Origin of the sequence: Variovorax paradoxus EPS (assembly GCF_000184745.1) — a bacterium.
GTDB classification, from domain to species: domain Bacteria; phylum Pseudomonadota; class Gammaproteobacteria; order Burkholderiales; family Burkholderiaceae_C; genus Variovorax; species Variovorax paradoxus_C.
On record NC_014931.1, the window covers coordinates 1,695,111 to 1,750,831 of the forward strand.

At 65.0% G+C, this 55,721-nt stretch carries 57 protein-coding genes (2 of these 57 cut by a window edge); 29 read left to right on the forward strand and 28 right to left on the reverse strand.

All coding sequences use genetic code 11. The features are described 5' to 3' along the window. Together VARPA_RS07615 and VARPA_RS07620 are read left to right on the forward strand one after the other, a co-directional pair. Positions 1–84: the end of a Rieske (2Fe-2S) protein gene (locus VARPA_RS07615; RefSeq protein ID WP_013539976.1), read on the forward strand. Its footprint begins 285 nt before the window's first position; 84 of the gene's 369 nt are visible here — the last part of the coding sequence; its start codon lies off the left edge, out of view; the stop codon is at positions 82–84. 3 nt (positions 85–87) lie between these two features. After that, positions 88–1,119, forward strand: a complete 1,032-nt coding sequence (locus tag VARPA_RS07620; RefSeq protein WP_013539977.1) for a S49 family peptidase — start codon at positions 88–90, stop codon at positions 1,117–1,119. Between the two features lie 16 nt (positions 1,120–1,135). On the opposite strand, the gene VARPA_RS07625 is transcribed toward VARPA_RS07620, so the two are convergent. Genes VARPA_RS07625 through VARPA_RS07635 form a run of 3 tightly spaced genes read right to left on the reverse strand, consistent with a single transcriptional unit; the run spans position 1,136 to position 3,626 of the window. Beyond that, positions 1,136–2,284, reverse strand: a complete 1,149-nt coding sequence (locus VARPA_RS07625; RefSeq protein ID WP_013539978.1) for an MFS transporter — start codon at positions 2,282–2,284, stop codon at positions 1,136–1,138. A 2-nt stretch (positions 2,285–2,286) separates the two neighbouring features. Continuing rightward, positions 2,287–3,048, reverse strand: coding sequence for an SAM-dependent methyltransferase (locus tag VARPA_RS07630; RefSeq protein ID WP_013539979.1), 762 nt, complete (start codon positions 3,046–3,048; stop codon positions 2,287–2,289). After that, the gene (locus tag VARPA_RS07635) at positions 3,045–3,626 is read right to left on the reverse strand and encodes a Maf family protein (protein ID WP_013539980.1); all 582 of its coding nucleotides are present in this window, start codon (positions 3,624–3,626) and stop codon (positions 3,045–3,047) included. The genes VARPA_RS07630 and VARPA_RS07635 overlap by 4 nt, the downstream gene beginning before the upstream one ends. Positions 3,627–3,709: 83 nt before the next feature. On the opposite strand from VARPA_RS07635, the gene VARPA_RS07640 reads away from it, so the two are divergent. From VARPA_RS07640 to nagZ, 22 genes are all read left to right on the forward strand, one after another. Further along, a complete protein-coding gene (locus VARPA_RS07640; protein WP_013539981.1) occupies positions 3,710–4,267 on the forward strand; it encodes a YceD family protein in 558 nt (185 codons plus the stop codon). A gap of 164 nt (positions 4,268–4,431) precedes the next feature. Further along, positions 4,432–4,614 (forward strand): 50S ribosomal protein L32, encoded by a 183-nt coding sequence (gene rpmF / locus VARPA_RS07645; protein WP_007830466.1) that lies wholly within the window; start codon positions 4,432–4,434, stop codon positions 4,612–4,614. A 61-nt stretch (positions 4,615–4,675) separates the two neighbouring features. Continuing rightward, a complete protein-coding gene (gene plsX, locus VARPA_RS07650) occupies positions 4,676–5,773 on the forward strand; it encodes a phosphate acyltransferase PlsX (RefSeq protein WP_080559364.1) in 1,098 nt (365 codons plus the stop codon). After that, a complete protein-coding gene (locus VARPA_RS07655; protein WP_013539983.1) occupies positions 5,773–6,750 on the forward strand; it encodes a beta-ketoacyl-ACP synthase III in 978 nt (325 codons plus the stop codon). Before plsX ends, VARPA_RS07655 begins: the two co-directional genes overlap by 1 nt. A 50-nt stretch (positions 6,751–6,800) precedes the next feature. Beyond that, positions 6,801–7,754, forward strand: a complete 954-nt coding sequence (fabD, locus tag VARPA_RS07660; protein ID WP_013539984.1) for an ACP S-malonyltransferase — start codon at positions 6,801–6,803, stop codon at positions 7,752–7,754. A gap of 27 nt (positions 7,755–7,781) precedes the next feature. After that, positions 7,782–8,525 carry a 3-oxoacyl-ACP reductase FabG gene (gene fabG / locus VARPA_RS07665; RefSeq protein WP_041942815.1) on the forward strand — a complete coding sequence of 248 codons (744 nt, stop codon included), beginning with the start codon at positions 7,782–7,784 and terminating at the stop codon, positions 8,523–8,525. 99 nt (positions 8,526–8,624) lie between these two features. Next, the gene (gene acpP / locus VARPA_RS07670; RefSeq protein ID WP_007830471.1) at positions 8,625–8,864 is read left to right on the forward strand and encodes an acyl carrier protein; all 240 of its coding nucleotides are present in this window, start codon (positions 8,625–8,627) and stop codon (positions 8,862–8,864) included. Between the two features lie 96 nt (positions 8,865–8,960). Then, a complete protein-coding gene (gene fabF / locus VARPA_RS07675) occupies positions 8,961–10,205 on the forward strand; it encodes a beta-ketoacyl-ACP synthase II (RefSeq protein ID WP_013539986.1) in 1,245 nt (414 codons plus the stop codon). 13 nt (positions 10,206–10,218) lie between these two features. After that, positions 10,219–10,701: a hypothetical protein gene (locus VARPA_RS07680; RefSeq protein WP_013539987.1), complete on the forward strand. Its 483-nt coding sequence runs from the start codon at positions 10,219–10,221 to the stop codon at positions 10,699–10,701. A 10-nt stretch (positions 10,702–10,711) separates the two neighbouring features. Beyond that, positions 10,712–11,386, forward strand: coding sequence for an RNA polymerase sigma factor RpoE (rpoE, locus tag VARPA_RS07685; protein ID WP_013539988.1), 675 nt, complete (start codon positions 10,712–10,714; stop codon positions 11,384–11,386). Positions 11,387–11,403: 17 nt separating this feature from the next. Next, positions 11,404–12,069, forward strand: coding sequence for a sigma-E factor negative regulatory protein (locus VARPA_RS07690; protein WP_013539989.1), 666 nt, complete (start codon positions 11,404–11,406; stop codon positions 12,067–12,069). A 23-nt stretch (positions 12,070–12,092) separates the two neighbouring features. Next, on the forward strand, positions 12,093–13,166 hold the full coding sequence (locus VARPA_RS07695) for a MucB/RseB C-terminal domain-containing protein (RefSeq protein ID WP_013539990.1): 1,074 nt from the start codon (positions 12,093–12,095) through the stop codon (positions 13,164–13,166). A gap of 106 nt (positions 13,167–13,272) precedes the next feature. After that, positions 13,273–14,757, forward strand: a complete 1,485-nt coding sequence (locus VARPA_RS07700; protein WP_013539991.1) for a DegQ family serine endoprotease — start codon at positions 13,273–13,275, stop codon at positions 14,755–14,757. Between the two features lie 522 nt (positions 14,758–15,279). Next, positions 15,280–17,091 carry a translation elongation factor 4 gene (gene lepA, locus VARPA_RS07705; protein ID WP_013539992.1) on the forward strand — a complete coding sequence of 604 codons (1,812 nt, stop codon included), beginning with the start codon at positions 15,280–15,282 and terminating at the stop codon, positions 17,089–17,091. Positions 17,092–17,098: 7 nt separating this feature from the next. Next, positions 17,099–18,064, forward strand: a complete 966-nt coding sequence (lepB, locus tag VARPA_RS07710) for a signal peptidase I (protein WP_013539993.1) — start codon at positions 17,099–17,101, stop codon at positions 18,062–18,064. 34 nt (positions 18,065–18,098) lie between these two features. Then, the gene (locus VARPA_RS07715; protein WP_013539994.1) at positions 18,099–18,467 is read left to right on the forward strand and encodes a DUF4845 domain-containing protein; all 369 of its coding nucleotides are present in this window, start codon (positions 18,099–18,101) and stop codon (positions 18,465–18,467) included. Positions 18,468–18,484: 17 nt separating this feature from the next. After that, positions 18,485–19,171, forward strand: a complete 687-nt coding sequence (rnc, locus tag VARPA_RS07720) for a ribonuclease III (protein ID WP_013539995.1) — start codon at positions 18,485–18,487, stop codon at positions 19,169–19,171. Between the two features lie 7 nt (positions 19,172–19,178). After that, positions 19,179–20,147, forward strand: a complete 969-nt coding sequence (gene era / locus VARPA_RS07725) for a GTPase Era (protein ID WP_013539996.1) — start codon at positions 19,179–19,181, stop codon at positions 20,145–20,147. A 1-nt stretch (position 20,148) separates the two neighbouring features. Further along, positions 20,149–20,922, forward strand: a complete 774-nt coding sequence (gene recO, locus VARPA_RS07730; RefSeq protein WP_013539997.1) for a DNA repair protein RecO — start codon at positions 20,149–20,151, stop codon at positions 20,920–20,922. After that, positions 20,919–21,707, forward strand: coding sequence for a pyridoxine 5'-phosphate synthase (locus VARPA_RS07735; RefSeq protein WP_013539998.1), 789 nt, complete (start codon positions 20,919–20,921; stop codon positions 21,705–21,707). Before recO ends, VARPA_RS07735 begins: the two co-directional genes overlap by 4 nt. Further along, positions 21,704–22,114, forward strand: a complete 411-nt coding sequence (acpS, locus tag VARPA_RS07740) for a holo-ACP synthase (RefSeq protein WP_013539999.1) — start codon at positions 21,704–21,706, stop codon at positions 22,112–22,114. Before VARPA_RS07735 ends, acpS begins: the two co-directional genes overlap by 4 nt. Next, on the forward strand, positions 22,111–23,223 hold the full coding sequence (gene nagZ, locus VARPA_RS07745) for a beta-N-acetylhexosaminidase (RefSeq protein ID WP_013540000.1): 1,113 nt from the start codon (positions 22,111–22,113) through the stop codon (positions 23,221–23,223). Before acpS ends, nagZ begins: the two co-directional genes overlap by 4 nt. On the opposite strand, the gene VARPA_RS07750 is transcribed toward nagZ, so the two are convergent. Genes VARPA_RS07750 through VARPA_RS07760 form a run of 3 tightly spaced genes read right to left on the reverse strand, consistent with a single transcriptional unit; the run spans position 23,213 to position 26,955 of the window. Continuing rightward, positions 23,213–25,111: a glycosyltransferase family A protein gene (locus VARPA_RS07750; RefSeq protein ID WP_013540001.1), complete on the reverse strand. Its 1,899-nt coding sequence runs from the start codon at positions 25,109–25,111 to the stop codon at positions 23,213–23,215. The two genes, nagZ and VARPA_RS07750, sit on opposite strands and share 11 nt — an antisense overlap. A gap of 54 nt (positions 25,112–25,165) precedes the next feature. Further along, positions 25,166–25,696: a M48 family metallopeptidase gene (locus VARPA_RS07755; protein WP_013540002.1), complete on the reverse strand. Its 531-nt coding sequence runs from the start codon at positions 25,694–25,696 to the stop codon at positions 25,166–25,168. Further along, on the reverse strand, positions 25,693–26,955 hold the full coding sequence (locus tag VARPA_RS07760) for an Hsp70 family protein (RefSeq protein ID WP_013540003.1): 1,263 nt from the start codon (positions 26,953–26,955) through the stop codon (positions 25,693–25,695). The genes VARPA_RS07755 and VARPA_RS07760 overlap by 4 nt, the downstream gene beginning before the upstream one ends. A gap of 104 nt (positions 26,956–27,059) precedes the next feature. On the opposite strand from VARPA_RS07760, the gene VARPA_RS07765 reads away from it, so the two are divergent. Further along, positions 27,060–28,382 (forward strand): galactosyl transferase GMA12/MNN10 family protein, encoded by a 1,323-nt coding sequence (locus tag VARPA_RS07765; RefSeq protein WP_234974974.1) that lies wholly within the window; start codon positions 27,060–27,062, stop codon positions 28,380–28,382. Here the strand turns inward: VARPA_RS07765 and VARPA_RS30125 are convergent. The 4 genes from VARPA_RS30125 to VARPA_RS07785 all read right to left on the reverse strand — a co-directional run bounded on the left by VARPA_RS30125 (position 28,373) and on the right by VARPA_RS07785 (position 33,346). Beyond that, on the reverse strand, positions 28,373–30,208 hold the full coding sequence (locus VARPA_RS30125) for a hypothetical protein (RefSeq protein WP_013540005.1): 1,836 nt from the start codon (positions 30,206–30,208) through the stop codon (positions 28,373–28,375). The genes VARPA_RS07765 and VARPA_RS30125 overlap by 10 nt on opposite strands. After that, a complete protein-coding gene (locus VARPA_RS07775; protein WP_013540006.1) occupies positions 30,205–30,999 on the reverse strand; it encodes a class I SAM-dependent methyltransferase in 795 nt (264 codons plus the stop codon). The genes VARPA_RS30125 and VARPA_RS07775 overlap by 4 nt, the downstream gene beginning before the upstream one ends. 13 nt (positions 31,000–31,012) lie before the next feature. After that, positions 31,013–32,575 (reverse strand): lysine--tRNA ligase, encoded by a 1,563-nt coding sequence (lysS, locus tag VARPA_RS07780; RefSeq protein WP_013540007.1) that lies wholly within the window; start codon positions 32,573–32,575, stop codon positions 31,013–31,015. Positions 32,576–32,698: 123 nt separating this feature from the next. Further along, positions 32,699–33,346, reverse strand: a complete 648-nt coding sequence (locus VARPA_RS07785) for an LON peptidase substrate-binding domain-containing protein (RefSeq protein WP_013540008.1) — start codon at positions 33,344–33,346, stop codon at positions 32,699–32,701. A 50-nt stretch (positions 33,347–33,396) separates the two neighbouring features. Here VARPA_RS07785 and VARPA_RS07790 point away from each other — a divergent pair, with 50 nt between their 5' ends. After that, a complete protein-coding gene (locus VARPA_RS07790) occupies positions 33,397–33,957 on the forward strand; it encodes a YggT family protein (RefSeq protein WP_013540009.1) in 561 nt (186 codons plus the stop codon). Positions 33,958–34,053: 96 nt separating this feature from the next. On the opposite strand, the gene accD is transcribed toward VARPA_RS07790, so the two are convergent. From accD to VARPA_RS07880, 18 genes are all read right to left on the reverse strand, one after another. Continuing rightward, entirely contained in the window at positions 34,054–34,926 is an 873-nt protein-coding gene (gene accD / locus VARPA_RS07795) for an acetyl-CoA carboxylase, carboxyltransferase subunit beta (protein WP_013540010.1), read from the reverse strand. A 64-nt stretch (positions 34,927–34,990) separates the two neighbouring features. After that, complete coding sequence (gene trpA, locus VARPA_RS07800) at positions 34,991–35,836, reverse strand: tryptophan synthase subunit alpha (RefSeq protein WP_013540011.1); 846 nt, start codon at positions 35,834–35,836, stop codon at positions 34,991–34,993. Continuing rightward, positions 35,836–37,122 carry a tryptophan synthase subunit beta gene (gene trpB, locus VARPA_RS07805; protein ID WP_013540012.1) on the reverse strand — a complete coding sequence of 429 codons (1,287 nt, stop codon included), beginning with the start codon at positions 37,120–37,122 and terminating at the stop codon, positions 35,836–35,838. The genes trpA and trpB overlap by 1 nt, the downstream gene beginning before the upstream one ends. Before the next feature lie 48 nt (positions 37,123–37,170). Then, positions 37,171–37,872, reverse strand: a complete 702-nt coding sequence (locus VARPA_RS07810) for a phosphoribosylanthranilate isomerase (protein ID WP_013540013.1) — start codon at positions 37,870–37,872, stop codon at positions 37,171–37,173. Next, complete coding sequence (gene truA, locus VARPA_RS07815) at positions 37,869–38,690, reverse strand: tRNA pseudouridine(38-40) synthase TruA (protein WP_013540014.1); 822 nt, start codon at positions 38,688–38,690, stop codon at positions 37,869–37,871. The genes VARPA_RS07810 and truA overlap by 4 nt, the downstream gene beginning before the upstream one ends. Before the next feature lie 27 nt (positions 38,691–38,717). Continuing rightward, entirely contained in the window at positions 38,718–41,381 is a 2,664-nt protein-coding gene (locus VARPA_RS07820) for a FimV/HubP family polar landmark protein (protein ID WP_416367501.1), read from the reverse strand. Between the two features lie 277 nt (positions 41,382–41,658). Next, the gene (gene asd / locus VARPA_RS07825; protein WP_013540016.1) at positions 41,659–42,801 is read right to left on the reverse strand and encodes an aspartate-semialdehyde dehydrogenase; all 1,143 of its coding nucleotides are present in this window, start codon (positions 42,799–42,801) and stop codon (positions 41,659–41,661) included. 90 nt (positions 42,802–42,891) lie between these two features. Beyond that, on the reverse strand, positions 42,892–43,980 hold the full coding sequence (leuB, locus tag VARPA_RS07830) for a 3-isopropylmalate dehydrogenase (RefSeq protein WP_013540017.1): 1,089 nt from the start codon (positions 43,978–43,980) through the stop codon (positions 42,892–42,894). A 40-nt stretch (positions 43,981–44,020) separates the two neighbouring features. Further along, entirely contained in the window at positions 44,021–44,671 is a 651-nt protein-coding gene (gene leuD / locus VARPA_RS07835) for a 3-isopropylmalate dehydratase small subunit (protein WP_013540018.1), read from the reverse strand. A gap of 14 nt (positions 44,672–44,685) precedes the next feature. Further along, complete coding sequence (gene leuC / locus VARPA_RS07840) at positions 44,686–46,107, reverse strand: 3-isopropylmalate dehydratase large subunit (RefSeq protein WP_013540019.1); 1,422 nt, start codon at positions 46,105–46,107, stop codon at positions 44,686–44,688. Positions 46,108–46,146: 39 nt separating this feature from the next. After that, a complete protein-coding gene (locus tag VARPA_RS07845; RefSeq protein ID WP_013540020.1) occupies positions 46,147–47,109 on the reverse strand; it encodes a LysR substrate-binding domain-containing protein in 963 nt (320 codons plus the stop codon). A 176-nt stretch (positions 47,110–47,285) separates the two neighbouring features. After that, entirely contained in the window at positions 47,286–48,596 is a 1,311-nt protein-coding gene (gene gltA, locus VARPA_RS07850) for a citrate synthase (protein WP_013540021.1), read from the reverse strand. Between the two features lie 24 nt (positions 48,597–48,620). Next, positions 48,621–48,935: a succinate dehydrogenase assembly factor 2 gene (locus VARPA_RS07855; protein WP_013540022.1), complete on the reverse strand. Its 315-nt coding sequence runs from the start codon at positions 48,933–48,935 to the stop codon at positions 48,621–48,623. A gap of 26 nt (positions 48,936–48,961) precedes the next feature. Continuing rightward, the gene (locus tag VARPA_RS07860) at positions 48,962–49,663 is read right to left on the reverse strand and encodes a succinate dehydrogenase iron-sulfur subunit (protein WP_013540023.1); all 702 of its coding nucleotides are present in this window, start codon (positions 49,661–49,663) and stop codon (positions 48,962–48,964) included. Positions 49,664–49,710: 47 nt separating this feature from the next. Beyond that, positions 49,711–51,519, reverse strand: a complete 1,809-nt coding sequence (gene sdhA, locus VARPA_RS07865) for a succinate dehydrogenase flavoprotein subunit (RefSeq protein WP_013540024.1) — start codon at positions 51,517–51,519, stop codon at positions 49,711–49,713. Between the two features lie 15 nt (positions 51,520–51,534). Further along, positions 51,535–51,900, reverse strand: coding sequence for a succinate dehydrogenase, hydrophobic membrane anchor protein (gene sdhD, locus VARPA_RS07870; RefSeq protein WP_013540025.1), 366 nt, complete (start codon positions 51,898–51,900; stop codon positions 51,535–51,537). Between the two features lie 12 nt (positions 51,901–51,912). Continuing rightward, on the reverse strand, positions 51,913–52,359 hold the full coding sequence (gene sdhC, locus VARPA_RS07875; protein WP_013540026.1) for a succinate dehydrogenase, cytochrome b556 subunit: 447 nt from the start codon (positions 52,357–52,359) through the stop codon (positions 51,913–51,915). Between the two features lie 228 nt (positions 52,360–52,587). After that, positions 52,588–53,355, reverse strand: a complete 768-nt coding sequence (locus tag VARPA_RS07880; RefSeq protein WP_013540027.1) for a GntR family transcriptional regulator — start codon at positions 53,353–53,355, stop codon at positions 52,588–52,590. A 183-nt stretch (positions 53,356–53,538) separates the two neighbouring features. Between VARPA_RS07880 and VARPA_RS07885 the strand changes: the two genes are divergently transcribed. The 3 genes in view from VARPA_RS07885 to VARPA_RS07895 are tightly spaced (at most 19 nt apart) and all read left to right on the forward strand, a layout consistent with a single transcriptional unit that may run on beyond the window. Then, entirely contained in the window at positions 53,539–54,525 is a 987-nt protein-coding gene (locus VARPA_RS07885; protein ID WP_013540028.1) for a malate dehydrogenase, read from the forward strand. A 19-nt stretch (positions 54,526–54,544) separates the two neighbouring features. Beyond that, on the forward strand, positions 54,545–55,324 hold the full coding sequence (gene tam / locus VARPA_RS07890) for a trans-aconitate 2-methyltransferase (protein WP_013540029.1): 780 nt from the start codon (positions 54,545–54,547) through the stop codon (positions 55,322–55,324). Then, a protein-coding gene (locus VARPA_RS07895; RefSeq protein WP_013540030.1) for an HpcH/HpaI aldolase/citrate lyase family protein crosses the window boundary here: on the forward strand, positions 55,321–55,721 show its start. Its footprint extends 682 nt past the window's final position; the window shows 401 of its 1,083 coding nt (coding positions 1–401); it begins with the start codon at positions 55,321–55,323; its stop codon lies off the right edge, out of view. The genes tam and VARPA_RS07895 overlap by 4 nt, the downstream gene beginning before the upstream one ends.

The window sequence follows — 55,721 nt, forward strand, 5'->3', positions numbered from 1 at the left end:
GGCCTCGTGAAGATCGCCTTGAGCGAACGAGACGGCGTGGTGCACTGGCATACTGCCTGGAACCTCCAACCTCTCACCTTCTGACACATGACCGACCCGAATCGCAGGGAACCCGAGGGTTTCGATCCGTTGGAACCGGTAGCTCCCCTCACCACCCCCAAGAACATGGCTCAAGACCCTACACAGCGCCCCGGCTGGGAGCGCGCAACGCTTGAAAAGCTTGCCTTCGCCGCGCTCGGCGAGCAAAAGGCCACGCGCCGCTGGAAGACCTTCGTGCGTCTCGCATGGCTCGCGTTCTTCATCTTTCTGGCCTGGTTCGCGCTCTCGCGCAGCACGCCGAGCACCGCCAAGACCACGGCCCACACGGCGGTCGTCGAGATCAAGGGCGAGATCGCAGCGGGCGGCGACGCCAGCGCCGAGTTCGTCGTGGCCGCCATGAAGACGGCCTTCGAGGACGAAGGCGCCAAGGGCGTGGTGCTGCTGATCAACTCGCCGGGCGGCAGCCCGGTGCAGGCCGGCATCATCAACGACGAGATCAAGCGCCTGAAGGCCAAGCACAAGAAGCCGGTCTACGCGGTGGTCGAGGAGACCTGCGCTTCTGCCGCCTATTACATTGCCGCCGGCGCTGACAAGATCTTCGTCGACAAGGCCAGCATCGTCGGCAGCATCGGCGTGCTGATGGACGGCTTCGGCTTCACCGGCGTGATGGACAAGGTGGGCGTGGAGCGCCGCCTGCTCACGGCTGGCGAGAACAAGGGCTTCCTCGATCCGTTCAGCCCGATGAGCGATGCGCAGCGTGCACACGCCCAGACGATGCTCAACCAGATCCACGCGCAGTTCATCAACGTGGTGAAGACCGGCCGCGGCGATCGGCTGAAGCTCGACACCCCGGGCCTGTTCAGCGGCCTGTTCTGGAGCGGCGAGCAGGCGGTCGAGTACGGCCTGGCCGATCAGCTCGGCAACGTCGACTTCGTGGCGCGCGAAGTGATCAAGGCCGAAGAGGTCATCGACTACACCCGTCGCGACAACGTGGCCGAAAAGCTGGCCAAGAAGTTCGGCGCCGCGATGGGCGAAGCCTCGGTGCGCTCGCTGCAGGTGGCGACACCCGCGCTGCGCTGAAGCAGATCAAAAGCCCTCAGGCCGCTTCGCTGCGCGTGAAGCGGGCTGACGCGGCCAGCGCCGCAGCGAAGATCACCACCACATAGAGCGCGGCAGTCAGTGAACTGGCCCGCGCCAGCAGGCCGATCACCGCGGGGCCGGCCATGAATCCCAGATAGGCCACGGCCGACACCGACGCGATGCCGCTGGCGGGCTCGACGCCCGGCACGCGGGCCGAAGCGCCGAACAGGATCGGCACGACATTCGCAAAACCGATTCCGACGCCCGCAAAGCCGACCAGCGCGAGCCAGGGGAGATCGGTCAGCAGCACCAACGTCATCGATGCAGCGGCGAGTGCGCCGCTTCCCCGCAGCAAGGCAATCGGGGTGAAGCGGGCGCGCATCGCGTCGCCGCCGAAACGCGCAGCCGCCATGGCCGCGGAGAAGGCCGCATAGGCCAGCGCCGCCTGCTTCTGCGGGCTGCCCAGCTCCTGCTGCATATAGAGAACGCTCCAGTCGTAGATCGCGCCTTCAGCGATCAGGCCCAGCGCGGCCAGAACGCCGAGCACCGCAAGCGGGCCGCGGGGCAGGCGAAAGCTGTGGTCGGCACCGGCTGCGTTGCCCGTGGCCGCCTTGGGCAGCATGCGTGTCGAGGACAGGGCAACGAGCAGCACCATCACCGCCGCGACCAGCAGCAGATGCGTTTGCGCACTCATGCCCGCTGCAAGCACCGCACTGCCGCTCGCGGCGCCTGCCATGCCGCCCAAGCTGAACATGCCGTGCATGCCACTCATCAGCGGCGTGCCGCTTTGCATTTCGAGCTGCGCCGCTTCAGTGTTGATGGCCACGTCGAACACGCTGGTGACGAGGCCGAACGCGGCCAGCAAACCCATCAGCGCGAAGTAGCCCGGCATGGCGATCAAGCCGGCGAGCAGCAGCGCATAGACGCAGCCCGAAAGGGCGGCGATCCGTCGCGGACCGTGGCGGCCGATCCAGCGGCCCGCGCTGGTCAGGCCGAACATGGCGCCGGCGCCTGCGGCGAGCAGGGCCAGCCCGAGTTGGGCTTCGTCCAGGCCGTAGTGCGCCTTGACCGTGGGCACATGCACGCCCCAGGTCGCGAAGATGAAGCCGGAAGAAAAGAACTGCGCGCGCGAGGCCCAGCGCGTGCCGGCGGTCACCACCACCATCGTCAACGCCCGATCGCGAACACGGCGGGCAGGCGCTCGTCGGTTGCGGTCTGCGGCTTGGCGCGCCAGGATTTCACGGTCTCGCTGCGCACATGGGACGTTGCGAGGGTCAGGCCGCGCGCGACGGCGAGGCGGGTGTTTTGATGCATCGTTTGAACCAAGGCCTGCAACAGCGCGGCATTGCGGTAGGGCGTTTCGATGAAAAGCTGCGTCTGGCCGGTCTTGAGGGCGATCGCTTCGAGTTCACGGATGCGGATCTGGCGCTCGCTCGCGTCCTGCGGCAGGTAGCCGACGAAGGCGAAGTTCTGGCCGTTCAGGCCGCTCGCGGCCAGGGCTAGCAGCAGCGAGACTGGGCCGGTCAGCGGCACCACGGTGATCCCGAGGTCGTGCGCGGCGCGCGCCACCGAGGAGCCCGGATCCGCCACCGCCGGCATGCCGGCTTCGCTCAGCAGGCCGATGTCGTGGCCTTCGAGCGCGGCGGCCAGCAGCGGCCGGGCGTCGAACTGGCCGGCGTGATCGCCTTTCTTGTGCACTTCGCGCGGCAGTTCCTGGATGACCTGCGCCTGCAGCGGAGCGGCCAGCGGCGCGACCGCGTCGATGCGCTTGAGGTAGGCGCGGGCGGATTTCGCGTTCTCGCAGATCCAGTGCGTGATGCCGGCGGCCACCTGCAGGGTGCCGAGCGGCAGCGCGTCTTGCAGCGGGGCTTGGAGGTCGCAGCCGAAATCGAGCGGCGCGGGAACGAGGTAGAGCTTGCCGTGGGTCACAGGAGTTCGACCCCCGCGGCGCGCAGCATCTGGCAGGTGCGGATCAGCGGGAGGCCGACCAGTGCGGTCGGATCGTCGCTGTCGATGGCGCTCAAGAGGGCGATGCCGAGGCCTTCGCTCTTGGCGCTGCCGGCGCAGTCGTAAGGCTGCTCGGCCTGGAGGTAGCGCTCGATGGCGGCGTCACTGAGTTCACGGAACACGACGCGCACGGGCGCCAGGTCGCGCTGGACAAAGCCGGTGGCGTGGCAGACGACGGCGACTGCGGTCTGAAAGATCAGCGTCTGGCCGCGCATCCGGCGCAACTGGGTGGTGGCGCGGGCATGGTCGCCGGGCTTGCCGAGCGCCTCGCCGGCGAGGTCAGCCACCTGGTCGGAGCCGATCACCACCGCTTCGGGAAAGCGGACGGCGACGGCGTTGGCTTTTTCCAGGGCAAGGCGTTCGGCCAGGGCACGGGGCGTTTCGCCGGCCAGCGCGGTTTCATCGACTTCCGGGGCGTGCACATCGAAGGGCAGGTGCAGGCGGGTCATCAGTTCGCGGCGGTAGCGCGAGGTCGAGGCGAGGATCACGGGGCGTTGCATGGGGACGATTGTGCGTGAGCCGCGCAAAAACCTTCTGTCACGCACCCTGCCGGTGAAGCGGCCGGCGCGCTAGACTGGCGCGGATGAAGAGAGAATTTGCCCCCGAACGGCTCGACGTGGCCGGCTTTGCCGCCGCAGCCGCAACCCTGAATGCCGCCGACCCGGTTCCTAACTATGTGCGCCTTGTCGCCGAACTGGCGGATCCGGCCGCTGATGCCGTCGTCCACTGGGAAGCCACCGGCGAGGAACGGCCGGGCGCCGACGGCAAGGCCGCGCCCTGGCTGCACCTGGAAGCGGAGGCGATCGTTCCGCTGACTTGCCAACGCTGTCTGGCGCCCGTCGAGGCGGAACTCGTGGTGGACCGCTGGTTCCGTTTCGTTGCCGACGAAGCCACGGCGGAGGCCGAAGACGATGAAGCCGACGAAGATCTGCTGGTCATCAGCAGGGATTTCGACCTTCACACCCTGATCGAGGACGAGCTGTTGATGGAAATTCCCGTCATGCCTGTCCACGATGTCTGCCCCGAGCCGGTTCGCCTGTCGTCCAGCGACGATGATTTCCAGGCGGCCGAGGAAGCCAAGCCGAACCCGTTCGCGATGCTCGGAGCGTTGCGTTCGCGCAAGCCGGATGAGGGCAAGTAGCCCTTTCCCGGCGCCTAGGCTATAATCATGGGCTTCGCGCGCGCCGCCGTGAGCAGCGATACAGAGATGACAAACAGGGGCATTCCATACATGCCGCTCACTTTTTTGTATTGCCACCGCTTGAGCCCGTATCCAGTCACTCACCTAACAGTCCAGGAGCCATCATGGCCGTCCAGCAAAACAAGAAGTCGCCTTCCAAGCGCGGCATGCACCGTTCCCACAATGCACTGGTCGTGCCCGGCATCGCCGTGGAGCCGACCACTGGCGAAACGCACCTGCGCCACCACATCAGCCCGAACGGTTTCTACCGTGGCCGTCAGGTGCTCAAGAACAAGTCCGAAGCCTGATTTCGCACTCCAAGGCCAAGGCCCGAAGCTACTTTTCCTGTAGCGTCGGGCCTTTGTTTTGATGGCTACGCCTTCTTCTCCCGAATTCACTGCTGCGCCTTCCGCGATCACGCTCGCCGTGGATTGCATGGGGGGCGACCACGGGCCGCGCGTCACGCTCGCGGCCTGCCGCGCGTTTCTCGAGCGGCACAGCGAGGCCTCGTTGCTGCTGGTCGGTGCGCCGGCCGCATTGGCGGGGTTCGCCGCACATCCACGCGCCCGCATCGTTGCTGCCAGCGAAGTGGTGGGTATGGACGATCCCATTGAAATCGCGCTGCGCAAGAAGAAAGACTCTTCGATGCGCATCGCGATTCAGCAAGTCAAGGATGGCGCCGCTCAGGCGGCCATTTCCGCCGGCAACACCGGCGCGTTGATGGCGATCGCGCGCTACCTGCTCAAGACGCTCGACGGCATTGATCGCCCAGCGATCGCCCCGCAACTCCCCAACGCAAAAGGCGGAGCGACTACCGTGCTCGATTTGGGTGCGAACGTTGATTGCGATGCCGAGGATTTGCTTCAGTTCGCCGTACTCGGCTCGGCGTTGGTCTCGGCGCTGACCGGCAACGAGGCGCCTTCGGTCGGCCTGCTCAATATTGGCGAAGAAGCCATTAAAGGCAGCGAAACGATCAAAAAGGCAAGCCAACTGCTGCGAACGGCTGCCAATTCTAAAGATCTGAACTTCTACGGCAACGTCGAGGGCAACGATATTTTTAAGGGGACGACCGATATTGTCGTCTGCGACGGCTTTGTCGGAAACGTGGCGCTGAAAGCTAGCGAGGGCGTTGCGTCGATGATTGGCGAGTTCATTCGCGTCGAATTTTCGCGGAGCGTTTTTACGAAGATTGCGGCAATTGTCGCCTATCCGGTCCTAAAAGCGTTCAAAAGCCGTCTGGACCACCGTCGCTACAACGGAGCGGCCTTGTTGGGCCTCCGCGGCCTGGTTTTCAAGAGCCATGGCTCGGCCGACGAAGTGGCTTTCGGACATGCGCTGGATCGCGCTTATGATGCCGCTCGCAACAACCTGCTCGATCGCGTGCGGGCCCGCATCGCCCACGCCGCGCCTTTGCTCGCGCGGCAGGAACCGGCGGTGCCGGTCGACGCGACGGCCCTTCACGTTTGATGACCCCTTTTTCACGCATCACCGGCACCGGCAGCTATCTGCCCCCACGCCGCGTGACCAATGACAATCTCGCCAAGGAACTGGCGTCGCGCGGCATCGAAACCTCCGATCAGTGGATCGTCGAGCGCACCGGCATCCACGCGCGCCACTTTGCAGCGCCGGATGTCGGCAGCAGCGATCTCGGTCTAGAGGCTGCGAAGCACGCACTCGAGGCGGCGGGCCGCAAGGCGAGCGACGTCGACCTGATCATCGTCGCGACCTCGACGCCCGATATGGTGTTCCCGTCGTCGGCCGCCATCCTCCAGAACAAGCTTGGCATCGCCGGCTGTCCGGCGTTCGACGTCCAGGCGGTCTGCAGCGGCTTCGTTTATGCGGTGACCGTGGCGGACGCGATGATTCGCACCGGCACTGCGCGCTGCGCGCTGGTGATCGGCGCCGAAGTGTTCTCCCGCATCCTCGATTTCAACGATCGCACCACCTGCGTGCTGTTCGGCGATGGCGCGGGCGCGGTGGTCCTTGAGGCCAGCGACGAGCCCGGCATCCTGTCGAGCGATCTTCATGCCGACGGCAAGCATGTCGGCATTCTTTGTGTGCCGGGCCATGTGTCCGGCGGCAATGTGCTGGGCACGCCGTTGCTGCACATGGACGGCCAGGCCGTCTTCAAGCTGGCGGTTCGGGTGCTCGAAGAGGCGGCGCGAACTGCGCTGGCCAAGGCTGGCAAGACCGAGGCGGATATCGACTGGCTCATTCCGCACCAGGCCAACATCCGCATCATGGAAGGCACGGCCAAGAAGCTGAAGCTGCCACGCGAGAAGCTGATCGTCACGGTCAACGAGCACGGCAACACCTCTGCCGCTTCGATTCCGCTGGCGCTCGACGAGGCAGTGCGCTCCGGCAAGGTGAAGAAGGGCGAAACGCTCATGCTCGAAGGCGTGGGTGGTGGTTTCACTTGGGGCGCCGTGCTGCTCAATCTGTAGCGTATTTGCGGTCCTCTTCAGGGCTGCGATGCGATATGACGCATAGAACAATGAAATCCTTTGCTTTTGTATTTCCGGGTCAGGGCTCGCAGGCTGTCGGCATGCTCGAAGCTTGGGGCGGCCATCCGGCCGTGGCCGAAACGCTGCGCGAAGCGTCCGAAGCGCTGGGCGAAGACATCGGCGCGCTGATCAAGAACGGCCCCAAGGAAGAGCTGGCACTCACCACCAACACACAGCCCGTGATGCTGGTTGCCGGTGTCGCGGCTTGGCGTGCCTGGCTGTCCGAAGGCGGCGCGACGCCTTCCGTCGTGGCGGGTCATTCGCTCGGCGAGTACTCGGCGCTGGTGGCTTCCGGCGTGCTGACGCTGGCGCAAGCCGCCCCGCTGGTGCGTTTCCGTGCGCAGGCCATGCAGCAGGCCGTTCCTGTCGGTGTCGGCGCCATGGCTGCCGTGCTGGGCATGGAGTCCGGCAAGGTCGTGGCGGGCTGCGCGGAAGCGACGGCTTCCTTCGGCGCAGGCAGCGCTGAAATTGTCGAGGCCGTGAATTTCAACGACCCTGCGCAGACCGTGATCGCCGGCAGCAAGGCCGCTGTCGACAAGGCTTGCGAACTGCTCAAGGCCAATGGCGCGAAGCGCGCGCTGCTGCTGCCTGTTTCGGCGCCATTCCATTCGAGTCTGATGAAGCCCGCTGCCGAGGCGCTGCGCGAAAAACTCGCCACCCTCACGCTCGCCGCGCCGCAGATTCCGGTGCTGAACAACATCGACGTGGCTGTCGAGAATGATCCGGATCGCATCCGCGACGCTCTGGTGCGTCAGGCCGCCGGCCCGGTTCGCTGGGTCGAAAGCGTGCAGGCCTTGAAACTGCGCGGTGTAGCCGCCATCATCGAGTGCGGGCCCGGCAAGGTGCTGGCCGGCATGGTCAAGCGCATCGCCCCCGATCTGGAAGCTGCGTCGGTGTACGACCCGGCGACGCTCGCGGACACCCGACAATCGCTCGCCGCCTGAATGGCGCAAGGCCCCGATACTTTTTATATGAGCACTCCCAAATTCGAAGGGCAAGTTGCCCTGGTCACCGGCGCATCGCGCGGCATCGGCGCAGCGATTGCGCTCGAGCTGGCGCAGCGCGGCCTGAAGGTCGTCGGCACCGGCACCACCGAAGACAGCGCGGCCAAGATCACGTCGGCCCTGAGCGCATTCGATGGCCGTGGCCGTGCACTCAATGTGAATGACGCCGCAGCCGTCGAAGCTCTGATCGACGAGATCGTGCAGGCCTACGGTTCGATCCACGTGCTGGTCAACAACGCCGGCATCACGCGCGACACGCTTGCGATGCGAATGAAGGACGACGACTGGGATGCGGTGCTCGACACCAATCTCAAGGCCGTCTTCCGCCTCTCGCGCGCAGTGATTCGCCCGATGATGAAGCAGCGCTACGGCCGCATCATCAGCATCACGAGCGTGGTGGGCGCCTCCGGCAATGCCGGCCAGGCCAACTACGCAGCCGCCAAGGCGGGCGTCGCGGGCATGACCCGCGCCCTGGCCCGCGAATTGGGCAGCCGTAACATCACCGTCAATTGCGTCGCGCCGGGCTTCATCGAAACCGACATGACGGCAAGCCTCCCCGAGGCGCAGCAACAAGCACTTCTGCAGCAGATCCCGCTGGGACATCTGGGCAAGCCGGCCGACATCGCGCATGCGGTGGCGTACCTCGCATCGCCCCAGGCGTCCTACGTGACCGGGCAGGAGTTGCATGTGAATGGCGGCATGCACATGTAGCCGCAAGGCGCAATCTTTTCCCGTACCGGGGGTGAGGCAAATGCCACAATCCGCCCGGCTAAAATCCACCGATTACCTACAACCCTCAGAGGGAACCAAATGAGCGATATCGAAGCACGTGTCAAGAAAATCATCGCCGAGCAACTCGGCGTGGAAGAGTCCCAAGTGACGAACGAAAAGGCCTTCGTGGCCGACCTCGGCGCTGACTCGCTCGACACGGTCGAACTCGTGATGGCACTCGAAGACGAGTTCGGCATTGAGATCCCCGATGAAGATGCCGAGAAGATCACCACGGTGCAAAACGCCGTCGACTACGCCACCAAGAATCAAAAGGCCTGATTGGCCAGCTGACACTGCGATTGCGGCCGGCGGCTTTTTATCGAACCGCACGCGCCGACCAGCAACTGTTCAGCGCTTCCAGAAAGGTTTGCCGGCATGACCAAACGCCGCGTCGTCGTGACCGGACTCGGTTGCATCGCTCCTGTCGGAAACACCGCAACCGAATCCTGGGCCAACTTGTTGGCCGGGAAGTCGGGCATTGCGAACATCACCGCGTTCGATGCAAGCGCCTTCGCCTGCAAGTTCGCCGGTGAGGTGAAGGGTTTCGACATCACCCAATACATCTCGGAGAAAGAAGCGCGTCACATGGACCGCTTCATTCATCTGGGGCTTGCCGCCGCCATCCAGGCGGTGCAGGACAGCGGACTGCCGACCGGCGAAGCGCTGTCCTATGAAAAGGCCGTTCGCATCGGCTGCAACATCGGCTCGGGCATCGGCGGTCTGCCGATGATCGAAGAGACGCACGCCGAATACGCGAGCCGCGGCCCGCGCCGCATTTCGCCGTTTTTCGTGCCGGCATCGATCATTAACATGATCTCGGGGCATGTGTCGATCAAGTACGGCTTCAAAGGCCCGAACATCGCCGTCGTCACCGCCTGCACCACGGGCCTGCATGCCATTGGCACGTCGGCACGCATGATCGAGTACGGCGATGCCGACGTCATGATTGCGGGCGGCGCCGAGTCGACCATTTCGCCGCTCGGCATCGGTGGCTTCACCGCGCCTCGTGCACTGAGCACGCGCAACGACGATCCCGCCACGGCCTCGCGCCCGTGGGACAAGGACCGCGACGGTTTCGTGCTGGGCGAGGGCGCCGGCGTGCTGGTGCTCGAGGAGTACGAACACGCCAAGGCGCGCGGCGCCAAGATCTATGCGGAAGTCGCGGGCTTCGGCCTGACCGGCGACGCGTACCACATGACCGCGCCCGACGTCGACGGCCCCCGCCGCTCGATGGCGATGGCACTGGCCAACGCGGGTGTCAATGCCGACCAGGTCCAATACCTGAACGCGCACGGCACCTCGACGCAGATCGGCGACCTGAACGAGACCAACGCGGTCAAGCTCGCCTTCGGCGATCACGCGAAGAAGCTCGTCGTGAATTCGACCAAGTCCATGACCGGCCACTTGCTGGGCGGCGCGGGTGGCATCGAATCGGTGTTCACGGTGCTTGCACTGCACGAGCAGAAGAGCCCGCCGACCATCAACATCTTCAACCAGGATCCGGAGTGCGATCTCGACTACTGCGCCAACGAGGCGCGCGATCTGAAGATCGATGTCGCGGTCAAGAACAACTTCGGCTTCGGCGGCACCAACGGCACGCTGGTGTTCAAGCGCGCTTGAGCATTGCTCTCTCATGCACAGCGCGCCGTCGGTGACCTATCCGGTGGGGCGCTCGCGTGGCGCTACCCGGATTCTTGTCGTTCTCTGGACCTTGGGTGCCTGCTGCGCAGGCGCATCCTGCTATCTCTTCGATAGCGCGGGATGGCGCCAATTGCTGCTGGTTCTCAGCGTCGTCTTCTCTGGCGTAGCCGCGGGCTTCGGCTTGCGGCGCGATGGCGCCGCCACACTGCACTTCGACGGGCTCTATTGGTCCTTGACAGGGTCCGATCCGACCCGCGGTGTTCGCGCAGCGCGGGCCATGGTCGCGCTCGATTTTCAGTCGCTGATGCTGGTCAGGCTCTCGGAGCCTGGCCGCGCCGCGCGCTGGGTCTGGCTCGAGCAGCGGGCCATGCCGGAGCGCTGGCGCGATGTGCGTCGGGCGGTCTATTCGCGCGCGCCGGCCGCCGAGCCCGCGGGCGATCCGTGGCGCGCAACGGCTCCTGCCGACGCGCCCTGAAATTCCATCGATGACAACGTCTCCCCCGCCCGTACCACCGGAGTCCGGCCTGACCGACGCGTCGGCCGAGACCCCGCGCCCGGGCGAGGTCGATTTCCAGTTGGTCCAGCGCACGGTCGCGGGCGACCAGAAGGCCTTTGAACTCCTGGTCATCAAGTACCAGCGCCGCATCGAGCGGCTGATCGGCCGCATGGTGCGCGATGTTGACTTGGTCGAGGACATCGCCCAGGAAACCTTCATTCGCGCCTACCGCGCGCTGCACCAGTTCCGCGGCGAGGCGCAGTTCTACACCTGGCTTTACCGGATCGCGGTGAATACCGCCAAGAAGGCGCTGGTGGACATGAAGCGCGACCCGACCATCTCCGAAAGCGCCTTGAGGCCTTCTTCTGAGGACGACGATGAAACTTACCGTCCCGGAAACGAACCAATCAGCGACGAAACCCCCGAATCGGTCATGGCGGCGAATGAAATCGCCAGCGCCGTCGAGGCGGCCATGGAAGCGCTCCCTGCCGAGTTGCGCCAGGCCGTCACGCTGCGCGAGATCGAGGGGATGAGTTACGAAGAGATTGCCGAGGTCATGGATTGCCCTATCGGCACGGTGCGCTCACGTATTTTCCGGGCGCGCGAAGCCATTTCGGCCAGGGTCAAACCGCTGCTCGACAACCAGTCCGGCAAGCGTTGGTAAGTAAGCAGGTGAATGAAATGAATCAGACGATGACGGTTCGGGAACAGGTGTCCGCACTTGCGGATGGTCATTTGCAGGGCGAGGCGTTCGCAGAAGCGATCGGAGCCGTCTGCACCGAGGGCGAGTCGCGCGCAGCTTGGCACGCGTACCACGTGGTGGGCGATGTGCTGCGCTCGGGTTCTCATTCGCCGTGCAGCGACAGTGCGGCGTTCCTCGCGCGCTTCCAGCAGCGATTGGCCGCGGAACCGGTGGTCGCGATGCCTGCGCTGCAGCCGGTGACCCCACCGGTCGCCGTACAGGTCCAGCGCAGGGCCGATGCGGCCAATGAGCCGGTCTTCCGCTGGAAGCTGGTGGCAGGCGCCGCCTCGATGGTCGCCGTGGCGGCCATCAGCTGGACGCTGATCGGCAGCGGCCCCGCCGGTTCGCAGGCCGACGCCCAAATCGCGGCCCAGCAACAGCCCGCAATTAACTCGGTTCTGGCGGCCGCGGCGGTCAACAGCCAGCAGCCCGCAGGCGCCACGCTGACGCCGACCCGCGTGATGGTCGGCAACGGCAATCCGCAAGTCATGCTGCGTGATCCGCGCCTGGATCAACTGCTCGAAGCGCACCAGCAGGCCGGCGGTGCCTCGCAAATGCCTTCCGGTTTCCTGCGCAACGCCACCTTCGAGGGACCTACGCGCTGATCGCGCGCCCGTCACTGCCCGCAATGACCGTTCAGATGCCGATCTCCGCACGCGCGTTCGTGCTTGTGTTTGCAGCCTTCTGCTTCGCGCAGGTTGCGACCGCACAAAACCGTTCCGGGCCGGCGACCACCAAGAATGCGGCTTCGGCGCAGACGGACGAGCCGCCGCCGACGATGAGCGTGGCCGACTGGCTGCAGCGCATGCACACCGGTGCGCGGCAACGCAACTACGTGGGCACCTTCGTGGTGTCGGCACCGGGCGGCGACCTGTCGAGCGCGCGCATCTGGCATGTGCGGGATGGCGACCATCAGATCGAGCGCATCGAAGCCCTGTCGGGGCCGCCGCGCTCGACGTTCCGGCGCAATCGCAATGTCATGACCTTCCTGCCCGAGGCGAAGGTCGTGAAGGTGGAGAAGCGCGAGAACCTCGATCTCTTTCCCAACCTGCCGGACAAGACCGATTCGTCCATCGGCGACTTCTACGACGTACGCGCGATCGGCAAGGACCGCGTGGCCGGCTTTGATGCCGATGTGGTGCAGCTGGTGCCGCACGACGGCCTGCGTTTCGGCTATCGCATCTGGAGCGAGCGCCGTTCGGGCCTGGTGGTGAAGCTGCAGACCATCGACAGCGAATCGCGGGTGGTGGAGCAGTCGGCGTTTTCCGAACTGCAGCTCGATGCACCGGTGAAGGCGCAGGCGCTCGCGCAGATGATGACCAACACCGCGGGCTACCGCGTCGAAAAGCTCGAGCTCGAGCGCACGACCGCACAGGATGAAGGCTGGACGCTCAGCGCGCCCGTGGCAGGCTTCAAGCCCCGCAGCTTCTTCCGTCGGCCCGCGACCGGCAGCGACAAGTCGAAGCAGGATGCGGCTACGGTCCAGTGGACTTTCTCCGACGGCTTGGCCTCGGTCTCGCTTTTCATCGAGCGCTACGATGCCGCGCGCGCGCCGCGGGACGGCGTGCTGACCATCGGCGCCACCAACGCCATCCGCCGGCGGTTGCCCGAACCTGCGAGCGACTGGTGGCTGACCGCGGTGGGCGAAGTGCCGCCGCAAACGCTCAACGCATTCGCCCAAAGCCTCGCCCGCACGCGTTGACACACTGATGGCCATTGCCCCGCGGATTGCGCTGAACCAAGCTCGCAACGCAGACTCATAGCCCTTTGTTGTTTTAGCCGCTCTCTGTTCTTTTGAAAGAAAACCCATGATGTTCAAAGTCGAGGGACACAAGCTTCGTTCCGGCGTTCTGGCTTTCGCGCTCGCACTCACAGCCGGGGCCACTTTCCTTCCGGTCGAGCCCGTCCACGCGCAAACGCGCACGCTGCCTGACTTCACCGATCTGGTCGACCAGGTCGGCCCCTCCGTCGTCAACATTCGCACGGTCGAGAAGGTCGCCCAGCGCGGCGCCGGCAACGGCGAGATGGACGAGGAGATGCAGGAGTTCTTCCGTCGTTTCTTCGGGCAGCCCGCGCCGGGCACGCCGCGCCAGGGGCCGCGTCCCAACAGGCCGCAGCAGCCTCAGGAAGAGGAGCGTCCGCGCGGTGTCGGCTCCGGCTTCATCCTGACGGCAGATGGCTACGTCATGACCAACGCGCACGTCGTGGAAGACGCCTCCGAAGTGCTGGTCACGCTGCCAGACAAGCGCGAGTTCAAGGCCAAGATCGTGGGTGCCGACAAGCGCACCGACGTCGCGGTCGTCAAGATCGAAGCCACAGGCCTGCCCGCAGTGAAGGTCGGCGACATCTCCAAGCTGCGCGTCGGCGAATGGGTGATGGCCATCGGCTCGCCCTTCGGGCTGGAAAACACCGTCACAGCCGGCATCGTGAGCGCCAAGCAGCGCGACACCGGCGAATACCTTCCGTTCATCCAGACCGACGTGGCCATCAACCCCGGCAATTCGGGCGGCCCGCTGATCAACATGCGCGGCGAAGTGGTGGGCATCAACAGCCAGATCTATTCGCGCTCGGGCGGCTTCATGGGCATCTCGTTCTCGATCCCGATCGACGAGGCGATCCGAGTGAGCGAGCAGCTGCGTACCTCGGGTCGCGTGTCCCGCGGCCGTATTGGCGTGCAGATCGACCAGGTCACGAAGGATGTGGCCGAAGCCATCGGCCTGAGCAAGGCGCAGGGCGCGCTGGTGCGCGGCGTCGAAGCCGGCTCGCCGGGCGAGAAGGCCGGCGTGGAGCCGGGCGACGTCATCACCAAGTTCGACGGCAAGGCCATCGAGAAGCCGAGCGACCTGCCGCGCCTGGTGGGCAACACCAAGCCCGGCACGAAGAGCACGCTCACGGTGTTCCGCCGCGGCAGCTCGCGCGACCTGAGCGTGACCATTGCCGAGATCGAGCCCGACAAGCCGGCCAAGCGCGCGTCCGATCGCGACGAGCCAGCGCCAAAGCCCTCGGCTTCCGCCGCGGCCAAGTCGATCGGCCTCGCCGTGAGCGACCTTAACGATGCGCAGAAGAAGGAGCTCAAGCTCAAGGGCGGCGTGAAGGTCGATGCCGCCAGCGAAGGTGCTGCACGTGCAGGGCTGCGCGAAGGCGACATCATCCTGGCCGTGGGCAACATCGAGGTGGCCAACACCCGCGAATTCGAGGCCGCACTGGCCAAGGCCGACAAGAGCAAGGCACTCAGCGTGCTGTTCCGTCGCGGCGACTGGGCGCAATACGCCCTGATCCGTCCCGCACGCTGATACGGCGCCGCCGTCAAGTGGCCCCACCCGGCAGTCGGGTTTGGGGCCGTTTTTTTGAGGTGTTTACGACGATCAGGCGCAGGTCCCTAAAAAAATCTGGGCCTCCAAACACCTCGATTTTTGTTTGCGCCCACTAACATTTTTGAGGGCTAAGGACGGTTTTCGGTAGAATAGAGCACTTGCGGCGGCCGGTCAGCGCATAAGGAGTGCAACGACCTTCACGATGCGAGATGTCAGACAGCAGTCCACCGGTGCTCCACAGATCGCCCACAAGTTGTTCATAGACTGCTCCACCGATTCTGTGGATAACCTGTATATATCTTTGATGTTGTGGACCCGCAACGAGCCCTTTGGACCCTGTTCCCGGATGTACGTGCCTCCCTTTTTGCCTACAATGAAGTTCCAACTACTGCAGTTGCCATTGCTTGTTGGTTCAGGGCGCGTCTCCAGAAGACGCGCCCTTTTTTCTTGCCCGCTCGCTGCTGGGCACGAGCCAATTCAAGTACTTAAGCGTTCCCGTTGATGAATCACATCAGAAATTTTTCGATCATTGCGCACATCGATCACGGCAAGTCGACGCTCGCAGACCGTTTGATCCAGCGTTGCGGCGGCCTCGCAGAACGCGAGATGGAAGCGCAGGTGCTCGACTCGATGGACATCGAAAAAGAGCGTGGGATAACCATCAAGGCACAGACCGCCGCGCTGCACTACAAGGCACTCGATGGACAGGTCTACAACCTCAATCTGATCGACACGCCGGGCCACGTCGACTTCTCTTATGAAGTGAGCCGCTCGCTGTCGGCATGCGAAGGTGCGCTGCTCGTCGTCGATGCATCGCAAGGCGTCGAAGCGCAGACGGTGGCCAACTGCTACACCGCGCTCGACCTCGGCGTTGAAGTGGTGCCGGTGCTCAACAAGATGGATTTGCCCAACGCGGATCCCGACAACGCGCGCACCGAAATCGAAGACGTCATCGGCATCGATGCGACCGATGCAATTCCGTGTTCCGCCAAGACCGGTCTCGGCATCGACGAGATCCTCGAAGCCATCGTGCACAAGATGCCGGCGCCGCGCGGCAATCCCGACGGCCCGCTGCGCGCGATGATCGTGGACAGCTGGTTCGATCCGTACGTGGGCGTCGTCATGCTGGTGCGCGTGGTCGACGGCCGGCTCGTGAAGGGCGAGCGCATCAAGATGATGGCGTCCGGCGCGATGTACAACGCCGACAACATCGGTGTCTTCACGCCCGCCACTGAACCGCGCGCTTCGCTCGAGGCGGGCGAGGTGGGCTTCATCATCGCGGGCATCAAGGAGCTGCAGGCCGCCAAGGTCGGCGACACCGTGACGCTGATCAAGGCGGGCACGGGCGGCGCAGCCGCGACGGCCACCGAGGCGCTGCCGGGCTTCAAGGAAATCCAGCCGCAGGTGTTTGCCGGTCTCTATCCGACCGAAGCCAGCGAGTACGACTCGCTGCGCGACGCGCTCGAAAAGCTCAAGCTCAACGATTCATCGCTGCGCTATGAGCCCGAGGTGAGCCAGGCGCTGGGCTTCGGCTTCCGCTGCGGTTTCCTCGGCCTGCTGCACATGGAAATCGTGCAGGAGCGCCTGGAGCGCGAATTCGACCAAGACCTGATCACGACCGCGCCGAGCGTGGTCTATCAGGTGGTGCGCAACGACGGCGAAGTCATCATGGTGGAGAACCCGTCCAAGATGCCCGACGTCGGCAAGATGAGCGAGATCCGCGAGCCGATCGTGACGGTGCATCTCTACATGCCGCAGGAATACGTCGGCGCCGTCATGACGCTGGCCAACCAGAAGCGCGGCGTGCAGATGAACATGGCCTACCACGGCCGCCAGGTCATGCTGACCTACGAGATGCCGCTCGGCGAGATCGTGCTCGACTTCTTCGACAAGCTGAAATCGGTCAGCCGGGGCTATGCCTCCATGGACTACGAGTTCAAGGAGTACCGCGCGTCCGACGTGGTCAAGGTCGACATCCTGCTGAACGGCGAGAAGGTCGATGCGCTCTCGATCATCGTGCACCGCACCCAGTCGCAGTACCGCGGCCGGGCGGTGGTATCGAAGATGCGCGAGATCATTTCGCGCCAGATGTTCGACGTGGCGATCCAGGCCGCCATCGGGGTCAACATCATTGCGCGTGAGACAATCAAGGCCCTCCGCAAGAACGTGCTGGCCAAGTGCTACGGCGGCGACATCACCCGCAAGAAGAAGCTGCTCGAGAAGCAGAAGGCGGGCAAGAAAAGAATGAAGCAGATCGGTTCCGTCGAGGTCCCGCAAGAGGCCTTCCTGGCCATTCTGCAAGTCGAAGACTGATCAAAAAATGGCACTCATCACCTCCCTGGTCCTTGCGGCATTCGCCAGCTATGTCGGCGCCTGGTATTTCGGCGCGATCGAAGGCAACTTCGCATTGCTGCTGTTCGTGGCCGCGGTGGTCACCGGCCTCTACTGGCTGGCCGAGCGCTTCTATTTCCTGCCAAAGCGGGAGGCGGCTGCCGCCAAACTCGAAGCCTCGATGGCCGAGCGCAATGCGCGCCTGGCCGGGCAGGGCATCACCCAGGTCGACACGGCCGACACCAAGGCCAGCGAGCGCCTGCTGATGCAGCCCTGGTGGCTCGACTGGACGGCGGGGCTCTTCCCGGTGATCCTGGTGGTGTTTCTTTTGCGCTCGTTCCTCTACGAGCCCTTCAAGATTCCGTCAGGCTCGATGATGCCCACGCTGCTGACCGGCGACCTGATCCTGGTCAACAAGTTCACCTACGGCCTGCGCTTGCCGGTCATCAACACCAAGATCACCGACGGCACGCCGCTTGCGCGTGGCGATGTGGTCGTGTTCCGGTATCCGCCCAAGCCCAGCATGGACTACATCAAGCGCGTGGTCGGCATCCCTGGCGACGAGGTGGCTTACCTGAACAAGAAGCTCACGATCAACGGCCAGCAGGTTTCCAAGGACGCGGCGCCCGACTACCTCGATGGCGAATCGATGCGCCTGCTCAAGCAGTTCGACGAGAAGCTCGGCGACAAGCAGCACAAGATCCTCAACGACGAGGGCGCACCGTCCTTCGTGCCGGGTGCCAGCGACTTTCCGTTCCGCGAGAACTGCCGCTACTCCGTCGAAGGCGTGGTCTGCAAGGTGCCCGCCGGCCAGTATTTCATGATGGGCGACAACCGCGATAATTCGGCGGATTCGCGCTTCTGGGGCTTCGTTCCGGACAAGAACATCGTGGGCAGGGCGTTTTTCGTCTGGATGAATTTCGGCGATTTCGGCCGCATCGGTCCATTTCAATAAGCAGTCATCAACACTGTTCGAGGGGTAAGAGGGCATGAGAGCAAACCGGTCCATCCGCAGCAGGGCCGCGCACCAGCGCGGCATTTCGTTCATCGGCCTGCTGTTCGTTGCGGTCGTACTTGGCTGCCTGGGCGTGGTCGTCGCGCAGGTCATTCCGACATTGATCGAATGGCAGGCCATCGACAAGGCCGCCAACAAGGCCAAGGAGGGCGCGACAGTGCCCGAAGTGCGCGCCATCTTCGATCGTGCCCAGGCCATCGACGACTTCAAGTCGGTCAGCGGCCGTGATCTGGACATCAAGAAAGTCGGCGACAAGGTTGTCGTCTCGTATGCCTACGAACGCGAGATCCCCTTGTTCGGCCCGGCCTACCTGACGCTCAAGTACAAGGGCGAGACCCGCTGAACGCGGCGCTGAAAAAGGTGGACGGCAGCCTCGTCGCGCTGCAGGCGCGCCTCAAGCATTCGTTCTCCGATACGCGGCTGCTGCAGCTCGCGCTCACGCACCGCAGTTTCTCGGCCGACCACAACGAGCGCCTTGAGTTTCTCGGCGACTCGGTGCTCAACCTGGCGGTGTCGCACCTGCTGTACACGCGACTGTCGGCCCTGCCTGAGGGCGACTTGTCGCGGGTGCGGGCCAACCTGGTCAAGCAGGACACCCTGCACCGCCTGGCGCTCGAACTCCAGCTGTCGCCGCTGCTGCGGCTCGGCGAGGGCGAGGCGCGTTCGGGCGGTCCCAACCGGCCCTCGATCCTGGCCGACGCGCTCGAGGCGCTGATCGGTGCGGTCTACCTCGATGCGGGCTTTGCAGCCGCCGAGGCGCTGGTGCGCCGCCTGTACGAATCGGTCGAGATCACTCCGCGCATGGAAGCGGCGGCCAAGGACCCGAAAACCGAATTGCAGGAATGGCTGCAGGGCCACAAAATGAAGCTGCCGATGTATCGCGTGGCCGCGACGCTGGGTGCAGCGCACAAACAGACTTTCGATGTCGAGTGCGAGGTGCCCGAGTTGGGCTTTCGCGAACGCGGCATCGGCGGCTCGCGCCGCGCCGGCGAGCAGGCTGCCGCGGCTGCCATGCTGATCCGGCTCAAGGCACGCGGCGCCGCGTGAAATCACAATGAACGACGTTACCAATCCAGAAGCCGGACCCCAAGATGCCGCAGGCGACGGCGCTGCCGCAGGCGGTCCCCAACACTGTGGCCTCATCGCCATCGTCGGCAAGCCCAATGTGGGCAAGTCGACGCTGCTCAATGCGCTGGTCGGCCAGAAGATCAGCATCACCTCGCGCAAGGCGCAGACCACGCGCCACCGCATCACCGGCATGCGCACGCTGGGGGCGACGCAGTTCGTGTTCGTCGATACGCCGGGCTTCCAGACCCTGCACGCCAACGCGCTGAACAAGTCGCTCAACAAGACTGTGCAAGGTGCGGTCGGTGATGTGGACCTGATCCTGTTCGTGGTCGAGGCCGGCAGCTTCACGCCGGCTGACGAGCGCGTGCTCAAGCTCCTGGGCAAGGGCATTCCGACCGTGCTGCTCGCCAACAAGTTGGACAACGTGCACCGCCGTGGCGACATCGCCCCCTGGCTGCAGACCATGCAGGCGAAGCACGCTTTCGCCGAGTTCGTGCCGATGTCGGCCAAGAATTCGAAGGACGTCGAGCGCCTCTTCGGTATCTGCGAAAAGTACCTGCCCGAACAGCCCTGGTTCTACGCCGAGGACGAGCTCACCGATCGCAGCGAGAAATTCCTCGCCGGCGAACTGGTGCGCGAAAAGCTCTTCCGCCTCACCGGCGACGAGCTGCCCTACACCTCGACCGTCATCATCGACAAGTTCGAGGAAGAGCCGCCCCAGAAGAAGGGCCAGAAGCGCCTCTTGCGCATCGCCGCCACCATCGTGGTCGAGCGCGACGGCCACAAGGCCATGGTGATCGGCGACAAGGGCGAGCGCATCAAGCGCATCGGCATGGAAACGCGCGTCGAACTGGAGAAGCTGGCCGACGCCAAGGTGTTCCTCGAACTGTGGGTGAAGGTGCGTTCCGGCTGGGCCGACGACGAGGCGCGCGTACGCTCCTTCGGCTACGAATGAAGTGGCCGCTGCCCACCGCGTTTCGCACGAACCGGCATACGTGCTTCATCGCTACGACTGGAGCGAGTCGAGCCTGATTCTGGAGGTCTTCACCCGGCACCATGGGCGCATCGCGCTGGTGGCCAAGGGGGCGAAGCGGCCGAGTTCCAATTTCAGGCCGGTGCTGCTGCCGCTGCAGCCGCTGCAGCTCAATTACGGCGGCGATGCCGAGATCCGCACGCTCAAGGGCGCGGAGTGGATGGGCGGCCATGTCATGCCGACAGGCGAGGCACTGCTCTCGGGCTACTACATCAATGAATTGCTGCTGCGCCTCCTGGCGCGCGACGACGCGCACGAGGCGCTCTTCGACGCCTATGCCGGCGTGGTGCAGGTGCTGGCGGGCGACCATGTCGGGGCCCAGGCGGCAACCCAGGCCGCCGCGCTGCGCGCCTTCGAACTGATCCTGCTGCGCGAAGTCGGCCTGCTGCCCTCGCTCGACGTGCAGACGCTGACCCTGGAGCCGCTCGACGCCGGCGCGCGCTACAGCCTCGTCCCCGAGGCGGGACTTCGTACGGCGATGGAGGGCGAAGCCGGCCTGGTCGGTGCCGACTGGCAGACCCTGCAAGCCGTGCTCGACGACCGTGCGCCCTTCACCGCCACCCTGCGCGAAATTGCCACCATGAACGCCGGCAGCAACAGCGCCCTCAGAAACCAGCTGCGCGCCTTGCTCAACTACCATTGCGGCGTGTCCACGCTGCGCACGCGGCAAATGATGAGAGATCTGCAAGCACTATGAGCACTTCAGGCAACGCCGGCACCACCACCACTTCCCTCTCGGTCAACCTCAACAAGGTGGCCTTGGTGCGCAACACGCGCCACCTGGGCATTCCGAGCGTGCTGACCGCAGCCAATGCATGCCTCGCCGCCGGCGCCCAGGGCATCACCGTGCACCCCCGGCCCGACGCGCGCCACATTCGCGCCCACGACGTGAGCGACCTCTCGGCTCTGCTTGCGAAAGACTGGCCGGGCATCGAATTCAACATCGAAGGCAACCCCTTCCACAACCTGATGGACTTCGTGCGCGAACTGCGTCCCCACCAGGCGACCTTTGTGCCCGACAGCGAATCCCAGTCGACCAGCGACCACGGTTGGAGCTTCCCCGACGACGCCGAGCGACTGCGCCCGCTGATCGCCGAAGCCAAGGCGCTGGGCGTGCGCGTCAGCCTGTTCATGGACCCGATTCCCGAGATGATGGCCGCGGTCAAGGCGGTGGGCGCGGACCGCGTCGAGCTCTATACCGAGGGCTATGCCGCATCGCGCGGCACCGCCGACGAAGAGGCTGTGCTCGCGCGGTACGTCGAATCGGCGCGCGCGGCGCAGGCCGCGGGCCTCGGCGTCAACGCCGGCCACGACCTGAGCCGCGACAACCTGACTGCCTTCCTACGCGCAGTGCGCGGCGTGCACGAGGTCTCGATCGGCCATGCCTTCGTCGCCGACGCGCTCGAACTCGGCTACACCGCGACCACGCGCGAATACCTGCGCTGCATCACAGAGGCGCAACAACAGGCCCGGCCTGCATGATCTACGGCATCGGCACCGACATCTGCGACCTGCGCCGCATCGCCGCGACCTTCGAGCGCCAGGGCGAACGGTTCGCGCGCAAGGTGCTGAGCGATGGCGAATTCGCGGTCTGGCAAGCCCGCAGTGCGCGCTGGCCCAAGCGCGGCCTGAGCTACTTGGCTACCCGTTTCTCGGCCAAGGAAGCCTTCAGCAAGGCAATCGGCCTTGGCATGCGCATGCCGATGACCTGGCGTCTCTGCGAGATCGCCAACCTGCGCAGCGGCAAGCCGGTCATCGTGCTGCACGGCGAGCTCAAGGACTGGTTCGAGGCCAAGGGCCTCACTGCCCACGTCACGGTGACCGACGAAACTGAATACGCCGCAAGCTTCGTCGTGGTGGAGCATAAAGACATCAAGAACGAAGCATGACCGCGACAACGACCAGTAGCATCCACGCGCCGCTCATCATCGATGTGGCGGGCACCGAACTCAACGACGCCGACCGCCGGCGCCTTGCAAACCCGCTGGTCGGCGGCGTGATTCATTTCACCCGCAACTGGCAGGACCGCGCGCAGATGACCGCGCTCAATGCCGAGATCAAGGCGATTCGCCCCGACCTGCTGATCTGCGTCGACCACGAGGGCGGGCGCGTGCAGCGCTTTCGCACGGACGGGTTCACGCACCTGCCATCGATGCGTTCGCTCGGTGAGTTGTGGATGCGCGACGCCATGCGCGCCACGCAGGCCGCGACGGCGGCGGGGCAGGTGCTCGCCGGTGAACTGCGGGCCTGCGGCATCGACTTCAGCTTTGCACCGGTGCTCGACCTGGATTACGGCGGCAGCAGCGTGATCGGCGACCGCAGCTTCCACCGCGACCCGCGCGTGGTGTCGCTGTTGGCCAAGAGCGTGATGCACGGCATGCTGCAGATGGGCATGCGCAATTGCGGGAAGCACTTTCCGGGGCATGGGTTTGTGAATGCGGACTCGCATGTCGAGATTCCGGTCGACAGGCGCAGCCTCAAGGCAATCCTGGCCGATGACGCCAAGCCCTACGACTGGCTCGCCGGCACGCTTGCCGCCGTGATGCCGGCGCACGTCATCTATCCCAAGGTCGATGCGCGGCCGGCGGGCTTTTCTTCGAAGTGGCTGCAGGACGTGCTGCGCATCCGGCTCGGCTTCGATGGCGCGATCTTCAGTGACGACCTGAGCATGGAGGCGGGACGGTACATCGATGGCGAGCTGTTGAGCTTCACCGATGCGGCGTTGGCGGCGCTGGATGCGGGATGCGACCTGGCCATGGTCTGCAATCAAAGCATCATCGGTGCGGGACTGCCGTTGGATGCATTGCTCGAGGGGTTCGGCGCGATGGCGGCCGCAGGTCGTTGGAAGGGTGCAGCAGCGAGCGAAGCTCGGCGGCGCGCGCTTCTGCCTTTCCCCGATGCCCTCGAATGGCCAGCGCTTGTGGCTTCGAAGAACTACACCAGCGCCCTGCGACTGTTGGCCGCCGAGCTGGTGCTTCTCTTGCCGGTCAGGTCCTGAAAGGGCGAACCGGCAACTGGTTCGCGAGAGGCGCAAGAAACCGCGCGATCTCCGGGTCCGTGAACCGTGCTTCCAGCCACGGCTTGTCTGCCAGCCCGGCCTCAAAGAACACCTGCAACAGCCGCAATGCGCCATTCCTCAGCGCACGCGTCAGCATTTCGTGCTCGACCACCGGCGGCTGGACGGACGACGCCGGCATCGCGCAGGCATGTGCGAGCGTCGCCAGCAGGCGCTGCGCAAAGTCAAGTTGCGGAGGCCACCACTGTGCATAGAGCTGCGCAATCTGGTCGAGAGCCTCCGAGCTGCAGTGCGGCAGGAGATGCCTGAGCATCAGCACGCGAGCCCGCGAATCGAACGACGCCGCTCGTGCCGGATCGCCTGGAGGACCCATCGCCGCGGGACGATGAAGCAATTCAGGGATCACCGAAAACTGGCCGCCGGCCACTGCACACTTGCAGAGCATGTGGCGATCGTCGTGAACAGTGAATTCGGGATCGTGCCGCACCCCGCTGCGCTCAAGGAACTCGCGACGGATCATGCAGGCCGACAGCATCAGTGGCGCCGGGCCTAAATACTCTGTCAGGATTTCGTGATGCCGTTGAGCGAAACACAGGGTCGCCGCTTGCGCTTCGCACCAGCAGCCCACGATGTCCACGCCGGGACAGCTTTCTAGCAGAGCGGCTTGCCGCTGCAGGCGTTCGACCGGGGCACTATCGCCTGCGTCGGAAAAGACGATGTACTCCCCCTTGGCCTGCGCAAGGGCGATGTTTCGTGCCGTGGGGCGGTCGCACGCCACGGGCATCGAGATCAGCTGGACGTTCTGAATGCCTGCTCGTGCAGCGGCTTCAGCCACGTCCCGCCGACTGCCTGCCACGACGACGATGAGTTCGAGCGCGACGTCACGCTGCCGCGACCAGCTCTGCAGGCTCGATTGCCAGTCATCGGGCGTGTCCCCGATCGTCATGCAGATCGTCACGCGCGGCATCACCGCCGGCGTGATGCGATCCGGCTGCTGCGCCCGCCAGGTCAGGAACCGCTCCAGCGCAGGCCCCACGTCCGGCGGCGACAGTGGAAGGCTGGCTCTTTCGAGTCCGTCGCGTTCGAGTCGCGCACGGCGCGGCGCGTCGGCGAGCAATGCCTCGATGGTGTCGACCAGCCTGTCGTACGGTGCCCCGACCACCGCTTCGCGAATTGAAGGTGCGACTTCACTGTCGGGATAGAGCTCACAGACCACGGCCTTGCGATGACGCAGAAGGATGGACAAGCGCGGCATCTCGACCACGCGCGAGTCGTCCCAGTTGTGCAGGTTCAACACGAGTTTTGCACGGCGCAAATAGTTGTCGCGCTCCTGCAGCGACCACGAGCGATCGCGCGTGGTTTTCAACCGCAGGCCCCGGCGGGTCAGCGCGTCCAGGATGTCGATGCGCCGCTGCGTGAACGATCCGAAAAAGACGACGTCGATATCCTGCTCGCTGTCGGGCAGAACATCGCTCAATGGGACGATCTTCGCAGCGTCCGGTTCCCAACCCAGTGCGACGTAGTCGGCATTCCTGTAGCCGAGTTCGCGATAGCGCTGGAAATTGCTCTGGCTGTACTCCCAAAGGTAGGCGTTCTTGAGCACTTCTAGATAGTTGTCGTTCCAGGAATGCGAGCCTTCCACCATCGGCTCGAAGTTGACGACGATGCAATTCGGATGAAACGGCGCGATGGACTTCCACGGAATATTCCAGAAGAAGAACAAGATGTTGATCGCACCCGGATCGATGTTGGCTGGTGTGTAGCTCGTGGGATAGCCCAGCCGCTGCGCGGCAAGCTGATAGCTCCTGACGATGTCGCCGCAGATTTCCTCCGAGGACAGCGAAGTGAAGTTCAGCCGTGGAAGCGTCATGGTGCCCAGGAGCGGTGTGCGTGAAGCTGCATCAGGCGCACTCTATCGGATCGATCAAACGGTTGCCGGCCGGGCGCTGGCCATGTCCTGCCAAGGCGATGGCCCTCCGGAGTCCAGGTGAGTCAGGTACAGCCTGAGATCGAGCTCGAAGCGGTGATAGTCCGGCTCCATGTGGGTGCAAAGTGCGTAGAAGTGCTTGTCATGGTCCTTTTCCCTGGTGTGGGCAAGTTCGTGGACGACGATCATGCGCAGCCATTCGAGGGGGACTTCCTTGAATAGGCTCGCCACCCGAATCTCGCGCTTGACCTTGAGCTTGCTTCCCTGCACGCGGGCAATGGTGGTATGTGTGCCCAGCGCATTGCGGATCACATGCAGCTTGTTGTCGAAAACAGCCTTGGACAGGGGCTCGGCCTTGCGCATGAACTCGCTCTTGAGTTCGCTCGCATACGCATAGAGGGCGCGATCGGTGCGAATGTCATGGATGCCGGCATAGCGCTTGCGCAGCAGGGCGCCCAAAGAATCTTCCGCCATCAGCTGTCGCACCTGGTCGAGCAGCGCTGGCGGATAACCGGCGAGGTATTTCACAGCGAGCGCGCCGCGTAGGCGAGGCCGGCCGCAACGCCCCCCATCAGGTCGCCCTCCACCAGCGGCACGCCGGCGAAACTCGCGCGCAGGGCGCGCTGGAAAGGCCTCAGTGCCGAGGAACCGCCCGTGAGATAGATGGCGCTGAGTTCGCCGCTGCGCAGGCCCGCGCGCTTCACGCAGGCATGCGCGCAAGCCACCACGTTGTCGAGGAGGCCCGCGAGCTGATGGGTCATGTCGGCGGGCACAAGGCTGGAGGCCAGGCCCTGCTCGAAGAACGAGAGGTCAATGCGCACCCCGGCATCGGTGACCGAGGCGTCGATCTTGGCTTGTTCCACCTCGCTGGCGATGCGGTGGCCGTGCCGCTCGTCGAGCACCCTCATCAGGCGGTTGTGGAGGCGGACATCGCTGTAGCTGGTGCGCAGCTCCCTGGCTTGGCGCGTCGCCTTCGGCACATAGAGCCAGTTGATCAGGTGCCAGGAGGAGAGGTCGAAGAAGACCTTGCTCGGCACCTCGCGACCCTGTGCGCCGATGTGCCGCAGGCCGAGCAGGGGCATCACTCGCTCCAGGTTCAGCCGCTGGTCGAAGTCGGTACCGCCGATATGCACCCCGCTCGTGGCCAAGATGTCATCGCTGCGGTCGGCCCGCAGTGCGCGCTCCGGACCCAGGCGCACCACGGTGAAGTCGGAGGTGCCGCCACCGATGTCCACGATCAGGATCGTCGACTCGCGGGTCACGCGCTGTTCGTAGTCGAACGCCGCGGCGATCGGCTCGAGCTGAAAGGAGACGTCGCGCACGCCCGCGGCGCGCGCAGCGTGGCGCAGGCTCTCTTCGGCGCGCGCATCGCGCTTGCTGTCGTCGTCGACGAAATGCACCGGCCGTCCGACCACGATGCGTTCGGGGCGCTGGCCGAGTTCCTGTTCGGCGCGGTCGAGCAGCTCGCGCAGGAAGCGCGCGATGATGTCCTCGAAACTGACGGACCCGTTGTAGACAGCCGTCTGCTCCTGCATCAGCGGGCTGCCGAGCAGGCTTTTCAGCGAGCGCATGAGGCGGCCTTCGACGCCCGCGAGGTACAGCGCGACCGCTTCGCGGCCGAAATGCGTGCTGCGGTCTTCGGCATTGAAGAAGACTGCGGTTGGCAGCGTGGTCGCGGTTCCTTCGACGGGGAGCAACCGGGCGACTCCGTCGTCGAGTACGCAGGAAATGGCCGAGTTCGAGGTGCCGAAATCGATGCCGATTGCCGGTTTGTGGGAAAGAGTCATTCAATCAAGGGTTCAGAGGGCCCCGGAGTTTAGAAGGTCGCAATGGCCCAAGATAGACTGCTGCCCAAATACCTTGTGCGGGAGACCCTCCAATGCCGCTGTGCGTGACATTCTTCGACCGGCTGGAAGAGCCGGTCCTGCGCAACCATGCGCACTATTGCCGCAAGTTCGGCTATCCCCATGCCTGGATCGAAGTCGACCGGCTCTCGCATCCTGCGCTGCGCGATTCCGCCAAGTACTCCGAGATGCTGCGACGCCTGCGCACGCTCGAAGAAGGCGATTGGCTGCTGTTCCTGGACGACCACTCCGTGATATTCCACCCCATGCCGGTCGAGACGCTGATGGCGGGGCGAAACCTGCTCGTGGTCGACGGGCCGGGTGGCCTGCCGCTTACCAACATGATGATCCTGCGAAACACGGCCGCGAATCGCGCCCTGCTTTACTCGCTGATCACCGCCGTTGGCAGCGTGCTCGCGCTGGTGTCGCCCTACCTGGACGAATCCACGCTTCTGCGGCCGGCCGGCATGCTCGAATGCAATGCACTGATCAATGACTGCTATGTCAACGTGTCCTGGCGGATCACCTCCTGGTTCAACGCCCGCATCTTCGTGGTGAACCTTGATGTCCTGCGCACACTTCAGCCCGACGGCCGCGTGACCCAGGACATGCTGCACGACATCAACTTGCAGCGCTTGCTGGTGCGCAGGGTGAATGCAGCGCTGATCGACGCAGAGCCCGTGCTGTTGCCGCCCGCATATCCCCCGATCTCGGAGGACGCGGTAACGAGCATCAACGAAGGCGCGCCGATCGCCTTCGTCACGCTCTACACCCACCACATCAACACCTACGCGCGGGTGTCGGAGCACAACGTGCGGCGCTATTGCGAGCGTCACGGCTATGCGTATCACGTCTACCGGGGCATTCCCGCGGAGCTGGATCCGGCGATCAATGGCACCTGGGTGAAGAGCTGGCTTGTCCGGCGTCACCTGCCGCAACATCAATGGGTCATCTGGATCGATGCGGACATCCTTTTCGTCAATCAGTCCAGGCGTGTCGATCCCCTGCTGGAAGGTCGCGAACTGCTGCTTGCAAAGGACATCGGCAACTGGGCTTTCAATGCGGGCGTGATGGGGTTCCGCAATACCGAGCGCAATGCCGGTCTGCTGACGTGCATCTGGGAGCGCATCACGACGGTGGACGACAAATCGACCGTCTACAGCAGCCAAGGCGACCAGTTCTACACGAACGAGGTGCTCCAGGAGCAGGGCTTGGTCGGTGAAGACTGCGTGCTCGACAACCTGAGCATCAACACGCCGCCTCAGCTGGCAACTGACGAAAGCCTGCTGGTTCACTTCGTGAACCTCGGCGAGCCCTACCGGTCCGTGTACATGGCCGACCTCGACGCGAGGTCACAGCGTCAGGGCTGATAGAGAAAGGCCATCGCATCGCGCAGCGGCGCCAGGAAGAAGGCGACCATCGCATCGTCGTTCTGACAGTGCAGCAGCCACTGTGCATCGATGAGCCTGGCATCGCGATAGATGCGAAGCAGCCGCAGTGCTTCGTTGCGCAACACCCGGCGAACTTCGGCGGGAGAGAAATGCAGGCCCAGGGCGTCTTGCCGGGCAGCCTTGGCCATGACGCCCAGCAAACGCTTCGCAAAGGCGGCCGTGGGCTCCCACAGCGGGGCATAGAGAAGCACCAGCAGGTCTAGCTCGTCTGTGGCCAAGTCGGGAAACACCCGGGCCAGCATCCACCGACCTGCGTGCATCGATTCCGTCGCATCATGGGAGGGCGGGGACGCCCGTCCTGCGGTGGGCGTTACGGTATCGCAGGTCCCGGCACCGACCCGCACGTTCGAAAAGCGGGCCCCGGCGGCAACGCATTGGAAGACAAAATGCGCATCGGCGCCGCCTGCAAACCCGGGGTCGAACGCGACGCCCCGGTTGAGCAGGAACTGGCGCCGGAACATTCGGCCGTGCGTCGAAACGGGCGCGCTGGCGAGCATGCCGGCCCTGATCTCGTGGTCGAGCGAGGTCTGCCAGGTTTCCGACGAGTAGCCGACGACTTCCACCTCGGCGCGGTCCGCAAGATAGGCCGCCTGCGCCGCGAGTCGGCTCGGCTCCAGGGCTTCTGCGCCGTGCATGAAGACGACGAAATCACCGCGGGCATTGCGCAGGCCGGCGTTGAAGGCGGTGCACCGGCTCTCTGAATCCGCGCACGAGCCAACCGGGATCACGTCGAGCTTCAGATGGTCGTATGCCGCCAGGAGATCGGGGGACAGGCCCGCGGGCAGCGCGCCGCCGTCCAGCGCGAGGATCACTGTGATCCGGGCCGTTGCGGCGAGTTGCCCGTGCGGCAGCGCGCAGATGCAGCGGGTGTGGTCTCTCCACTCGAGGAAGCGTTCCAGCGCAGGCGCCAGGACGCTGGACTGCGAGCGCGTGCTGAAGAGTGAAAGCCCCCGGCCTTCGAGCGCGGCACGCCTTGCCGGATCCGCAACGAGCGCGGCCGTGGCGGCGACAAGCCCCTCGTACCCTGCGCCGACCACGGCATTGCGCAGCGATGGGTCGATTTCGCTGTCGGGGTAGAGCTCGCACACGATGGCCTTGCGGTGGCGAAAGAAGATCGACAACCTCGGGATCTCGACAATGCGCGAATCGTCGTAGTTATGGATGTTCAACACCACCTTGGAGCGCAGCAAGTAGGCATCGCGTTCCTCCGGGCTCCAGTGCCGCTGGGTGGTCGTCTCCACGCGAAGGCCCAGCGCCCGCAGACCGTCGAGCACCTTGACCCGACGCACGCTTTGCAGGCCGAAGAACAGCACGTCGATGTCGCGCTGCGCCTCGGGCAGCAATGCATCCAGTGCTAGCACGGGCGCTGCGCCGTCTTCGTATCCGAGTGGCGTGTAGTCCGCATGCAGCATGCCGAGCTGCGGCATGCGCTGGAAGTTGCTTTCGCTGTACTCCCAGACGTAGGCTCGCTGCAGGATGTCCCGGTACGGCTCGGGGAAGAACTGGCCGCCGGGCGTGAGATGCTCGAAATTGACGACGATGCAATTCGGCTGCAGTGCCGCAAGGTCTTCCCAGCGCAGGCCCCAGCAGAAGAAGACGATGTTGAGCATGCCAGGCGCCACCACCGAATGCTGGTAGGTGACCTCATGGCCGAGCCGCTCGAGCGCGATGCGAAACGTCTGGACGATGTCTCCGACGACGTCTTCAACGCCGAGGGAGGTGAGATGGATGCGTACCGTTTTCACCCGCCGAAGGCGTAGGTGGGCGGATACGAGTTTGAAGCCATCTCCCGCTCGGTGTCGTCGCGGAACTCGCCGCGGTGAGGGCTGAGCAGGTAGAGGTTCTGGTCGGCGCACAGCCGGGTCAGGTCGGCCACGGATTGCACCTGCAATGTCAGGCCCTCGAGCGACAGCGTCGACGGGAACGTCTCGCCCTTGTGGCGCTCGAGGATGTCACGTCCGGGACCCAGAAAGTTCCACCGATGATCGAGCACGCGGAAGCCGGTTTGGTAGAACATCTTGCGCGCGTCAAAATCAGTGAAGAAGCGCAGATGCGTGAAGTCGAGCAGGCCCCAGTTGGTATAGCGCCAGTGCCCTCGGAGCGCGTCGTACAGCAGCGGCAGATTCGACGCATTGGGAAGGCTGACCAGGATCTGCGCATCGGGCGCAATGGTGCGATTCAGGCTGTTCAGCAACTGCCAGGGGTTGACCAGGTGTTCGAGCACGTCGAACAGGCACACCAGGTCGAAGGGGGTTTTCAGCCCCTGTGCACCGAAATCGACGGTTTCCACGTCCCGCTCGACGACCTTGTCGAAATGCTGGCGCGCGATCTGCGCGGCCGATGCATCGAATTCGCACCCCCAGAGCTCGCAGCCGGGGTAGCGCTGGCGCAGCAAATGCCCAACGCCGCCGGAGCCACAACCGATATCGAGTGCGACGGTGGGGGGGCGCCGGAGCATGTCCAGGCACTCGGGTCTGGGATTGAACGGGTAGACGTATTCCTTCTTGTCGCGGTCTTGCCAGAGAAAATCGGTCACAGCGTCTCCGTTGTCAGAGTTCCCGCCGAAGCGCCGGGAACAGGATCACGTCGCGGATGCTCGGCGAATCGGTCAGCAGCATCATCAGCCGGTCGATGCCGATGCCGCAGCCGCCGGTGGGCGGCATGCCGTATTCGAGCGCGCGCACGAAGTCGTGGTCGTAGTACATCGCTTCGTCGTCGCCGCTGTCCTTGGCGGCCACCTGCGCGTTGAAGCGGGCGGCCTGGTCTTCGGCATCGTTCAGCTCGCTGAAGCCGTTGCCGAATTCGCGGCCCGTGATGTAGAGCTCGAAGCGCTCGGTGACCTCGGGGCGCTCGTCGTTGGCGCGTGCCAGCGGCGAGATCTCGGTCGGGTGTTCCATGATGAAGGTCGGCTGCCAAAGCTTCTCTTCAACGGTCTCTTCGAAATACATCACCTGCAGGCTCGCGAGGCTGCGCTGCGAAAGCTTGTCTTTTTCTTCGCTCAGGCCGAGCTTGCGCAGGCCGTTGATGAGCCAAGCGGTGTCGTCCACGCCATCGCCGGCGTCGGTGTGCTTCAGGATCGCTTCGCGGATCGTCAGCCGCTCGAAGGGCTGGCTCAGGTCGACGGGCTTGCCGCCGTACGTCAGCTGCTGCGAGCCCACGGCCTTGTCGGCGATGGTGCGGATCAGCGTCTCGGTGAAGTCCATCAGGTCGCGGTAGTTCCAGTAGGCCGCGTAGAACTCCATCATCGTGAACTCGGGGTTGTGCCGCACCGAGATGCCTTCGTTGCGGTAGCTCCGGTTGATTTCGAACACGCGCTCGAAGCCGCCGACGATCAGGCGCTTCAGGTACAGCTCGGGCGCGATGCGCAGGAACATCTCCTGGTCGAGCGCGTTGTGATGCGTCTTGAAGGGCTTGGCGTTCGCGCCGCCCGGAATCGGGTGCAGCATGGGCGTCTCGACTTCGAGGAAGTCGTTGGCGACCATGAATTCGCGCAGGGCGCTCACGGCCTTGCTGCGTGCGGTGAAGCGCACGCGGGCCGCCTCGTCGGTGATCAGGTCGACGTAGCGCTGGCGGTACTTCTGCTCCTGGTCGGCCATGCCGTAGAAATCGCCAGGGAGCGGGCGCAGGCTCTTGGTGAGAAGACGCAGCTTCGTCACCTTGACCGACAGTTCGCCGGTCTTGGTCTTCATCAGCGTGCCTTCGGCACCCAGGATGTCGCCGAGGTCCCAGCGCTTGAACTCTGCGTAGGCTTCTTCGCCGACGGCGTCGCGCGTCACGTAGAGCTGGATGCGGCCGGTGGCGTCCTGCAGGGTCGCGAAGCTGGCCTTGCCCATCACGCGCTTGAGCATCATGCGGCCCGCCACGCTGACGGAAATGGCTTGTGCCTCGAGCGCTTCGGCCTCGACCGCATCGTGCGCCGCGACGAGCGCCGCGGCGCGATGGCCCGGCTTGAAGTCGTTGGGGAACGCGACGCCCTTGCCCTCGACCTGTGCGGTGCGCAGCAGCTTGAGCTTTTCGCGGCGTTCGGCAATGAGCTTGTTGTCGTCGACGGCGGGGGCTGCGGCAGCGGCTGCAGCGGGCGTAGGAATGGGAGGGGTCAGGTGATCGGACATGGGGAGCGGGTGAGGCGCAACGGGAGCGTGCGCGAGCCCGGGATTTTAGCCGATCAGATTCGAATGAAACTGGCTCGAAGCGCCCGCCAATCCTGCGCGATGCGCTACGGAAAATATAGCGAACTATTCAGCGATGCCCGTGCGTGCGAGCAGATCACTCACCAGCTCGAGCCGCATCAGCGGACTGTCGAGCTCCATCAGCCGTTGCCGCAGTTCGAGCTGCATCGGCACCAGCTCGCACCAGCGGTTCGCGACCCAGCCGCAGTCGTCGAACCGGTAGGGCTCGCCGATGGGCAGCCGCACCGTCTTGGCGCCCTGGGCCCGACGGCGTTCTTCGAGCGTGTCGACCAAGCGCCGCAGTGCAGTGGCCGTGTGTTTGAGGTCGTCGGGGATTTCGAGCGCGATGTCTTCGATCACCGCTTCCACCTCGGCGACCCACAGGCCGTGCTTCTGCAACTCGGTGCTGCGAACGCGAAAGCGTTGCGTGCCGATGCATTCGATCTGAAGGAGGCCGCTTTGTGGCGATTCGAATTCGCGGATGACGGCGAGCGTGCCGATGGCAGCGAAGCTTTCCGCATCGGCGCCGGCCTTGCGGACCTCGCTGCCGCTCGTGAGGCTGACCACGCCGAACGGCGCATCGGCCTTGCGGCATTTGCCGACCATGTCGAGATAACGCACCTCGAAGATGCGCAAAGGCAGCAGGCCGCCAGGGAACAGAACCGTACCGAGCGGGAACAATGGCAGTGAATGCAAAAGGGGCTGTGTCGTCATCTAAAAACCTTGCGTGGCTATCATCGCATTCCGCTCACGACCGCGCCCCCATGCTCTACCAGATTCCTTCGTTCCTCCTCGACGTGATCGTCGGCCTGCTCGGCGGCGCCTGCCTGCTGCGCCTCTACATGCAGTACCACCGGGTGCCGTTCGGCAACCCGCTCGGCCGCTTCATCTTCGCGATCACCGACTGGATCGTGCTGCCGCTGCGGCGCATCGTGCCTTCGGTCAAGCGCTGGGACCTGGCGAGCCTGATCGCCGCCTGGCTGCTGGTGCTGCTGAAGTTCCTGCTGCTGTGGCTCCTGATCGGCAATCTCGGCCGCATCGCCACCTTGCCGCTGGTGTCGCTCGTGGGATTGCTGCAGCTCGCGATCTCGGGGCTGACCGCGCTCCTGGTGGTCTATGCCGTGCTGTCGTGGGTGCCGGGCGCGTCGCCGATGCTGCTAGACCTGATTTCCCGTCTGGCGGAACCGCTGGTCAGACCATTCCGGCGCTTCATCCCGCTGATCGGCGGCGTGGACCTGTCGCCCCTTGCCGCCATCGTGGTGCTGCAGGTAATTGCGATCGTGTTGAGCAATTTGCTGGTGTTTGCCTATCAACTGACTTTCTGAGCCGCAGCCAGCAAACAAACAAACAAAAGAAAAGGGCCCGGGTGCATTGCACCCGGGCCCTTTTGCTTTGGCTTGCCGCGTTTTGCCGGTCGTCGTTCAGCTCACCGCGTCGGCCGGCTGGCGCAGCAGCATCGCGAGCGTGCTGGCGATGGTCTTGCGCAGTTCGCGGCGGTCGCTGATGAAGTCGATCGCGCCCTTGGTCTGCAGGAACTCGGCGCGCTGGAAGCCTTCGGGCAGCGTCACGCGCACGGTCGATTCGATCACGCGCGGGCCGGCAAAGCCGATCAGCGCCTTGGGTTCGGCGATGACCACATCGCCCACGAAGGCGAAGCCGGCGCTCACGCCGCCCATCGTCGGGTCGGTCAGCACGCTGATGTAGGGCAGGCCCTTCTTCGCCAGGCGCGTGAGCGCGGCATTGGTCTTGGCCATCTGCATCAGCGAGAGCAGGCCTTCCTGCATGCGCGCGCCGCCGGTGGCGGTGAAGCAGATGAACGGCACCTTCTGCTCGATGGCGGTTTCGACGCCGCGCACGAAGCGCTCGCCGACCACGCTGCCCATGCTGCCGCCCATGAATTCGAACTCGAAGCAGGCGACAACGACGTTGATGCTGTGGACCGAACCGCCGATGACGACCAGCGCGTCGGTCTCGCCGGTGTTTTCCAGGGCTTCCTTCAGGCGCTCGGGGTACTTGCGGCTGTCCTTGAACTTGAGGGCGTCGACCGGGAGCACTTCCTGGCCGACTTCGTAGCGGCCTTCGGCATCGAGGAACGCGTCGAGCCGCGCGCGGGCGCCGATGCGGTGATGGTGGCTGCAGCTCGGGCAGACGTTCTGGTTGTGCTCCAGGTCGGTCTTGTAGAGCACCGTCTCGCAGGCCGGGCATTTGATCCACAGGCCCTCGGGCACCTGGCGGCGCTCGGCAGGGTCGGTTTGTGCGATCTTGGCGGGTAGCAGTTTTTCAAGCCAGCTCATAGGACTCCGGAATTAGCTCCCCTCTCCTTGGAAGGAGAGGGGCTGGGGGTGAGGGCAACCGAGATTATCGGCCAGCCGCATTCTTGGGGGTAGCCGCCGGCAGGGCGTCCAGCGCCTCGCGGATGCCGGCGAGGAATTCGCGCACCGCGGGCACCACCTTCTCGCGCGGTTGCCCGTCGATCAGCTGGATGATCTTGGTGCCGATCACCACGGCGTCCGCCGCCGAACCGACCGCCTGCGCGGTGCGTGCGTCGCGGATGCCGAAGCCCACGCCGACCGGGATGCTCACATGCTGACGGATGCGCGGGATCATCTGGCCGACCGCCTCGGTGTCCAGGTGGCCGGCGCCGGTCACGCCCTTGAGCGACACGTAGTAGACGTAGCCGCTCGCGATGCGCGCGACCTGCGCCATGCGCTCGTCGGTGCTCGTGGGCGCCAGCAGGAAGATCAGGTCGATGTTCGCCGCCTTCAGGTCGGCAGCGAAGGCCTCGCATTCCTCGGGCGGGTAGTCGACGACCAGCAGGCCGTCGACCCCGGCGGCCGATGCGTCGCGGATGAAGGCCTGTTTGCCGTGCACGAGGTCATAGCGCTCGACCGGGTTCGCATAGCCCATCAACACCACCGGCGTGGTCGTGTCCTTCTGGCGAAACGCGGCCACGATGGCGAGCACCTGCTTCATGCCGACGCCCAGGGCCAGCGCGGCTTCGCCGGCCTTCTGGATCACAGGGCCGTCGGCCATCGGGTCGGAAAAAGGCACGCCCAGCTCGATCACGTCGGCGCCTGCCTCGACCATGCCGTGCATTAGCTCGGGGGTGATGTCGGCGAAGGGGAAGCCGGCGGTGACATACGGAATCAGCGCCTTGCGGCCCTGCGCCTCGAGGGTCTTGAAGGTGGCGGCAATGCGGCTCATCACTTGCCTCCCTTCACGCTCAGGCCGCGCATCGAGGGGCGGTCGTAGAAATCGACGCCCGACAGGTCGGCGACGGTGCCGATGTCCTTGTCGCCGCGGCCCGAGAGGTTCACCAGGATCGACTGGTCGGGGCGCATGGTTTTCGCGAGCTTCAGCGCATAGGCCACGGCGTGGCTGGATTCGAGCGCGGGAATGATGCCCTCCGTTCGACACAGGTAGTGGAAGGCTTCGAGCGCCTCGACGTCGGTGATGCCGACGTACTCGGCACGGCCGATGTCGGCCAGGTGCGCGTGCTCCGGGCCCACGCCGGGGTAGTCGAGGCCGGCGCTGATGCTGTGCGTCTCGGTGATCTGGCCGTCCTCGTTCTGCAGCAGGTAGGTGCGGTTGCCGTGCAGCACGCCTGGGCTGCCGCGCAGGATGGAGGCTGCGTGCTTGCCGCTGTCCAGGCCTTCGCCCGCCGCTTCCACGCCGATGAGCCGGGTGCCGGCGAACGGAATGTAGGGATGGAAGATGCCGATCGCATTGCTGCCGCCGCCCACGCAGGCGACCACCACGTCGGGCTGCTTGCCCTCGGCTTCGCCGGTGATGCCGTCGGCCGCCAGCATGGCGGGCATTTGCTCGATGCACTCGGTGCCGATCACGCTCTGGAAGTCGCGCACCATCGTCGGGTAGGGGTGCGGGCCGGCCACGGTGCCGATGATGTAGAAGGTGTTTTCCACATTGGTGACCCAGTCGCGCATCGCCTCGTTGAGCGCGTCCTTCAGCGTCTTGCTGCCCGATTCGACCGGCACCACGGTCGCGCCGAGCAGGTTCATGCGGTAGACGTTGGGGCTCTGGCGCTTCACGTCCTGGCTGCCCATGTAGACCACGCATTCCAGGCCGTAGCGCGCGCAGATCGTGGCGGTGGCCACGCCGTGCTGGCCGGCCCCGGTCTCGGCGATCACGCGAGGCTTGCCCATGCGCCGCGCGAGCATCGCCTGGCCGATCACGTTGTTGATCTTGTGCGCGCCAGTGTGGTTGAGGTCTTCACGCTTGAGGTAGATCTGCGCGCCGCCCATTTCGCGGCTGGTGCGCGCAGCGTGATAGATCGGCGAGGGCCGGCCGACGAAGTGCTTCAGCTCGTAGTGGAATTCGGCGAGGAACGCCGGATCGTCCTTGAACTTGGCGTACGCGTCGCGCAGCTCGTTGATCGCGTGGGTGAGCGTTTCGCTTGCGAAGGTGCCGCCGTAGTTGCCGAAGTGGCCGGTGGCGTCGGGTTGCTGGTAATCCTGGAAATTGCTTTGCATGGTTCTCGATCGTTGGGCCGCAGCCCGAATGACGATCGGGTGCGGCGGCTAACTGGAGAAGGACGAGGCGTCTGCTGCTCTGACGGCTGCGACGAATTGCCGGATCTTTCCGGCGTCCTTCAGGCCCTTGTTCCCGGGACCGTCGATTTCGACGCCCGAGCTCACATCAACGGACAGCGTCTTGCAGCGCGTCCGCAGGATGCGAATGCCATCGCTCACGTTTGCAGGTGTGAGCCCACCACTCAAGACGAGGTGAGCGTCGACGGCGGGTGGAAGAAGTGACCAATCGAAAGCCTTGCCGCCACCGCCATAACCTTCGACATGCGCGTCGAGCAGGATGGCCTGGGCGTGGGAGTAATCGGACGCGTATTTTACGAGGTCGAAGCCGGCACCGGCAGCCCCCAGCGGAATGCGGGCGGCGCGCATGTAGCGAAAGAGGCCGGGGCCGGTGGCTTCCTCGCACTGTTCGGGCGTCTCTTCGCCATGGAACTGTGCGATGGCGCCCTTCACGCGGGCAAGCGACGCTATGACTTTGGGAGCATCCTCGTTCACGAACAGCAGCACTGGCGTGATGAAGGGGGGGAGGCGAGCGGCAAGTTCGGCGGCACGTTCAGCCGTGATGGCGCGAGGGCTTTTGGTGTAGAGCACGAAACCGACGGCATCGGCACCCGCTTCGACCGCGGCATCCACGTCGGCCTCGCGCGTGAGGCCACAGATCTTGATGCGGGTGCGGGGGAGCGATGACGTCATGGCGGGCCATCATAAGGAGCGCCGCCAGCCTGCAGCGTGGCCTCGGCCGGCAGACCCCACTTGGCGTCGTACAACGGGCCGAGGAAGTACAAACCGTCCGCGGAGAAGGTGGGCGCAGCCACCTTGCGGCTGCGCGCCTCGAGCACCTCGGCGATCCACTCGGGCCGCTCATCGCCGCGGCCGATGCGCACGAGGCAGCCCATCAGGTTGCGGATCATGTGGTGCAGGAAGGCGTCGGCCTCGAATTCGAAGTGCCAGCGGCAGCGCTCGCCGTCGCCGACACGCGTGATCTCGATGCGGCGCAGATTCTTCACAGGCGATTTGGCCTGGCAGGCCGAGGCGCGGAACGAACTGAAGTCATGCGTGCCGATGAGCACCGCGGCGGCTTTGCGCATCGCATCGCCATCGAGCGGATGCATCGACCAGCCGACCCGGCCCGAATCCAGGCTCGGCCGCACCGGCGATTGCGACAGCACGTAGAGGTAGCGGCGCGCGAGGGCACTGGCGCGGCAATGGAACTCGTCGGGCACCGGCTGGGCCCACTGCACCGCGATGTCGTCGGGCAGGAAGCGGTTGGTGCCGCGCATCCAGGAGAAGGGTTCGCGTTCGATCTCGGTGTCGAAGTGCACCACCTGCATCAGCGCATGCACGCCGGCATCGGTCCGGCCGGCGCACAGCGTGCCGATGCGACCAGATGGGTCGGCGGCGAACTTCGCGAGGGCCGCTTCGAGCTTGTCCTGCACCGTGCGGCCCGAGCGCTGGCTCTGCCAGCCCTCGTACGCCTGGCCGTTGTAGCGGATGCCGAGCGCCAGCCTCACGAATTCAGGAACGGAAACAGCAATGGCTCAGCGCAGTTCCGCGAGCAGTTGCTTGGCTTGCGACTTGAGGTCGCCAGCGCTTTCGGCTTCGACTTCCTCGACCAGCGAACGCGCGCCTTCGACGTCGCCGATGGCTTGCAGTTCGCGCGCCAGTGAGAGCTTGACGGCGTGGGGGCTGTCTTCGCCTTCGTCGTCGAACGCGCTGGCGGCGCGCGCCGGTTCGGACGCACCGTTGGAGCGGGCCGGCAGGCCTGCCAGGGCGCTCATGTCGAACTCGATGAAGCCCGAGTCGGCAGGCAACGCATTGCCCAGCGTAGCTGGACGCGTGTTGTCCGCATCGTTCAGGTTCAAGGGGCGCGTATTGGGCGTGAGGGCGCCGGGGGCCGTGTCGAAATCGTTCTCGAGGTCGACGGGCGGCGTCACATGGCCATTGGACAGCGGTGCTGCGGGGCGTGCCGTCGTCGGAGCGGGTGCATAGGCCGACTTCGGCAGGCTCGCGCCGACCGGTGCGTGGCTTGGTGCCGGTGCCAGCGGCATCGGTTGGCTCAGGTCCAGGTCGAAGTCCAGCGGTGCCACGGAAGGCACGAAGGCCGGCGGCGGGGCCGAGGCAATCGGCGGCGGTGCAACGGGCGTCGGCACTGCGGCCACTGGCGGCTTGGCGGCGGACGCCAAGGCGCCTGCGAAGGCGGCCGTTTCGGCCTGGCTTGCGCTGCGGGGCGCGCCCGATTCGTACAGCGGGTTGCCCGGATCGAGGTCCTTGCCCATGTCGACTACGCGGTTCCAGTCGGAACCCGAGCCGCCGGTCAGCTTGTGCACTTCGGTGGCCAGGCCTTCGTAGGCGCGCACATCACGGCGCTTGGCGTGGATCTCGAGCAGCTTGAGGTGGATGGCGGTGCGGTCCGGGTTCAGGCGCAGTGCTTCGCGCAGGATTTCCTCGGCTTGCAGGTCGCGGCCGTAGGCCAGGTAGACGTCCGCTTCGGCGACGGGATCAACGTCGCCCGCATCGAGCTGGCTCGGCGAGTAAGACAGCGACGACACGCTCGAGTCGCCGCGGTGCTTGGTGTCGACCGATTCGCCGCCGCTGGCACCGAAGAACGAGTCTTTCGGAATGCGGCTCTCGAGGAACACGCTTTCGCTCATTTCCTCCCGGCGGCGGCCCAGCACGCGGTACAGCAGGAAGCCGACCAGGAGCGCAATCAGCGCGGCGCCGCCGAGCATCAGCGGGTTGTCCAGCAGTTCTTCGAAGAAGCTGCGTTCCGGCGGCGGAGGCGGAGCGGCCTTGACCACCGGCTTTGGAGCGGCAGCCGGTGCAGGCGTCGCGACCGCGGCGCTGGCGGCTGCCGCGGGCACTGCGGCCGCAGCGTTGGTGGCGGGGGGCGTGACGGCCGGGTCCGCTGCTGGCGCAGGCGTGGGTGCGGCCGTTGCCTCAGGCGTCGGTGCGGCGGCTGCCGCTGCGGGAGCGGGTGCTGCCACAGGTGCGGGCGTGGGGGCAGGGACAACGACTGCTGGCGCCGGGTTGGCGGCGACCGGCGGCGGCGTCGTGGCGCTGGTTGATGGCGTCGGCACAGGAATGCCGGGCGCGGCAGGTGCTGGTGCGGCAGCGGGTGCCGAGGAGCCGGCGCCAGCCTTGAGCTTGTTCAGCTCGTTGATGTTCTTGGACAGCTCCGCCATGCGGTTGCTGCTTTCTTGCGCCTGGCGGGCCTGCGCGATCTTTTCGTCGGCTGCACGGGTGGAAGCGCTGCCTTGCGAAATCGTGAGCTTGTCGGGGGCGCTGGCCGCTGCATTGCGGTCTTCGACGTTCGCCTGCAGCTTGCCTGAGGCCTTGCGGCTGGCGGCGGCGACGTTCGACGTCGGTGCGTTCTCTGCGAGGCGCTGGCGGTAGTTGCCGAAGTCGCGGCTTTGCGCGGTGACCGTGCGGCGTGCCTCGGCGGCGGGAACGGCGCTCGCTTCGGTGGCGCCCGGCAGTTCGAGCACGGCGCCTGCCTTGATGCGGTTGACGTTGCCGCCAATGAACGCATCGGGGTTGGCGAGCAGCAGGGCGACCAGCATCTGGTCGAGCGACACGTCGGCCGGCTTGTGGGCACCGGCAATCTTGCCGGCGGTATCGCCGCGCTGAACCGTGACTTGCTCGCCGCCCGCGCGGGGCGCCGTTGCTGCCGCCGCTGCAGGAGCGGTGGCCGGGGTTGCGGGTGCGGGCGCAGCTGCTGCGACGGGGGGCGCTGCGGATGCGACGGCCGCGGCACGTTCACGGCGTGCGCGGGCTGCCGCCACGGCAGGGCGCTCGACCGGGGTGCTGATCTGGGGAGCGATCGGCACGGCCGGAGCCGCCGCCTGTCGCGTGACCGGCGGATCGAGCAGCACGGTGTAGTCGCGAACGATGCGGCCCGAGGAGCCGTTGGCTTCGAGCAGCAGGTCGATGAAGGGGTCGCTGAGCGGGCGGCTGCCGCTCAGGCGCACCACATACTGGCCGCCCGCACGGCGCTGCAGCGTCGCCTTGACGTCGCCCAATGCCGAGTTGTAGGGGATGCCTGCGTTCTTGAAGGCTTCAGGGGTGGCGATGTTGATCTTCAGGCCGTCCGCTTCGGCGGCCGCGATCTCGGTCACATCGATCTCTGCGCGAAGCGGTTCACCCAGCGCCGATTGCACCTTCAACTGCCCCAGCGTGAACGCGCTGGCGTCGGTGCTGGCCATTCCCAGGGCCACGGCGGCGGCCGCACCCAGGATGGAAAGGCGCCAACCGCTGAACGATGGGGAGGGGCGAACGGCCGATGGGCGGGCCGCGGGCAACAGATGTCTTGTCATGCTGATAGGGGCGGCTCAGGCCCAGAATTTGTAAGAGGACGTTAGCATCATCACCCCGGGCTGACAAGGCAATGCGCCTGTTCTACCCAGTGCGCGCATACTTACGAACACACTTTTCGTTGCCAAACTGCAACAATTCGGGATTCGAAGGCCTGAGCGACCCGCATCAGGCTTCGAGCAGGATGCGCAGCATGCGGCGCAGCGGTTCTGCGGCACCCCACAGCAACTGGTCGCCGATGGTGAAGGCGCCGACGTATTCGGGGCCCATCGCCAGCTTGCGGATGCGGCCGACCGGAATGTTCATGGTGCCCGTCACCGCCACCGGCGTCAGGTCCTTGAGGGTGGCTTCGCGGGTGTTCGGCACCACGCTGGCCCAAGGGTTGTCCGCGGCGATCATCGCTTCGATGTCGGCCACAGGCACATCCTTCTTGAGCTTGAAGGTCAGCGCCTGGCTATGGCAGCGCATGGCGCCGATGCGCACGCAGAAACCGTCGACCGGCACGGCGGCGGTGCCGAAGCCCGCGCCCTGGCCGAGGATCTTGTTGGTTTCGGCGCCGGCCTTCCATTCTTCCTTCGACATGCCGTCGCCCAGGTCCTTGTCGATCCAGGGGATCAGCGAGCCGCCGAGCGGGGCGCCGAAGTTGGCCGTTTCGGCCGCGCTCAGATTCTGCTGCTTGTGCAGCACCTTGCGGTCGATTTCGAGAATGGCCGACTTCGGGTCGTCCAGCAGCGCGCGCACTTCGGTGTTGAGGGTGCCGAACTGGGTCAGCAGTTCGCGCATGTGCTGCGCGCCGCCACCCGAGGCTGCCTGGTAGGTCATGCTGGTCATCCACTCGACCAGGCCGGCCTTGTAGAGGGCGCCCACGCCCATGAGCATGCAGCTCACGGTGCAGTTGCCGCCGATCCAGTTCTTGCCGCCGTTGGTGAGGGCGTTCTGGATTACCGGGAGGTTGACCGGGTCCAGCACGATGACCGCGTCGTCCTGCATGCGAAGGGTGGAGGCGGCGTCGATCCAGTGGCCGGTCCAGCCGGCGGCGCGCAGCTTGGGGAAGACCTCGCTGGTGTAGTCGCCGCCCTGGCAGGTGATGACGATGTCGCACTTCTTCAGTGCTTCGATGTCGTTCGCATCCTTCAGCGCGGTTTCGTTCTTGGCCATCGCCGGGGCCTTGCCGCCGGCGTTGGAAGTCGAGAAGAAGACTGGCTCGATGAGACCGAAGTCGCCTTCGGCCTGCATGCGGTCCATCAGGACCGAGCCGACCATGCCGCGCCAGCCTACGAGGCCGACCAGAGGTTGAGATGCGTTCGCCATTTCAGTTTGCCCTTATGAAAAAAGAAAAAGTTGTCTTTTCTTGCCCCCGACTCGTCGAGCCGGGGAGGGGCGTGACGAAGCGGGCTGCGGTTAGCCGGTAATCGTCTTTTTGGTGATTGCTGCAACGACCGCGTCGCCCATTTCGCGGGTGCCGACGCGCTTCGTACCTTCTGACCAGATGTCACCCGTGCGCAGCCCCGAGGCCAGCACGTCCTTGACCGCCGACTCGATACGGTCGGCAGCTTCGGGTTGGTTGAGTGAAAAGCGGAGCATCATGGCAGCGGACAGGATTGTAGCCAAAGGATTGGCAACCCCTTTGCCGGCAATGTCGGGCGCGCTGCCGTGGCTCGGCTCGTACAGGCCCTGGTTGCTCGAATTGAGCGACGCGGAGGGCAACATGCCGATGGAGCCGGTGAGCATCGCGGCCTCGTCCGAGAGGATGTCGCCGAACATGTTGCCGGTGACCACCACGTCGAATTTCTTGGGCGCCTTCACGAGCTGCATGGCTGCGTTGTCGACCAGCATGTGGTCGAGTTCCACGTCCGGATATTCCTTCGCGACGTCGAGCATCACGTCTTTCCACAACTGCGAGGTTTCCAGCACGTTGTTCTTGTCGACGCTGGTCACGCGCTTGCTGCGCTTGCGGGCCGCTTCGAAGGCCACGCGCCCGATGCGCTCGATCTCGGGGCGCGAGTAGCGCATCGTGTCGAACGCTTCCTCGGCGCCCGGAAAGTGCCCATCCGTCGCGATGCGGCGGCCGCGCGGCTGGCCGAAGTAGATGTCGCCAGTCAGTTCGCGAATGATGAGGATGTCCAGTCCCGCGATCAGTTCGGGCTTCAGGCTCGATGCATCCACCAGTTCCTCGTAGCAGATTGCCGGGCGGAAGTTCGCGAAGAGCCCGAGGTTCTTGCGCAGCCCCAGGATGGCCTGCTCGGGGCGCAGCGGCCGGTCGAGCTTGTCGTACTTCCAGTCGCCGACCGCGCCGAACAGCACCGCGTCGGATTCCTTGGCGAGCTTGAGCGTCGATTCGGGCAGCGGGTGGCCGTGCGCCTCGTAGGCCGCGCCGCCGACCAGCGCCGACTCCATCTCGAACTTCAGGTCGAGGACGTCGAGGACCCTGACGGCTTCCGCCACGATTTCGGTGCCGATGCCGTCACCCGGGAGAACTGCGATTTTCATAAGTTGGTCTGAGGTTTGAATGCGGAAATGGTGAGGCTGATCACGAGATCATCGTGTGCGCGAGCCAGGGCTTCTGCGCCAGGCGCTCGGTCTCGAAGGCCTTGATCTTGTCCTTGTGGCGCAGCGTGAGGCCGATGTCGTCCAAGCCGTTGATCAGGCAGTACTTGCGGAAAGCCTGCATGTCGAACGCGAGCTCGCCGCCATCGGGCTTCACGACCACCTGGCGCTCCAGATCGATGGTCAGCGAATAGCCCGGGAAGGCAAAGGCCTCATCGAACAACTGTGCGACCTGTGCTTCGGACAGCACGATCGGCAGCAGGCCGTTCTTGAAGCTGTTGTTGAAGAAGATGTCCGCATAGCTCGGCGCGATGATCGCGCGGAAGCCGTACTGGTCGAGCGCCCACGGTGCGTGTTCGCGCGACGAGCCGCAGCCGAAGTTCTTGCGCGCGAGCAGCACCGAAGCGCCCGCGTAGCGCGGCTGGTTCAGCACGAAGTCCGGGTTCGGCTTGCGGGTGGCCGGGTCTTGGCCCGGAAAGCCGGCGTCCAGGTAGCGCCATTCGTCGAACAGGTTCACGCCGAAGCCGGTCTTCTTGATCGACTTGAGAAACTGCTTGGGAATGATCGCGTCGGTGTCGACGTTCTCGCGGTCCATGGGGGCCACGAGGCCCTTGTGCACGGTGAATTTCTGCATGTGATGTCTCCAGGTCAGGCGAAGGTGCGCACGTCGACGAAATGGCCGTGCACAGCGGCAGCGGCGGCCATGGCCGGGCTCACGAGGTGGGTGCGGCCACCGGCGCCCTGGCGGCCTTCGAAGTTGCGGTTCGAGGTCGATGCGCAGCGCTCACCGGGCTCGAGGCGGTCGGCGTTCATCGCGAGGCACATCGAGCAGCCGGGTTCGCGCCATTCGAAGCCTGCGGCCTTGAAGATCACGTCCAGGCCTTCGCGCTCGGCCTGCTCCTTCACCACGCCCGAGCCGGGCACGACCATCGCGAGCTTCACGTTCTTCGCGACCTTCTGGCCGAGCTTCTTCACGACCGCCGCGGCTTCGCGCATGTCTTCGATGCGGCTGTTGGTGCACGAGCCGATGAACACCTTGTCGATGAAGATGTCGTTCATCGCCTTGTTCGGCTCCAGGCCCATGTAGACCAGCGCGCGCTCGATGGCGCCGCGCTTGCTGGCGTCCTTTTCCTTGTCGGGATCGGGCACGCGGCCGTTGATGTCGACCACCATCTCGGGCGAGGTGCCCCAGGTGACCTGCGGCGGGATCTGCGCGGCATCGAGCTCGACCACGGCGTCGAAGGCCGCGCCGGGGTCGGACTGCAGCGTGCGCCAGTAGGTGGTCGCCTGTTCCCACTCCACGCCGGTGGGTGCGAGCGGTCGGCCCTTGATGTAGCTGATGGTCTTCTCGTCGACGGCCACGAGGCCCGCGCGCGCACCGGCCTCGATGGCCATGTTGCAGACCGTCATGCGGCCTTCCATGCTCAGGTCGCGAATGGCGGAGCCCGCGAATTCGATGGTGTAGCCGGTGCCGCCGGCGGTGCCGATCTTGCCGATGATGGCCAGCACGATGTCCTTCGCCGTGCAGCCGAGGGGCAGCTTGCCTTCGACCTTCACCAGCATGTTCTTCGCCTTCTTGCCCAGCAGCGTCTGCGTGGCCATGACGTGCTCGACCTCGCTGGTGCCGATGCCGTGCGCCAGCGCGCCGAACGCACCGTGCGTGGAGGTGTGCGAGTCGCCGCAGACGACCGTCATGCCCGGCAGCGTTGCGCCCGACTCCGGGCCGATCACGTGCACGATGCCCTGGCGCTTGCTCAGGAACGGAAAGAACGCGGCGGCGCCGAATTCGGCGATGTTCTTGTCCAGCGTGGTGACCTGCTCCTTGCTGGTCGGGTCGGCGATGCCTTCGTAGCCGCGTGCCCAGCCGGTGGTCGGGGTGTTGTGGTCGGCCGTGGCCACTACAGAGCTGATGCGCCAGAGCTTCCGGCCTGCTTCGCGCAGCCCTTCGAAGGCTTGCGGGCTGGTGACTTCGTGCACCAGGTGGCGGTCGATGTAGAGGATCGCGGTGCCGTCTTCCTCGGTGTGGACGACGTGTTCGTCCCAGATCTTGTCGTAGAGCGTGCGTGCCATGTCGGTCTCTTGTCTTTCGTGGGGAAATGGATTGTCTGTCTATGCGGCCCGTGCCGCGAGCTGTTCGGGGGCGTCGGCAGAATCAGCCGCCGCGTGCAGGTGGTTCACCAGCGTGCGCGCCGCCACCGGCAGCGTGGAGAAGTCGCGCGCCACCAGGCGGATTTCGCGCGCCGCCCAGGCGTCGTTGAGCGTCACGCTCACGAGGCCGCGGCCGATGCCGTTCTGCATCAGCTCGAAGGCGCGCTGCGGCATCACGCCGATGCCCAGGCCGTTTTCGATCATCCGGCACATGGCATCGAGGCCGGTGACGTGGATGCGCAGCTTGACGCTGCGCCCCGCACCCAGCGCTGCTTCGTGCATCGCGACGTAGATCGAGCTGTTGGTGTGCAGGCCGACGTGGTCGAAGTCCAGCGAGTCGATGAAGTCGACGGCGACGTGCGACGCCAACGCATGCCCCGTGGGGACGATCAGCGCGAGGCGGTCGTGCCGGTACGACAGGCTCTGCAACTCGCCCGCGCCGCCCGCCACATGGCACACGCCGAGGTCGGCCGCGCCTTCCTGCACCGCGCGGGTCACCTCGCTGCTCAGGTGCTCCTCGAGGTCGATCTTGATGGCTTCATGCGCCCGCGTGAACACGCCCAGGTCCTCGGGCAGGAACTGCACGATGGCCGAGATGTTGGCGTGCACCCGCACATGGCCGCGCACGCCGTCAGCGTATTCGCTGAGCTCGCCCTGCATCTTCTCCAAGCTGTAGAGCACCGAGCGAGCGTGGTGCAGGAGGCTTTCACCGGCCGGCGTGAGGTCCACGCCGCGCGCATGCCGATAGAGCAGGTTGGTGCCCAGCGTGGCCTCCAAGTCCGACAGCCTCTTGCTGATGGCCGATGCCGCGATGAATTCGCGCTCGGCCGCGCGACCAATGCTGCCCAACTCGCACACAGCCACGAACAACTGCAACGACGTGAGGTCGATGCGGCGGGCAAAGTTGCGTTCGGACGTGCTCATGGGGTGTGGGGCATCGCGTTTTGCGATGAGATGGCTATTTTCTTACCGATTTCTCGCTGTCGCCATCGTCATCTGAGATGGCCTTGCTGCCGGCCTGCGAAGAGAGGCATCTCGAACGGGCAATAAAAAAGCTGCCCGAAGGCAGCTTTTTTGAGGGGCGAGGTTTCGCGAATCGCTCAGCGGGCCGAAATCGGCTTCACATCGCGCTTTGGCGAACCTTCGAACAACTGGCGCGGGCGGCCGATCTTGTACTCGGGGTCGCCGATCATTTCGTTCAGCTGGGCGATCCAGCCGACCGTGCGGGCCAGCGCGAAGATCGCGGTGAACAGCGGCACCGGGATGCCGATGGCGCGCTGCACGATGCCCGAGTAGAAGTCCACGTTCGGGTAGAGCTTGCGCGAGACGAAGTACTCGTCTTCGAGGGCGATCTTTTCCAGTTCCTTGGCCAGCTTGAACAGCGGGTCTTGCTCCAGGCCCAGCTCGGTCAGCACTTCGTTGCAGGTTTCCTGCATCAGCTTGGCGCGCGGGTCGTAGTTCTTGTACACGCGGTGGCCGAAGCCCATGAGCTTGACGTTCGAGTTCTTGTCCTTGACCTTCTTGATGAACTCGCCGATCTTCTCCACGCCGCCTTCGCGCTGGATGTCGTACAGCATGTTGAGCGCTGCTTCGTTGGCGCCGCCGTGGGCGGGACCCCAGAGGCAGGCCACGCCGGCCGCGATGGCCGCGAAGGGGTTGGTGCCCGACGAGCCGCACAGGCGCACGGTCGAGGTCGAGGCGTTCTGCTCGTGGTCCGCGTGCAGGATGAAGATGCGGTCGAGCGCGCGCTCGAGCACCGGGTTCACCTTGTACTCCTCGCAGGGCGTGGCAAACATCATGTGCAGGAAGTTGCCCGCATAGCTCAGGTCGTTCTTCGGGTACATGTACGGCTGGCCGATCGTGTACTTGTAGGCCATGGCCACGAGCGTGGGCATCTTCGCGATCAGGCGGATCGCGGCGATCTCGCGGTGCTCGGGATTGTTGATGTCCGTGCTGTCGTGATAGAAGGCCGACAGCGCGCCCACCAGGCCGGTCATGATGGCCATCGGATGGGCATCACGGCGGAAGCCGCGCAGGAAGAACTGCATCTGCTCGTTCACCATCGTGTGGTTCGTCACGAGCTTGGTGAAGTTGGCCTTCTTGGGTGCGTCCGGCAGTTCGCCGTACAGCAGCAGGTGGCAGGTTTCCAGGAAGTCGCAGTTGGTCGCGAGCTGCTCGATCGGGTAGCCGCGGTACAGCAGCTCGCCCTTGTCGCCATCGATGTACGTGATGGCCGACTGGCAGGCGGCGGTCGACATGAAGCCCGGGTCATAGGTGAACATGCCGGTCTGCGCGTACAGCTTGCGGATGTCGATCACGTCGGGGCCGACGGTGCCCTTGTAGATCGGCAGTTCGACGCTGTCGCCGCCGTTGCTGAACGACAGCGTGGCCTTGGTATCGGATGCTTTCATTTCGATTTACTTTCAGAGGAGGATTCAGGACGAAGGAGAGATTGCGGGGCGCTGGGCGCCGTCGGTGCGCATCAATTGCAGCAATGCGACCACCTCGGCACCGGCCCATTCGGGCTCGGGCTCCTTCCTGCGCAGCAAAAGGTCGAGGAGGTCGTTGTCCGACAGGTCCATCAATGTCTCCATCGCTCCCGCCTGACCATTGGTCATGTGGGATTCGTGCCGCTCGAAGAAGCGGGCGATGAACAGGTCGTTTTCGAGCAGGCCGCGCCGGCAACGCCATTTCAGCTTGCTCAGCGCACGTTCGCTGAGCGGCTGCTGGAGTTCGTCGGCGGTTTGCATGGTGATGATTTCTTCTCGAAGAAGGATCAGATGGCGCGACGCACCATCAATTCCTTGATCTTGCCGATGGCCTTGGTGGGGTTCAGGTTCTTCGGGCACACGTCGACGCAGTTCATGATCGTGTGGCAGCGGAACAGGCGGTACGGGTCTTCCAGGTTGTCCAGGCGCTCGGCGGTGGCTTCGTCGCGGCTGTCGGCGATGAAGCGGTAGGCCTGCAGGAGGCCTGCCGGGCCGACGAACTTGTCGGGATTCCACCAGAAGCTCGGGCAGCTCGTGGAGCAGCTCGCGCACAGGATGCATTCGTACAGGCCGTTGAGCTCTTCGCGCTCTTCGGGCGACTGCAGGCGTTCCTTCTCGGGCGGCACGTTGTCGTTCTGCAGGTACGGCTTGATCGAGTTGTACTGCTTGAAGAACTGCGTCATGTCCACGATCAGGTCGCGAATGACGGGCAGGCCCGGCAGCGGCTTCAACACGATCGTGCCCTTGAGCGTGAGCATGTTGGTGAGGCAGGCAAGGCCGTTCTTGCCGTTGATGTTCATCGCGTCGGAACCGCAGACGCCTTCGCGGCACGAGCGGCGGAACGACAGCGTCGGGTCTTGCGCCTTGAGCTTCATCAGGGCGTCCAGCAGCATGCGTTCGTGGCCGTCGAGTTCGATCTCGATGGTCTGCATGTAGGGCTTGGCGTCCTTGTCCGGGTCGTAGCGGTAGATCTGGAATGTGCGCTTCATCGTAGTGACCTTGTGAATGCTTTTATTGGCTGACTGTTAGCCGTGACTTAGAACGTGCGGACCTTCGGTGGAACCGAGGCCACCGTGAGCGGCTGCAGCTTGACCGGCTTGTACGAGAGGCGGTTGTCCTGGCTGTACCAGAGCGTGTGCTTCATCCAGTTGGCGTCGTCGCGGCCGAGCGGCGCGACCGGGTCGTCCGCGGGGCGCTCGTAGTCTTCCACCGTGTGGGCGCCGCGGCATTCGCGGCGGGCGGCGGCCGAGACCATCGTGGCCTGCGCCACTTCGATCAGGTTGTCGACTTCCAGCGCTTCGATGCGGGCGGTGTTGAACACCTTGGACTTGTCCTTCAGGCCGATCGAATTGACGCGCTCGCGCACGGCGGCGATCTTGACCACGCCTTCGTCCATCGAGGCTTGCTTCCTGAACACCGCGGCGTGCTGTTGCATGACGGCGCGGATCTCGCCGGCCACGTCCTGTGCGTATTCGCCGGTGGTGGTCGATTCGAGGCGGTTCAGACGCTCCAGCGTGCGGTCGGCCGCATCCTTCGGGAGTTCCTTGTGTTCCTTCAGCTTGTCGTTGAACTCGACGATGTGGTTGCCGGCCGCGCGGCCGAACACCAAGAGGTCGAGCAGCGAGTTCGTGCCCAGGCGGTTCGCGCCGTGCACGCTCACGCAGGAGCATTCGCCCACCGCGTAGAGGCCGTTTACCACGGCGCTGTTGTCCTCGCCCTTCTGGATGACGACCTGGCCGTTGATGTTGGTCGGGATGCCGCCCATCTGGTAGTGGATGGTCGGCACGACGGGAATCGGTTCCTTCGTGATGTCGACGTTGGCGAAGTTGACGCCGATTTCGTACACCGAAGGCAGGCGCTTGTGGATGGTGTCGGCGCCCAGGTGGTCGAGCTTGAGCAGCACGTAGTCCTTGTTGGGACCGCAGCCTCGGCCTTCCTTGATTTCCTGGTCCATCGAGCGCGAGACGAAGTCGCGCGGCGCCAGGTCCTTCAGCGTGGGCGCATAGCGCTCCATGAAGCGTTCGCCGTTGCTGTTGAGCAGGATGGCGCCTTCGCCGCGGCAGCCTTCGGTCAGAAGCACGCCCGCGCCGGCCACGCCGGTCGGGTGGAACTGCCAGAACTCCATGTCCTGCAGCGGAATGCCCGAGCGCGCGGCCATGCCCAGGCCGTCGCCGGTGTTGATGAAGGCGTTGGTCGAGGCCTGGAAGATGCGGCCCGCGCCGCCGGTGGCCAGCAGCACGGTCTTGGCCTGCAGGATGTGCAGGTCGCCGGTTTCCATTTCGAGCGCGGTCACGCCGACCACGTCACCTTCGTCGTCACGGATGAGGTCCAGCGCCATCCATTCGACGAAGAACTGGGTGCGCGCCTCGACGTTCTTTTGATAGAGCGTGTGCAGCATCGCGTGGCCGGTGCGGTCGGCCGCGGCGCAGGCGCGCTGCACGGGCTTCTCGCCGTAGTTGGCCGTGTGGCCGCCGAACGGGCGCTGGTAGATCGTGCCGTCGGGGTTGCGGTCGAAAGGCATGCCGAAGTGCTCGAGCTCGTACACGACCTTCGGGGCTTCGCGGCACATGAACTCGATCGCGTCCTGGTCGCCGAGCCAGTCGGAGCCCTTGATCGTGTCGTAGAAGTGGTAGTGCCAGTTGTCTTCGCTCATGTTGCCGAGCGATGCGCCCACGCCGCCTTGCGCGGCGACGGTGTGCGAACGGGTGGGGAACACCTTGGAGAGCACAGCCACGTTGAGGCCGGCGCGTGCGAGTTGCAGCGAAGCGCGCATGCCGGAGCCGCCGGCACCGACGATCACGACGTCGAACTTGCGCTTGGTGATTTGTTCTTTTGTATAGGTCATGGTGGGGATGTCAGGTCAGATCTTCCAAAGCACTTGAATGGCCCAACCCGCACAACCGACAAGCCAGACGATGGTGAAAATTTGCAGCACAAGACGGATGCCGACGGGCTGGACATAGTCCATCCACACGTCGCGCATGCCGACCCACACGTGATATAGCAGGGAGACGATCACGGAGAAGGTCAGCACCTTCATCCACTGCGCGGCGAAGATGCCGGCCCAGAGGTCGTAGCCGATGGGGCCGCGCGTGAAGATCATCTGCGCGAGCAGGATGACCGTGAAGAGCGCCATCAGGCCGCCCGTGATGCGCTGGCTGAGCCAGTCGCGCAAACCGTAATGAGCACCGACGACGATGCGCTTGGAGCCGTAATTCACAGACATGGGGGCTCCTTCTCAGTACAGGCCGAACAGTTTGGCGCCGAGCACGACGGTGAGCAGAACGCTCAGTGCCAGCGTCACGACGGCCGACGTGTGACCGAACTCCTTGGTCACGGCGGCGTGGCTCACGTCCATCCAGAGATGGCGCAGACCGGCGATGAAGTGGTGCAGGTAGGCCCAGATCAGCGCGAGTGCGACGAGCTTGAAAAACCATCCCGGAACGAAACCAAGGCCGCTGTTGAATGCGGCCTTGAATCTGGCGAACGAATAGTCCGAAGAGAGCGAGGTGTCGAACATCCAGATGGTGAACGGCAGCAACAGGAACATCAGCACGCCGCTGACGCGGTGCAGGATCGACACGATGCCGGCCGGCGGGAGCCGGTACGTCGTGAGATCGGTGAACGCATTGATGTTTCGGAATTCGCGACGCGGTGGCCGGGGGGGAGATGCAAGCTCTGTCATTGAGGGGCTTTCGTGGCTTGTTGGTGGCTTGTTCTGAGAGCGAACGCTTTTGTTTCTCTTCTGCGGAAATGCAAACAACGCAAAATTCTATTGCAATGCACCATTGCGTATCGGACGCGTTCGAGTCGGCGCACCGCAGCAGTCGGATGCTATTGACTTCGTAGCGTGTTGTGCGCGCTGTGCGGGCGCTTCGAGGCGGTCGGTTCGATGGTCCATGTCGATGCGTCGTCAGCCGAGCTGGTTGCGATAGTGGTGCGTGTCGGTGCGATAGAGGCCTCGGCGCAGTTCCATCGGCATGTCGTGATACGTGTGCGCCACGCGTTCGACGCTCAGCAGCGGCATCTGCGACGTCACCGCGAGCAGCGCAGCTTGCTCCGCATCGGGAAGCACCGCACGGATTTTTTCTTCGGCGCGCACCATGCGCACGCCGAACTCGGTTTCGAAGAGCGCATACATCGGGCCGGGCCATGCGCGCAGGCGCTCGGCCGTGAGTCCCTTGAAGGGTGTGCCGGGCAGCCAGAGGTCTTCCAGGATGGTCGGCACGCCCGCATAGGCGAGCACGCGGCGCACCTGCAGCACGGCGTCGCCCGTGCGAAGGCCAAGGGCGCGCGCCACGTCGGCCGATGCGCGCAGGCGCTTGCAGTCGACGATCGTGCGTTCGGCGGGGCCTTCGATGTTCGGGTCGCCGGCATCGGGCACGAGCTTGAGGAAGCGGTACTGCACATGCTGCTCGGCATGCGTGGCGACGAAGGTGCCCTTGCCCTGGCGTCGCACCACCAGGTTTTCGGCCGAGAGTTCGTCGATGGCCTTGCGCACCGTGCCCTGGCTCACGCGATAGCGCACGGCCAGGTCCATCTCGCTGGGAATGGGTTCGCCCGGCTTCCACTCGCCCGCCTGCAGGCTCTGCAGGATCAATGTCTTGATCTGCTGGTAGAGCGGACTGAAGGACGGCGTAGACGGCGTAGGGGGCTCGTCGAGGGCAGTGGGGGTGTTCATGGCAGCGGTGGGGTGCGCCTTGGCGTCGCCCCCGAGGATATCTTATATAAGACATAAGACGAGGCTCATTGAATCGGCTTAAAATGCGGGCCGGTCTCGCGCCGCGGGACACTGTTTCCCCCGTCGGACCTTGGCGCCCCACGAGAGCGCCGACACCGTTTCACCACCTTCTGGAGTCTTCCCATGAGCAAAAAGCCTGTCCGCGTTGCCGTTACCGGTGCCGCCGGTCAAATCGGTTACGCCCTGTTGTTCCGTATCGCATCCGGCGAAATGCTCGGCAAAGACCAGCCGGTCATCCTGCAATTGCTCGAAATCCCCGACGAGAAGGCCCAGAAGGCGCTCAAGGGCGTGATGATGGAGCTGGACGACTGCGCCTTCCCGCTGCTGGCCGGCATGGAAGCCCATGGCGACCCGATGACGGCCTTCAAGGATGCCGACTACGCTCTGTTGGTTGGCTCGCGCCCCCGCGGCCCCGGCATGGAACGTGCCGAATTGCTGGCCGTCAATGGCGCCATCTTCACCGCGCAAGGCAAGGCGCTGAACGCCGTCGCCAGCCGCAACGTCAAGGTGCTCGTGGTCGGCAACCCCGCCAACACCAACGCCTATATCGCCATGAAGAGCGCGCCCGACCTGCCGCGCAAGAACTTCACCGCCATGCTGCGCCTGGATCACAACCGCGCCGCCAGCCAGATCGCCGCCAAGACCGGCAAGGCCGTGGCCGACATCGAGAAGCTCACCGTCTGGGGCAACCACTCGCCCACGATGTACGCCGACTACCGCTTCGCCACCATCAACGGCGAAAGCGTCGCCAAGATGATCAACGACCAGGAATGGAACGCCAACACGTTCCTGCCGACCGTCGGCAAGCGCGGCGCGGCGATCATCGAAGCGCGCGGCCTGTCGTCGGCTGCCTCTGCCGCCAACGCCGCCATCGACCACATGCGCGACTGGGCCCTGGGCACCAGCGGCAAGTGGGTCACGATGGGCATCCCGTCGGACGGCCAGTACGGCATTCCGAAGGACGTGATGTTCGGCTTCCCGGTCACCTGCGAAAACGGTGAGTACAAGCTGGTCGAAGGCCTGGAAATCGATGCATTCAGCCAGGAACGCATCAACAAGACCCTCGAAGAGCTCGAAGGCGAACGCGCTGGCGTCGCCCACTTGCTGTAAGCCAAGCAAAGCTGCCCGCATGCTCGACTGGAACCCCGCGCTCTACCGTCGCTACGAAGACGAGCGCACCCGACCCGCACAGGAACTCCTGGCGCGGGTGCCATTGGCCGAAGCCGACCGCGTGGTCGACCTCGGTTGCGGGCCGGGCAACTCCACCGAACTGCTGGTCAACCGGTTCCCGAAGGCGCAAGCCCTCGGGACCGACAACTCCGAGGCCATGCTGGTCAGCGCTCGCGAGCGCCTGCCCAGTGCGCGCTTCGAGTTGAGCGACATCGCGACCTGGGTGCCGCAAGACAAAGCGCCCGACCTCATTTACGCCAACGCGTCCCTGCAATGGGTGCCGGATCACGAAACGCTGATCCCCCGCCTGTTCGACGCGCTGGCCCCGGGCGGCGTGCTCGCCGTCCAGATGCCCGACAACCGCCAGGAGCCCACGCACCGACTGATGCGTGCGCTCGCTGCCGAAGCGCCCTGGGCCGAGCCCATCGGCGATGCCGACCGGCTGCGCACCAAGCTGCTGCCGCTCGGCGGTTATTACGACCTCTTGGCGCCGCATGCGGCCAATGTCGATGTCTGGCACACGATCTATCAGCACCGCATGGCCGACGCAGCTTCTATCGTCGAATGGGTGCGCGGCACGGGCCTGAAGCCCTTCGTCGACCGGCTGCCGCCCGACCTGCAGGCGAGCTACCTCGCCGAATACGAACGCCGCGTGCACGAGGCTTATCCGGCGCGCCCCGACGGCAAGCGGCTGCTTGCGTTCCCGCGCATGTTCATCGTGGCGCAGAAGAAGGTATGACGAGCGCCGCGCCGGGCCGCCCCAAGCCAGCGAGCGCCCCCTCGGGGGGCAGCGAGGACACGCAAGTGCCGAGCGTGGGGGCTCGTGCCGCCGTTCACCCAGGTGAAGTGCTGCTCGGCGCGCAGGCCGGCGCCGTGACGCTGCCCGTGTGCGACCACTACAGCGGCGTCGAAGCGCGCATGAAGAAGAGCCTCGCGCTCCAGGCCGAGATGGCCGAGGAGTTCGGCGCCTGCGTGTTCGACGTCACCCTTGATTGCGAAGACGGCGCCCCGGTGGGCGGCGAGGCCGAGCATGCCGCGCTCGTCACCGAATTGGCGCTGGCCGCCAAGCCCGGCATGCGTGTCGGCGTGCGCGTGCACCCGGTCGATCACCCGGCCTTCGCCGGCGACGTGATCAC

Excerpts from the sequence above, each read along its gene's own strand:
- VARPA_RS07620 (WP_013539977.1), top strand. The coding sequence starts at position 88 with ATGACCGACCCGAATCGCAGGGAACCCGAGGGTTTCGATCCGTTGGAA.
- VARPA_RS07625 (WP_013539978.1), bottom strand. The coding sequence starts at position 2,284 with ATGGTGGTGGTGACCGCCGGCACGCGCTGGGCCTCGCGCGCGCAGTTC.
- VARPA_RS07635 (WP_013539980.1), bottom strand. The coding sequence starts at position 3,626 with ATGCAACGCCCCGTGATCCTCGCCTCGACCTCGCGCTACCGCCGCGAA.
- VARPA_RS07640 (WP_013539981.1), top strand. The coding sequence starts at position 3,710 with ATGAAGAGAGAATTTGCCCCCGAACGGCTCGACGTGGCCGGCTTTGCC.
- rpmF (WP_007830466.1), top strand. The coding sequence starts at position 4,432 with ATGGCCGTCCAGCAAAACAAGAAGTCGCCTTCCAAGCGCGGCATGCAC.
- plsX (WP_080559364.1), top strand. The coding sequence starts at position 4,676 with ATGGCTACGCCTTCTTCTCCCGAATTCACTGCTGCGCCTTCCGCGATC.
- VARPA_RS07655 (WP_013539983.1), top strand. The coding sequence starts at position 5,773 with ATGACCCCTTTTTCACGCATCACCGGCACCGGCAGCTATCTGCCCCCA.
- fabD (WP_013539984.1), top strand. The coding sequence starts at position 6,801 with ATGAAATCCTTTGCTTTTGTATTTCCGGGTCAGGGCTCGCAGGCTGTC.
- fabG (WP_041942815.1), top strand. The coding sequence starts at position 7,782 with ATGAGCACTCCCAAATTCGAAGGGCAAGTTGCCCTGGTCACCGGCGCA.
- acpP (WP_007830471.1), top strand. The coding sequence starts at position 8,625 with ATGAGCGATATCGAAGCACGTGTCAAGAAAATCATCGCCGAGCAACTC.
- fabF (WP_013539986.1), top strand. The coding sequence starts at position 8,961 with ATGACCAAACGCCGCGTCGTCGTGACCGGACTCGGTTGCATCGCTCCT.
- VARPA_RS07680 (WP_013539987.1), top strand. The coding sequence starts at position 10,219 with ATGCACAGCGCGCCGTCGGTGACCTATCCGGTGGGGCGCTCGCGTGGC.
- rpoE (WP_013539988.1), top strand. The coding sequence starts at position 10,712 with ATGACAACGTCTCCCCCGCCCGTACCACCGGAGTCCGGCCTGACCGAC.
- VARPA_RS07690 (WP_013539989.1), top strand. The coding sequence starts at position 11,404 with ATGAATCAGACGATGACGGTTCGGGAACAGGTGTCCGCACTTGCGGAT.
- VARPA_RS07695 (WP_013539990.1), top strand. The coding sequence starts at position 12,093 with ATGACCGTTCAGATGCCGATCTCCGCACGCGCGTTCGTGCTTGTGTTT.
- VARPA_RS07700 (WP_013539991.1), top strand. The coding sequence starts at position 13,273 with ATGATGTTCAAAGTCGAGGGACACAAGCTTCGTTCCGGCGTTCTGGCT.
- lepA (WP_013539992.1), top strand. The coding sequence starts at position 15,280 with ATGAATCACATCAGAAATTTTTCGATCATTGCGCACATCGATCACGGC.
- lepB (WP_013539993.1), top strand. The coding sequence starts at position 17,099 with ATGGCACTCATCACCTCCCTGGTCCTTGCGGCATTCGCCAGCTATGTC.
- VARPA_RS07715 (WP_013539994.1), top strand. The coding sequence starts at position 18,099 with ATGAGAGCAAACCGGTCCATCCGCAGCAGGGCCGCGCACCAGCGCGGC.
- era (WP_013539996.1), top strand. The coding sequence starts at position 19,179 with ATGAACGACGTTACCAATCCAGAAGCCGGACCCCAAGATGCCGCAGGC.
- VARPA_RS07735 (WP_013539998.1), top strand. The coding sequence starts at position 20,919 with ATGAGCACTTCAGGCAACGCCGGCACCACCACCACTTCCCTCTCGGTC.
- acpS (WP_013539999.1), top strand. The coding sequence starts at position 21,704 with ATGATCTACGGCATCGGCACCGACATCTGCGACCTGCGCCGCATCGCC.
- nagZ (WP_013540000.1), top strand. The coding sequence starts at position 22,111 with ATGACCGCGACAACGACCAGTAGCATCCACGCGCCGCTCATCATCGAT.
- VARPA_RS07750 (WP_013540001.1), bottom strand. The coding sequence starts at position 25,111 with ATGACGCTTCCACGGCTGAACTTCACTTCGCTGTCCTCGGAGGAAATC.
- VARPA_RS07760 (WP_013540003.1), bottom strand. The coding sequence starts at position 26,955 with ATGACTCTTTCCCACAAACCGGCAATCGGCATCGATTTCGGCACCTCG.
- lysS (WP_013540007.1), bottom strand. The coding sequence starts at position 32,575 with ATGTCCGATCACCTGACCCCTCCCATTCCTACGCCCGCTGCAGCCGCT.
- VARPA_RS07785 (WP_013540008.1), bottom strand. The coding sequence starts at position 33,346 with ATGACGACACAGCCCCTTTTGCATTCACTGCCATTGTTCCCGCTCGGT.
- VARPA_RS07790 (WP_013540009.1), top strand. The coding sequence starts at position 33,397 with ATGCTCTACCAGATTCCTTCGTTCCTCCTCGACGTGATCGTCGGCCTG.
- accD (WP_013540010.1), bottom strand. The coding sequence starts at position 34,926 with ATGAGCTGGCTTGAAAAACTGCTACCCGCCAAGATCGCACAAACCGAC.
- trpA (WP_013540011.1), bottom strand. The coding sequence starts at position 35,836 with ATGAGCCGCATTGCCGCCACCTTCAAGACCCTCGAGGCGCAGGGCCGC.
- trpB (WP_013540012.1), bottom strand. The coding sequence starts at position 37,122 with ATGCAAAGCAATTTCCAGGATTACCAGCAACCCGACGCCACCGGCCAC.
- VARPA_RS07810 (WP_013540013.1), bottom strand. The coding sequence starts at position 37,872 with ATGACGTCATCGCTCCCCCGCACCCGCATCAAGATCTGTGGCCTCACG.
- VARPA_RS07820 (WP_416367501.1), bottom strand. The coding sequence starts at position 41,381 with ATGGCCAGCACCGACGCCAGCGCGTTCACGCTGGGGCAGTTGAAGGTG.
- asd (WP_013540016.1), bottom strand. The coding sequence starts at position 42,801 with ATGGCGAACGCATCTCAACCTCTGGTCGGCCTCGTAGGCTGGCGCGGC.
- leuB (WP_013540017.1), bottom strand. The coding sequence starts at position 43,980 with ATGAAAATCGCAGTTCTCCCGGGTGACGGCATCGGCACCGAAATCGTG.
- leuD (WP_013540018.1), bottom strand. The coding sequence starts at position 44,671 with ATGCAGAAATTCACCGTGCACAAGGGCCTCGTGGCCCCCATGGACCGC.
- leuC (WP_013540019.1), bottom strand. The coding sequence starts at position 46,107 with ATGGCACGCACGCTCTACGACAAGATCTGGGACGAACACGTCGTCCAC.
- VARPA_RS07845 (WP_013540020.1), bottom strand. The coding sequence starts at position 47,109 with ATGAGCACGTCCGAACGCAACTTTGCCCGCCGCATCGACCTCACGTCG.
- gltA (WP_013540021.1), bottom strand. The coding sequence starts at position 48,596 with ATGAAAGCATCCGATACCAAGGCCACGCTGTCGTTCAGCAACGGCGGC.
- VARPA_RS07855 (WP_013540022.1), bottom strand. The coding sequence starts at position 48,935 with ATGCAAACCGCCGACGAACTCCAGCAGCCGCTCAGCGAACGTGCGCTG.
- VARPA_RS07860 (WP_013540023.1), bottom strand. The coding sequence starts at position 49,663 with ATGAAGCGCACATTCCAGATCTACCGCTACGACCCGGACAAGGACGCC.
- sdhA (WP_013540024.1), bottom strand. The coding sequence starts at position 51,519 with ATGACCTATACAAAAGAACAAATCACCAAGCGCAAGTTCGACGTCGTG.
- sdhD (WP_013540025.1), bottom strand. The coding sequence starts at position 51,900 with ATGTCTGTGAATTACGGCTCCAAGCGCATCGTCGTCGGTGCTCATTAC.
- sdhC (WP_013540026.1), bottom strand. The coding sequence starts at position 52,359 with ATGACAGAGCTTGCATCTCCCCCCCGGCCACCGCGTCGCGAATTCCGA.
- VARPA_RS07880 (WP_013540027.1), bottom strand. The coding sequence starts at position 53,355 with ATGAACACCCCCACTGCCCTCGACGAGCCCCCTACGCCGTCTACGCCG.
- VARPA_RS07885 (WP_013540028.1), top strand. The coding sequence starts at position 53,539 with ATGAGCAAAAAGCCTGTCCGCGTTGCCGTTACCGGTGCCGCCGGTCAA.
- tam (WP_013540029.1), top strand. The coding sequence starts at position 54,545 with ATGCTCGACTGGAACCCCGCGCTCTACCGTCGCTACGAAGACGAGCGC.